This window comes from Erwinia sp. MYb416, assembly GCF_037479575.1.
In the GTDB taxonomy this organism is placed as follows: domain Bacteria; phylum Pseudomonadota; class Gammaproteobacteria; order Enterobacterales; family Enterobacteriaceae; genus Erwinia; species Erwinia rhapontici.
Genome location: NZ_JBBGYT010000349.1, coordinates 56,176 through 113,846, shown reverse-complemented (window position 1 = coordinate 113,846; position 57,671 = coordinate 56,176). Strand labels below are relative to the sequence as shown.

Annotated in this window: 51 protein-coding genes and 2 pseudogenes (1 of these 53 running past the window's edge); 29 read left to right on the top strand and 24 right to left on the bottom strand. The window is 53.3% G+C overall.

Translation table 11 applies throughout. The features are described 5' to 3' along the window. The 5 genes from WH277_RS04650 to WH277_RS04630 form a co-directional block, all read left to right on the top strand. Positions 1 to 714 carry the 3' portion of an MFS transporter gene (locus WH277_RS04650; protein WP_339504625.1) on the top strand. It extends 495 nt beyond the left edge of the window, so only the last 714 of its 1,209 coding nucleotides appear in the window; its start codon lies beyond the left edge, outside the window; its stop codon occupies positions 712 to 714. 167 nt (positions 715 to 881) lie between these two features. Continuing rightward, entirely contained in the window at positions 882 to 1,370 is a 489-nt protein-coding gene (locus WH277_RS04645) for an isochorismatase family protein (protein ID WP_339504624.1), read from the top strand. Between the two features lie 156 nt (positions 1,371 to 1,526). Then, the gene (locus WH277_RS04640) at positions 1,527 to 2,459 is read left to right on the top strand and encodes a lysine exporter LysO family protein (protein ID WP_339504622.1); all 933 of its coding nucleotides are present in this window, start codon (positions 1,527 to 1,529) and stop codon (positions 2,457 to 2,459) included. 201 nt (positions 2,460 to 2,660) lie between these two features. Then, positions 2,661 to 3,440, top strand: coding sequence for an MBL fold metallo-hydrolase (locus tag WH277_RS04635; protein ID WP_339504621.1), 780 nt, complete (start codon positions 2,661 to 2,663; stop codon positions 3,438 to 3,440). Positions 3,441 to 3,568: 128 nt separating this feature from the next. Next, on the top strand, positions 3,569 to 4,543 hold the full coding sequence (locus WH277_RS04630) for a GlxA family transcriptional regulator (protein WP_339504620.1): 975 nt from the start codon (positions 3,569 to 3,571) through the stop codon (positions 4,541 to 4,543). 104 nt (positions 4,544 to 4,647) lie between these two features. Here WH277_RS04630 and WH277_RS04625 read toward each other — a convergent pair whose 3' ends face one another. Beyond that, positions 4,648 to 5,208, bottom strand: coding sequence for a recombinase family protein (locus tag WH277_RS04625; protein ID WP_119675322.1), 561 nt, complete (start codon positions 5,206 to 5,208; stop codon positions 4,648 to 4,650). Positions 5,209 to 5,367: 159 nt separating this feature from the next. Here WH277_RS04625 and WH277_RS04620 point away from each other — a divergent pair, with 159 nt between their 5' ends. The 5 genes from WH277_RS04620 to WH277_RS04600 all read left to right on the top strand — a co-directional run bounded on the left by WH277_RS04620 (position 5,368) and on the right by WH277_RS04600 (position 10,542). Further along, complete coding sequence (locus WH277_RS04620) at positions 5,368 to 8,376, top strand: Tn3 family transposase (RefSeq protein ID WP_339504617.1); 3,009 nt, start codon at positions 5,368 to 5,370, stop codon at positions 8,374 to 8,376. Positions 8,377 to 8,587: 211 nt separating this feature from the next. Continuing rightward, positions 8,588 to 9,070 carry an Hcp family type VI secretion system effector gene (locus tag WH277_RS04615; protein ID WP_171149749.1) on the top strand — a complete coding sequence of 161 codons (483 nt, stop codon included), beginning with the start codon at positions 8,588 to 8,590 and terminating at the stop codon, positions 9,068 to 9,070. Between the two features lie 27 nt (positions 9,071 to 9,097). After that, entirely contained in the window at positions 9,098 to 9,697 is a 600-nt protein-coding gene (locus WH277_RS04610) for a peptidoglycan recognition protein family protein (RefSeq protein ID WP_167863518.1), read from the top strand. Further along, positions 9,691 to 10,107, top strand: coding sequence for a hypothetical protein (locus tag WH277_RS04605; protein WP_133846775.1), 417 nt, complete (start codon positions 9,691 to 9,693; stop codon positions 10,105 to 10,107). The genes WH277_RS04610 and WH277_RS04605 overlap by 7 nt, the downstream gene beginning before the upstream one ends. A gap of 3 nt (positions 10,108 to 10,110) precedes the next feature. Next, positions 10,111 to 10,542, top strand: a complete 432-nt coding sequence (locus WH277_RS04600) for a hypothetical protein (RefSeq protein ID WP_339504615.1) — start codon at positions 10,111 to 10,113, stop codon at positions 10,540 to 10,542. Positions 10,543 to 10,617: 75 nt separating this feature from the next. On the opposite strand, the gene WH277_RS04595 is transcribed toward WH277_RS04600, so the two are convergent. Next, complete coding sequence (locus tag WH277_RS04595; RefSeq protein WP_339504613.1) at positions 10,618 to 11,619, bottom strand: LysR substrate-binding domain-containing protein; 1,002 nt, start codon at positions 11,617 to 11,619, stop codon at positions 10,618 to 10,620. Between the two features lie 81 nt (positions 11,620 to 11,700). Here WH277_RS04595 and WH277_RS04590 point away from each other — a divergent pair, with 81 nt between their 5' ends. The 7 genes from WH277_RS04590 to WH277_RS04560 all read left to right on the top strand — a co-directional run bounded on the left by WH277_RS04590 (position 11,701) and on the right by WH277_RS04560 (position 19,839). Continuing rightward, positions 11,701 to 12,654: an MBL fold metallo-hydrolase gene (locus tag WH277_RS04590; RefSeq protein WP_339504612.1), complete on the top strand. Its 954-nt coding sequence runs from the start codon at positions 11,701 to 11,703 to the stop codon at positions 12,652 to 12,654. Positions 12,655 to 12,829: 175 nt separating this feature from the next. Beyond that, the gene (locus WH277_RS04585; protein ID WP_133846779.1) at positions 12,830 to 13,390 is read left to right on the top strand and encodes a GNAT family N-acetyltransferase; all 561 of its coding nucleotides are present in this window, start codon (positions 12,830 to 12,832) and stop codon (positions 13,388 to 13,390) included. A 28-nt stretch (positions 13,391 to 13,418) separates the two neighbouring features. Continuing rightward, entirely contained in the window at positions 13,419 to 15,038 is a 1,620-nt protein-coding gene (locus WH277_RS04580; RefSeq protein ID WP_159338400.1) for an ABC transporter substrate-binding protein, read from the top strand. Positions 15,039 to 15,049: 11 nt separating this feature from the next. After that, positions 15,050 to 16,042 carry an ABC transporter permease gene (locus WH277_RS04575; protein ID WP_339504610.1) on the top strand — a complete coding sequence of 331 codons (993 nt, stop codon included), beginning with the start codon at positions 15,050 to 15,052 and terminating at the stop codon, positions 16,040 to 16,042. A gap of 3 nt (positions 16,043 to 16,045) precedes the next feature. After that, entirely contained in the window at positions 16,046 to 16,882 is an 837-nt protein-coding gene (locus WH277_RS04570) for an ABC transporter permease (protein WP_339504608.1), read from the top strand. Continuing rightward, the gene (locus WH277_RS04565) at positions 16,879 to 18,474 is read left to right on the top strand and encodes an ABC transporter ATP-binding protein (RefSeq protein ID WP_339504606.1); all 1,596 of its coding nucleotides are present in this window, start codon (positions 16,879 to 16,881) and stop codon (positions 18,472 to 18,474) included. The genes WH277_RS04570 and WH277_RS04565 overlap by 4 nt, the downstream gene beginning before the upstream one ends. Before the next feature lie 24 nt (positions 18,475 to 18,498). Next, a complete protein-coding gene (locus tag WH277_RS04560; RefSeq protein ID WP_339504604.1) occupies positions 18,499 to 19,839 on the top strand; it encodes an LLM class flavin-dependent oxidoreductase in 1,341 nt (446 codons plus the stop codon). 89 nt (positions 19,840 to 19,928) lie between these two features. Here WH277_RS04560 and WH277_RS04555 read toward each other — a convergent pair whose 3' ends face one another. From WH277_RS04555 to WH277_RS04540, 4 genes are all read right to left on the bottom strand, one after another. Beyond that, positions 19,929 to 20,750: a Cof-type HAD-IIB family hydrolase gene (locus WH277_RS04555; protein WP_339504602.1), complete on the bottom strand. Its 822-nt coding sequence runs from the start codon at positions 20,748 to 20,750 to the stop codon at positions 19,929 to 19,931. A gap of 17 nt (positions 20,751 to 20,767) precedes the next feature. Continuing rightward, entirely contained in the window at positions 20,768 to 21,928 is a 1,161-nt protein-coding gene (locus tag WH277_RS04550; RefSeq protein WP_339504600.1) for an MFS transporter, read from the bottom strand. A 132-nt stretch (positions 21,929 to 22,060) separates the two neighbouring features. Next, complete coding sequence (locus WH277_RS04545) at positions 22,061 to 23,056, bottom strand: ROK family transcriptional regulator (RefSeq protein ID WP_339504599.1); 996 nt, start codon at positions 23,054 to 23,056, stop codon at positions 22,061 to 22,063. 76 nt (positions 23,057 to 23,132) lie between these two features. Then, positions 23,133 to 24,011, bottom strand: a complete 879-nt coding sequence (locus tag WH277_RS04540) for a LysR family transcriptional regulator (protein ID WP_339504800.1) — start codon at positions 24,009 to 24,011, stop codon at positions 23,133 to 23,135. Between the two features lie 231 nt (positions 24,012 to 24,242). Between WH277_RS04540 and WH277_RS04535 the strand changes: the two genes are divergently transcribed. Continuing rightward, a complete protein-coding gene (locus WH277_RS04535; RefSeq protein ID WP_339504598.1) occupies positions 24,243 to 25,409 on the top strand; it encodes an MFS transporter in 1,167 nt (388 codons plus the stop codon). Here WH277_RS04535 and WH277_RS04530 read toward each other — a convergent pair. Both WH277_RS04530 and WH277_RS04525 read right to left on the bottom strand, forming a co-directional pair. Continuing rightward, positions 25,406 to 26,056 (bottom strand): Qnr family pentapeptide repeat protein, encoded by a 651-nt coding sequence (locus WH277_RS04530; RefSeq protein ID WP_133846788.1) that lies wholly within the window; start codon positions 26,054 to 26,056, stop codon positions 25,406 to 25,408. The two genes, WH277_RS04535 and WH277_RS04530, sit on opposite strands and share 4 nt — an antisense overlap. A 1-nt stretch (position 26,057) precedes the next feature. Further along, positions 26,058 to 27,164, bottom strand: coding sequence for a tyrosine-type recombinase/integrase (locus WH277_RS04525; protein ID WP_339504595.1), 1,107 nt, complete (start codon positions 27,162 to 27,164; stop codon positions 26,058 to 26,060). A gap of 1,309 nt (positions 27,165 to 28,473) precedes the next feature. On the opposite strand from WH277_RS04525, the gene WH277_RS04520 reads away from it, so the two are divergent. Then, positions 28,474 to 28,878: an H-NS family histone-like protein gene (locus tag WH277_RS04520; RefSeq protein WP_159338394.1), complete on the top strand. Its 405-nt coding sequence runs from the start codon at positions 28,474 to 28,476 to the stop codon at positions 28,876 to 28,878. 38 nt (positions 28,879 to 28,916) lie between these two features. On the opposite strand, the gene WH277_RS04515 is transcribed toward WH277_RS04520, so the two are convergent. Both WH277_RS04515 and WH277_RS04510 read right to left on the bottom strand, forming a co-directional pair. Continuing rightward, complete coding sequence (locus tag WH277_RS04515; RefSeq protein WP_339504592.1) at positions 28,917 to 30,275, bottom strand: pyridoxal phosphate-dependent decarboxylase family protein; 1,359 nt, start codon at positions 30,273 to 30,275, stop codon at positions 28,917 to 28,919. Further along, positions 30,272 to 31,474 carry an MFS transporter gene (locus WH277_RS04510; RefSeq protein ID WP_339504590.1) on the bottom strand — a complete coding sequence of 401 codons (1,203 nt, stop codon included), beginning with the start codon at positions 31,472 to 31,474 and terminating at the stop codon, positions 30,272 to 30,274. Before WH277_RS04510 ends, WH277_RS04515 begins: the two co-directional genes overlap by 4 nt. Before the next feature lie 87 nt (positions 31,475 to 31,561). Between WH277_RS04510 and WH277_RS04505 the strand changes: the two genes are divergently transcribed. The 7 genes from WH277_RS04505 to WH277_RS04475 all read left to right on the top strand — a co-directional run bounded on the left by WH277_RS04505 (position 31,562) and on the right by WH277_RS04475 (position 39,302). Further along, positions 31,562 to 32,008, top strand: coding sequence for a winged helix-turn-helix transcriptional regulator (locus tag WH277_RS04505; RefSeq protein WP_133846793.1), 447 nt, complete (start codon positions 31,562 to 31,564; stop codon positions 32,006 to 32,008). Positions 32,009 to 32,121: 113 nt separating this feature from the next. Continuing rightward, positions 32,122 to 33,750 (top strand): TIGR04028 family ABC transporter substrate-binding protein, encoded by a 1,629-nt coding sequence (locus WH277_RS04500; protein WP_133846794.1) that lies wholly within the window; start codon positions 32,122 to 32,124, stop codon positions 33,748 to 33,750. Positions 33,751 to 33,756: 6 nt separating this feature from the next. Beyond that, on the top strand, positions 33,757 to 34,701 hold the full coding sequence (locus tag WH277_RS04495) for an ABC transporter permease (protein ID WP_167863530.1): 945 nt from the start codon (positions 33,757 to 33,759) through the stop codon (positions 34,699 to 34,701). After that, entirely contained in the window at positions 34,698 to 35,558 is an 861-nt protein-coding gene (locus WH277_RS04490; RefSeq protein ID WP_133846796.1) for an ABC transporter permease, read from the top strand. Before WH277_RS04495 ends, WH277_RS04490 begins: the two co-directional genes overlap by 4 nt. Then, positions 35,555 to 37,174, top strand: coding sequence for a dipeptide ABC transporter ATP-binding protein (locus WH277_RS04485; RefSeq protein WP_242462109.1), 1,620 nt, complete (start codon positions 35,555 to 35,557; stop codon positions 37,172 to 37,174). The genes WH277_RS04490 and WH277_RS04485 overlap by 4 nt, the downstream gene beginning before the upstream one ends. Then, on the top strand, positions 37,171 to 38,202 hold the full coding sequence (locus WH277_RS04480) for a putative FMN-dependent luciferase-like monooxygenase (protein ID WP_339504587.1): 1,032 nt from the start codon (positions 37,171 to 37,173) through the stop codon (positions 38,200 to 38,202). The genes WH277_RS04485 and WH277_RS04480 overlap by 4 nt, the downstream gene beginning before the upstream one ends. Continuing rightward, positions 38,199 to 39,302, top strand: coding sequence for an alkylhydroperoxidase domain protein (locus tag WH277_RS04475; protein WP_339504586.1), 1,104 nt, complete (start codon positions 38,199 to 38,201; stop codon positions 39,300 to 39,302). Before WH277_RS04480 ends, WH277_RS04475 begins: the two co-directional genes overlap by 4 nt. Before the next feature lie 416 nt (positions 39,303 to 39,718). Here WH277_RS04475 and WH277_RS04470 read toward each other — a convergent pair. The 6 genes and pseudogenes from WH277_RS04470 to WH277_RS04445 form a co-directional block, all read right to left on the bottom strand. After that, positions 39,719 to 40,027: pseudogene (locus WH277_RS04470) on the bottom strand (M24 family metallopeptidase); the annotation flags it as partial. Between the two features lie 16 nt (positions 40,028 to 40,043). Beyond that, the gene (locus tag WH277_RS04465; protein WP_339504584.1) at positions 40,044 to 40,742 is read right to left on the bottom strand and encodes a hypothetical protein; all 699 of its coding nucleotides are present in this window, start codon (positions 40,740 to 40,742) and stop codon (positions 40,044 to 40,046) included. Positions 40,743 to 41,300: 558 nt separating this feature from the next. Then, entirely contained in the window at positions 41,301 to 42,080 is a 780-nt protein-coding gene (gene map, locus WH277_RS04460; protein ID WP_339504582.1) for a type I methionyl aminopeptidase, read from the bottom strand. 5 nt (positions 42,081 to 42,085) lie between these two features. Next, positions 42,086 to 42,325, bottom strand: a complete 240-nt coding sequence (locus WH277_RS04455) for a ParD-like family protein (protein ID WP_159338387.1) — start codon at positions 42,323 to 42,325, stop codon at positions 42,086 to 42,088. A gap of 150 nt (positions 42,326 to 42,475) precedes the next feature. Next, positions 42,476 to 42,943: pseudogene (locus WH277_RS04450) on the bottom strand (integrase core domain-containing protein); the annotation flags it as partial. 38 nt (positions 42,944 to 42,981) lie between these two features. Then, a complete protein-coding gene (locus WH277_RS04445; RefSeq protein ID WP_339504580.1) occupies positions 42,982 to 43,752 on the bottom strand; it encodes an AraC family transcriptional regulator in 771 nt (256 codons plus the stop codon). A gap of 115 nt (positions 43,753 to 43,867) precedes the next feature. On the opposite strand from WH277_RS04445, the gene WH277_RS04440 reads away from it, so the two are divergent. Beyond that, positions 43,868 to 44,776, top strand: a complete 909-nt coding sequence (locus WH277_RS04440; protein ID WP_339504578.1) for an EamA family transporter — start codon at positions 43,868 to 43,870, stop codon at positions 44,774 to 44,776. Between the two features lie 205 nt (positions 44,777 to 44,981). After that, on the top strand, positions 44,982 to 46,292 hold the full coding sequence (locus tag WH277_RS04435; RefSeq protein WP_133846719.1) for a methyl-accepting chemotaxis protein: 1,311 nt from the start codon (positions 44,982 to 44,984) through the stop codon (positions 46,290 to 46,292). Between the two features lie 31 nt (positions 46,293 to 46,323). Here the strand turns inward: WH277_RS04435 and WH277_RS04430 are convergent, their stop codons facing one another. The 3 genes from WH277_RS04430 to WH277_RS04420 all read right to left on the bottom strand — a co-directional run bounded on the left by WH277_RS04430 (position 46,324) and on the right by WH277_RS04420 (position 49,983). Beyond that, positions 46,324 to 47,517 carry a CobW family GTP-binding protein gene (locus WH277_RS04430; RefSeq protein ID WP_339504575.1) on the bottom strand — a complete coding sequence of 398 codons (1,194 nt, stop codon included), beginning with the start codon at positions 47,515 to 47,517 and terminating at the stop codon, positions 46,324 to 46,326. A gap of 146 nt (positions 47,518 to 47,663) precedes the next feature. Beyond that, a complete protein-coding gene (locus WH277_RS04425; protein WP_339504573.1) occupies positions 47,664 to 48,869 on the bottom strand; it encodes an LVIVD repeat-containing protein in 1,206 nt (401 codons plus the stop codon). Positions 48,870 to 48,918: 49 nt separating this feature from the next. Further along, positions 48,919 to 49,983, bottom strand: a complete 1,065-nt coding sequence (locus WH277_RS04420) for a sugar ABC transporter substrate-binding protein (RefSeq protein ID WP_339504571.1) — start codon at positions 49,981 to 49,983, stop codon at positions 48,919 to 48,921. A gap of 194 nt (positions 49,984 to 50,177) precedes the next feature. On the opposite strand from WH277_RS04420, the gene WH277_RS04415 reads away from it, so the two are divergent. Next, positions 50,178 to 51,266: an oxidoreductase gene (locus tag WH277_RS04415; protein ID WP_171149770.1), complete on the top strand. Its 1,089-nt coding sequence runs from the start codon at positions 50,178 to 50,180 to the stop codon at positions 51,264 to 51,266. A 498-nt stretch (positions 51,267 to 51,764) separates the two neighbouring features. Here WH277_RS04415 and WH277_RS04410 read toward each other — a convergent pair whose 3' ends face one another. The 5 genes from WH277_RS04410 to WH277_RS04390 form a co-directional block, all read right to left on the bottom strand. Then, positions 51,765 to 52,748 carry a replication initiation protein gene (locus WH277_RS04410; protein ID WP_133846724.1) on the bottom strand — a complete coding sequence of 328 codons (984 nt, stop codon included), beginning with the start codon at positions 52,746 to 52,748 and terminating at the stop codon, positions 51,765 to 51,767. A 1,218-nt stretch (positions 52,749 to 53,966) separates the two neighbouring features. Beyond that, entirely contained in the window at positions 53,967 to 54,179 is a 213-nt protein-coding gene (locus WH277_RS04405; protein WP_133846725.1) for a plasmid partition protein ParG, read from the bottom strand. Continuing rightward, positions 54,176 to 54,802: a ParA family partition ATPase gene (parA, locus tag WH277_RS04400; protein WP_339504564.1), complete on the bottom strand. Its 627-nt coding sequence runs from the start codon at positions 54,800 to 54,802 to the stop codon at positions 54,176 to 54,178. The genes WH277_RS04405 and parA overlap by 4 nt, the downstream gene beginning before the upstream one ends. Positions 54,803 to 55,881: 1,079 nt before the next feature. Further along, complete coding sequence (locus WH277_RS04395) at positions 55,882 to 56,595, bottom strand: SDR family oxidoreductase (protein WP_244290510.1); 714 nt, start codon at positions 56,593 to 56,595, stop codon at positions 55,882 to 55,884. Positions 56,596 to 56,704: 109 nt separating this feature from the next. Continuing rightward, on the bottom strand, positions 56,705 to 57,604 hold the full coding sequence (locus WH277_RS04390; RefSeq protein ID WP_339504559.1) for a LysR family transcriptional regulator: 900 nt from the start codon (positions 57,602 to 57,604) through the stop codon (positions 56,705 to 56,707). Positions 57,605 to 57,671: the final 67 nt, after the last annotated feature.

The following is a 57,671-nucleotide window of genomic DNA, read 5'->3' as shown; positions in this document are numbered from 1 at the left end:
TCATTCCTCTTTATGGGCATACTGGCCTCGCTGGGCCTGTTGTTATTGTCACGTTTGCAGATACCGGTCCAGCCTGGTGAACCTTCCGGGCAAGTGCCGGCAAGGCCGTGGAAAAAAGTAGTTTCTCAGCCTGCGTATCTTGTCGCCCTTTTTTCCGGCGCATCCGGATTTGGAATAATGGTTCTGGGCCTGACGGCAACGCCCATTGCAATGAAGCATTACGGTTTTGACTTGTCACAAATCGCCGTCGTGATCCAACTCCACATACTGGGCCGTTTCGTACCGTCGTTTTTCACGGGAAAACTGATCGACCGGTTCGGTGTCATTAACATTAAGCTGACGGGCGTTCTTCTCATGCTTGCCTACATTGCTCTGGCTGTTTCGGGCGTTACGTGGGGGATATTTGCCATTGCATTAGTCCTGATGGGGATAGGGTGGAATTTTCTCTACATCGGCGGAACCAGCCTGCTGGCAACAACTTACACCACGGGAGAAAGGGGGATTGCACAGGCGGCAAATGACATGAGCGTCTTTATCTTCAGCCTTCTTTGTTCTCTGGGAGCTGGCCCGCTGCTCAATGCTTATGGTTGGAAAACCATGCACCTTCTTTTAGTGCCCTGGGTGCTTGGCCTTGCGATACCGCTGCTTTGGCTGGCTTTGTGTAAAAAACGTCACGCTATAACAGAGGATGAGGTCACTTTGCCGTTGCCATAAGGCGGGATACCTGATCTTATGAAGAAATACACAGGAAAAAAATAATTTTTTATTGGCCCGATCCCATCGAAATTTGACTTTATGCCCCCTCACGGGATTGAGTGTTTAGCTGCTAGTTTTTAGGTCACTCTGTGACCCTTTCGACAAATAAATCCCAAGGACTGAACATGAAAAATGCACTGATCGTTATCGATATCCAGAATGATTATTTCCCAGGTGGTTCCTTTCCACTTGAGGCGCCTGAAACAGCCTGTAAAGGTGCAGTTAACGCGATTGAAAAGGCGCGTGAGGAAGGCTGGTTGATCGTCGGTATTCAGCATATCGCAACAGCCGATGCACCATTCTTCAGGCCTGACAGTGAGGGTGCGAAAATTCATCCGGATGTTGTCGCTGCACTGGGAGATGCGCCGGTTCTCATTAAGAAAGAGGCAGACAGCTTCTTCGAAACCGGTCTTGAGCAGCTGCTGCGTGACAACGGCATTACTGATATTTATCTTACCGGCATGATGACGCAACACTGTGTCACGCATACGGCGCTTTCCCCGCAGGGACTGGGGATGAATATGCACATTATTGCTGAAGGGTGCGCTGCGCCAACCAAAGCACTGAGCGACCTTGCCCTGTTCGGACTGAGTGCGCGCTGCAGCGTAAAATAACCCTCTGGTTTGTAAAAATCGCAGGTCTATATATGGGTTGTGTTGTTACCCGATAACACAGCCCTCTCTTTGATAACCCTCCTGGCTTCATCGTGGCTATTTATGGTGTACGACCGCTTATTCATATAAACATCTGCTTAATTCTTTAAGGAAAAAATGCTCATCGCCTTATACAGCCTGCTGCCTATTTTCCTGGCCTTTGCGGGCGGACTTAACCTGAAAAAAGTCGTTAAAAATAGTCACCCTTCCTTCTTTGATAAAATCTCAATGCTGTCTCTGTATTTGCTTCTGTTGTTTATAGGGGCCACGGTTGGCGAGATCCCTGATATTAAGGGGCAACTCTCCGTCGCGGGCTTTAATGCTCTGATCATTGCGATAGGTACATCGGTGATAACCTTTATTACCCTAGTCGCTGTGGGCAAGCTGAGTGGAGAAAAACGGCTTCCCCGTAATGCTTCACACCTGCAGAACAGTCATTCAGATCTGCTGTCAATTTTTCTTCCCACGCTTACTCAGATAATCACGGCGGCGGCCGGCTTTATACTGGGGTTCAGAGGGTTAATGCCCGACCTGGACGCAGACCGCATTATCTCTTTGCTTCTGTATCTGTTGATATTTTCCGTCGCGGTAAAATTATCGTATTCGAATATTAGTATAAAACGCGTGCTGTTAAACAAAGCCAACCTGTGGCTGACGTTGGTCACGATATTGTCATCATTTATGGGGGCCGCGCTGGCATCATTGTTTATCAACGTGCCGCTCCATGAAGTTCTGGCGATCGGATCCGGTTTTGGATGGTATACCCTTTCTGGAACGCTGTTCACAAAAATGGGCAATCCTCTGTTAGGAACCGTGGCTTTCTTAAGCGATCTGTTTCGCGGGATATCTGCGCTGATGCTTATTCCGCTGATTTCGCGGTTCGGTTACAGCAACGCTGCCATCGCTATATCCGGTTCAACGGCTCTTGATGTGACGCTGCCGGTTATTGAAAAGTATTGCGGCGCGACTTATATCCCTTTTGCTCTTCTGATGGGAGGGGTAACAACGCTGGTCGTTCCCTTTGCTATCCCTTTCTTCTATTACCTTTAAACAGACCTTTTGGCAGAGGGAAAAGGACAGTAGAAAAACTTAACCACTGCGATTGACCTGATTTCATCGACTAATGACCTGTGAGCACGTCACGGCCTATCCCTTCCTCCCCTTATAGTAAAGCCACTCGCAGCCACCCAGCCTGATTATGCCAAACGCAGTGGCTGAGCCTCAAAATCTAATGAATCACTGGAGCAACTAATGAAATTAACGCAAATCCGCAATGCCACTCTCATGCTGCAATATGCTGGCAAAAAATTCCTTATCGACCCAATGCTGGCAGAAAAGGAAGCCTGGGATGGTTTTGCCGGAAATGCACGCCCGCACCTGCGTAATCCCATGGTTGCCTTGCCTGTGCCTGTAGAAGATTTACTGGCTGTTGATGCCGTTATCCTGACCCACACTCATACCGATCACTGGGACGAAGCAGCGCAGCAGGCTGTTCCTAAAGACATGCTTATTTATACGCAGGATGAAAAAGATGCGGCGCTGATCCGTTCTCAGGGCTTTCTTAACATCCGGGTACTGAAAGATGAAAATCATTTTGTTGACGGACTGACGATTTATAAAACTGACGGCCAGCACGGCAGTAACGAACTGTACGCCGATGCCCAATGGGGTGATTTACTGGGTGACGCATGCGGTCTGGTCTTCACGCATCATGATGAAAAAACGCTTTATATCGCCGGTGACACCGTCTGGGTTAAGCCTTATGTAAAAAGCCTTCAGCGCTTCAAGCCGGAGATTGTGGTACTCAATACCGGCTATGCGGTCAACGACCTGTACGGTCCGATCATCATGGGCAAAGAAGATACCTTACGCACACTTAAGATGTTGCCGACTGCGACCATCGTGGCGTCTCACATGGAATCAATCAATCATTGCCTCCTTACCCGCGCAGAATTACGCGAGTTCTCACTTGAACACGGCATTGAAGATAAGATTCTTATTCCTGCAGACGGTGAAACAATGGCTTTCTGATAAACCAATAAGATTGATTCAGGCGAAGAATGTATTCCGGCAGGTCACCTGTTATCCTCTGGTCAATCTGAATCAGCAATACTGCCGCCGGTGATCCGGTGGCTCTCCTTTACGGTAAGGTTAACGTTATGTCTGCATTGACGGTCGCCGTGATTGCCACGGCCGGATTCAGCCCGTTTCACTTTTCAGTCCCCTGTATTATTTTCGGACAGTCTATGCCACAGCCGGATTTATTCCGCGTGGAAATTTGTGCTGAAAAACCGGGCGTCGTCCTGTCAGATATTGGCCTGTCAATCAATGTGGAACATGGCCTTGAGCTACTTGACGTCGCAGACATTATTATCGTGCCTTACTGGAACCATCCGGAAGAGCGACCTTCTCAGGCGTTACTTGATAAGCTGATAAGCGCATGGCAGCGCGGCGCAGAAGTGGTGGGGCTTTGCCTGGGAGCTTACGTGCTCGCGTATTCCGGCTTGCTGGATAATCACCGGGCTGCAACACACTGGGAGTTCGAGCAGGACTTCGTTGAACGATTTCCTGCCGTTCGTCTGGACAGCAACTCGTTGTATACAAGCGATGAACGTCTTATTACCTCTGCCGGCACCGCCGCCGGTATTGACTGCTGCCTGAATATTATCCGGGATCATTACGGTTCAGCGGTTGCAAACCGGGTAGCAAGAAGAATGGTGGTTCCTCCTTACCGGGAAGGCGGTCAGGCACAGTTTATTGAACGCCCGGTCCCTGTATCTACGCGGGACGGAAAAATGAACGAGCTGATGGACTACCTGCGTCGCAATCTGGACAAGCCGCACGACCTCGACTCGCTGGCGGGGTTTGCCAGCATGAGCAGGCGGACACTTACCCGTCATTTTTTTAAGGCAACCGGGACAACGCTGGGTGACTGGCTAAACGCTGAGCGTCTTCAGAGAAGCCAGGAGCTGCTGGAAACTACGGACAGCAGTATTGAAAGCGTGTCTGACATGGCCGGGTTTCAGTCGCCAATCTCATTCCGCCAGAGTTTTAAGGCGAAATTCAGCGTCAGTCCAAGCGAATGGCGCCGGGCATTTCGCGGTCCTGTACCTGTTGATCACGAAAAGGCCTGAGTGGAAGCTAAGAAATCAGAATAGTTTTAAAAAACTGGCAACCTGATACCGGAATGAAAATTTGTTCCTGAAATGAGTGAACTGGCTCATTCTTTAGCGTCGATTTAAAAAGGATTTAGTGCTACTTTTTTCAAACGATAATAGGTTGCCCGCGAAATCCCCGTTTTGTTCATCACGGCTTCAGCCGTCATTTTTTGATGTATAAATTGCAGGGCAATCACAGATTTGCTATGGGGTTTTCGCCCGAATTTAACACCAGCAGCCATAGCTATCACCCGGCCATCATTGGTACGCTCAAGAATGCGTTCCCGTTCTGCCTCAGCCACGGCGGCCAGAATCTGTATCACCATTTTTCCCATAGTTCCTTCGGTACTGAGGCCGTTTTCCAGAAAACGTATGGCGATCCCCTTTTTATAGCAGGCATCCACAATGTGGATCATATCAGCGGTATTACGGCCCATACGATCCATTTTGGTACACAGGATGACGTCATCCTTTTCTGCCCGTGCCAGCAGCCGCTGCAACCCTTCCCGTGCGTCTGTGGCTCCCGACATCATGTCAGTAAAAATGCGATCGTCCCTGACCCCGGCGGATTTCAGCTCAGAAATTTGCATCGTCAGTTTCTGATGGCTGGTTGATACTCTCGCATATCCCAGTAATGCCATATTGGTCTCACAAATCGATATTGATACTGCGTAGTATCATAAAGCATAAAATACGATTTTTGATACTCATGTTTATACCCATTTAGATAGGTCTCAAAACTTATAATATCTGAGACTGTCAAAAATAGAGCAGATCGCCAGTTTACGAAAGGATGCGCAATGAGTGACGATTTTCTGACCAGAGAACAGACAGAAAACTACGGTCGCTATGTGGCAGAGCCAAATGAGGTTCAACTGGCCCGATATTTTCATCTGGATGAGCGTGACCTTGCTTTTATTAATCAGCGACGGGGAAAACATAACCGTCTGGGGATTGCACTTCAACTGACTACGGCGCGCTTCCTGGGAACGTTTCTTCCTGATCCCCTTCAAATTCCCTCATTCATCCGTTTTTACATTGCGGCACAGTTGAACATCAGCCGACCAGAGATCCTTTCCCGATATGCTGAAAGAGAAAATACCCGCTGGGAGCATCAGGGGCTTATCAAGCTCTATTATGATTATCATGATTTTGGTGATTTCCCCTGGACATTCAGACTGAAGCGTTTGCTCTATACTCGCGCCTGGCTCAGCAATGAGCGCCCAGGTCTACTGTTTGATTTTGCTACCGCATGGTTGCTGCAAAATAAGATCCTGTTACCCGCAGCCTCGACTCTGACAAGGTTGATTGGCGAAGTACGTGAACGGGCAAGTCGACGATTGTGGCGAAGGCTGGCTTTGTTGCCTGACAGCTGGCAGAAAGCGCAACTGGACGGCTTACTTGAAATACCTGAAGGGCAGCGTATATCGGTGCTGGAGGAGATACGAAAAGGTCCTGTCACTATCAGTGGACCGTCATTTACTGACGCCCTGGAGCGATATACCCGACTGCGTAGCATGGAGTTTTCCCGGCTGAATTTTTCCGGTCTGCCTGCCATCCAGCTGCGGAATTTGGCCCGTTATGCCGGAATGGCTTCGGTGAAATATATTTCAAGAATGCCTGAGGAACGGCGACTGGCCGTGCTTACTGCGTTTGTGAAAGCGCAGGAAATTTCGGCGCTTGACGAGGCCGTGGATGTGCTGGATATGCTTATTCTGGATATCACTCGTTCTGCGAAAAATATTGGACAGAAAAAGCGGCTCAGGACCCTGAAAGATCTTGATCGTGCCGCGCTATTGCTGGCACGGGCATGCTCGTTATTACTTGATGAGAACACCGATGAAGCAGCTCTGCGGCAGGCTATTTTTCGCCGCATACCAAAGGACAAACTAGCTGAATCCGTCGGTAAGGTAAATGAGCTGGCGCGCCCGCAGGATACTCACTTTCAGGATGAAATGGTGGAACAATATGGACGGGTGAAGCGCTTTCTGTCCGCGATGTTGCGTGACTTACACTTTCAGGCTGCCCCGGCCGGGGAGCACACGTTGTCAGCAATCCATTATCTGGCCGAACTGAGTGGCTCAAAAAAGCGAATTCTCGACGATGCACCAGAGCACATCATTTCCGGTCCCTGGAAACGTCTGGTCTACGACAGAGATGGCAGGATTCTACGCGCTGGTTACTCGTTGTGCCTTCTCGAGCGTCTTCAGGACTCTTTGCGCCGTCGTGATCTCTGGCTGGAGAACAGTGACCGATGGGGTGACCCGCGTCAAAAATTGCTTCAGGGAGCTGAATGGCACGCACAACGGATCCCGGTATGTCGGGCGCTGGGTCATCCATCAGACGGAACTAAAGCAGCAGAGCAACTGGCTACGCGGCTTGATGACACTTGGAAATCAGTGGCTTCACGTTTTGCCTGCAACGCGGCAGTCAGCATAAGCAATGAAGGTAAGCATCCCTCACTGACGATCAGTAGTCTGGATAAGCTGGATGAGCCACCGGCACTGATACAATTGAATCGTCGGATAAGAGAACTGATCCCACCCGTTGATCTGACTGAGCTGTTACTTGAAATAGATGCCCGAACCGGTTTTACCCGCGAATTCAGGCACGCTAGTGAATCAGGTGCACGGGCGCAGGATCTCCAGGTCAGTCTGTGCGCAACACTGCTGGCGGAAGCCTGCAATATAGGGCATGAACCTCTGATAAAGCATAATATTCCCGCGCTTACTCGCCATCGTCTGAGCTGGGTTAAACAAAATTATCTCAGGGCAGAAACGCTGGTTAGCGCTAATGCACGGCTGGTTGATTTTCAGTCCACGCTGCCGCTCGCGGGGTTCTGGGGAGGTGGGGAGGTTGCCTCCGCAGATGGTATGCGTTTTGTCACACCGGTTAAAACGGTTAATTCCGGACCAAATCGTAAATACTTTGGTTCAGGACGCGGTATCACCTGGTACAACTTCGTCTCAGATCAGTACTCCGGTTTCCATGGCATTGTCGTTCCCGGTACGCTTCGTGATTCCATCTTTGTACTGGAAGGGCTTCTGGAGCAGCAGACTGGGCTCAATCCGTTAGAAATTATGACGGACACGGCAGGTTCCAGCGATATCATTTTTGGCCTGTTCTGGTTACTGGGCTACCAGTTTTCCCCTCGTCTGGCCGATGCAGGTGGGGCGATATTCTGGCGGGCAGATAAAATGGCCCATTATGGTGCCCTGAATGAGCTGGCCCGAGGATGTGTTGAACTTTCAAAAATAGAATCCCAATGGGATGAAATGATGCGAATGGCGGGTTCACTGAAGCTTGGGACCATCCATGCATCAGAGCTTATTCGTTCACTGTTGAGAAGTAGCCGACCATCTGGTCTGGCTCAGGCGATTATGGAAGTGGGCCGGGTGAACAAGACTTTGTATCTTCTCAACTATATCGATGATGAGGATTACCGGCGTCGGATACTCACTCAGCTCAACCGGGGAGAAGGACGCCATGCAGTGGCTCGAGCTATTTGCTACGGACAACGTGGTGAGATTAGAAAACGCTACCGTGAAGGTCAGGAAGATCAACTGGGTGCTCTGGGCCTGGTGACCAATGCGGTTGTGCTGTGGAATACACTTTACATGCAGGAGGCGTTGTCACATCTTCGCAAATCGGGGGAAACTCCTGAGGAGGAGCACCTGGTAAGATTATCGCCGCTGATACATGGCCATATAAATATGCTGGGGCATTATACGTTTTCGTTACCAGAAGATATTTTGAAGGGCGAGTTAAGGCCGTTAAATTTCAATACAAACAATGAATTAACCTGTTAGCGTGGTTTTTTACATCATTGGACCTCGAACCCCTCTTAAGGTGAAGTAGATCAGGTCATTTTTTGTCCATTATGAGGATAGTGTGATCTGACAGGCACAAACAGATCGTTATTTTATTTAGGCTGCCCGTCATGCGGTACGGGTTATGCATGGATTTCAACCCGTTACCTGAGGTGTAGATTTTTTACTGGTATTCAACAGGGATGAAATTATGGCGCAGGACGTTTTTATAAAGATCGAGGGTATTACAGGGGAATCTCTGGACGCTACGCACAAAGGAGATATTGAGGTTCTTAGCTGGGACTGGTCTGTGGGCCAAACAGCGAATATGCACTCTGGCAGTGGTGGCGGTGCGGGGAAATGCATTGTCGGGGATCTTCGTTTTGAACATTATTTCGATAAAGCCAGCCCAAACCTTCTGCAGTATTGCCTGACCGGAAAACATATCCCGGAGGCGGTACTGATCATGCGCAAAGCAGGCGGTTCTCCACTGGAATATCTGCGTATCACGCTTCAGGAAATTATTATTACCGGGGTTGAGTCTGTCGGTTATAACACCATGCCTGCCGCCAGAGAGGAGGTCGCACTCTCTTTCTCACGCGTAAAGGTTGATTATGTTCTACAGAATGCGGAAGGGACATCTGCGGGTACGATTTCTACAGGGTTCGACATTAAAGCGAATGCCATCATTTAAGTAAGCTGAACACAAGGAAGGGTAAATATGTTATTTGTGGATAAAAATGGTTTAGTAGATGCAACACGTATTAGTGTAAAACGATTCCGTACGATAGAACGTGGGGATATGGATCAAGTGAATGGGATTGTGGTGCATCAGACCGGTGGTTCAACTGCTGAGAGTGCTTTCAATAGCTACCAAAGTGCAGGTGCAAACGGCGCTCATTTCTTGATAGATAAAGAAGGTAAGATCTATCAAACCGCGTCATTGTTTAAAGTGACAAATCATGTTGGAAATATAAGATCCAGGTGTTACATGGAGAAAAAATGCACTCCATCTGAGATTTCCACAATAAGACCATTTTTAAATAAATATAAAAAACTTTCTCATTTAGAACAGAAGAAATCATATCCTGAAAGGTATCCAGCGAATTTCGACTCATTAGGCATTGAAGTTGTGGGTAAACCTGTTTCCGGTGAGGGAGAAAATGCCATTTATGAAACAGTCAATGATGCACAAAACAGTGCATTAAAATGGCTTGTTTATGAATTGTCGGATACGTTGAAAATATCAATGTCTGAGGTGTTTAGACATCCGGAAGTGTCATACAAAGTTAAGACTGAGGCAGGCACTGCAAAATGGTAAGGTACGGCTATTTTATATTATTATTGGTATTCGCCATCCCTGTAGCTTTTGCAACACATGTACCGTCCAGGAAAATTGTTGAGATAAAAATCAATGAAGTGGGTAAAAGCGAAGATGCATCGGAAAATGTTAAAAGTGGCTGTCGGACATTCGTCATTACAGAGGTGGATGTAAGATCCTTTTTTTCAAAATCTTATCCAGTTCCATTAAAATTCAATGTTCACGATCGCTATTCTCCCTGCTTTTCCAGAGGTGAAGTTAAGTTTAGCGATAACACACGAGGCGAGTGGAAAATATCCTCCAGTGGCGGGGGAACCTTGCTCTGGGATACTGGAGATGTGGCAACATTATTTTATGATGACTATCAATGGACAGATCCGTTTGAAGACACGTACAGCAGCGAGAACTGAAAAATGGTCAATATAAAGTTAATGGCATTTTTTATCATTTATTTATTTTCAGGTTTTTCATATTCAAAGGAGGTCAAAAATATTGAGAACCTCAAATATGACATCGTCGATGAAGGGCGCAGTAAGGTTGAGCAGGAAGGGTGTGCATTGTTCAGTCCAACTAAAGAACAACTTATTGACTACTTTAATAAGGCTACCAGAATGGACGAGGGTGGTTCAATAGGGCATCAGTATTATTCACCGTGCATAACAGTAGGAAAAGTTACCTTCGAAGACGGAAATTCAGTGAGCTTTACACTACAGTCAAGTGGATTCACTTCGGGTAACTTCGGGAACAAAGAGGCCATCTATTTTTTTCACAAAGACAACAAATGGTATGACCCTTTCGAGTGTACTTATGCCATGGGCGATGAATCCGAACCGGGATGCGATTAAACAGCCTGATAAAACGGATAAAGCCTTACCGCCTGGAGTACGTCTTCACTGGCGTACTCCGTTTCTGCCTTCACATTAAAAATCCTCTCGTTCCTGGCATGTCGGTTGGTCTCGCTCAGACATCCAATCCGCGCTGGCTGTCGTTTCATCCTCACCCGTTTTACCCATCTCCCCCCGCGGTTTTTTCAGTAGCCACAGCAATGCCGGGTCGTGACTGCGGCGGGTGTTCCACATCAGGGAGAGCGTAAAGTCCGGGGCGCTGACCGGAACGGCGCTACGGCATAAACCATAATGGTCAACCCAGCCGCTGGCCAGCCCGGTGGGAACGGTGGTCAGCGCGGGGATCTGCTTCAGCATTAACGGCAGTGACGAGAAATGCGGCGTCACATAGCGTACCCGGCGAGTGAGATTCTGGCGGCCCAGCTGTTCGTCTATCTGGCTGTGGCTGGCTCCCCGATAAGAAACCAGAAGGTGATCGTGAGAGAGATATTCTTCAATGGTTAGCGGCGAAGTAAGTGCTAACTGGTGGGGGTGCCAGAGCGTACAAAACCCCATGCGAACGACAGGCTCACGGATGACATCCGCAGGCGCCCCCTGCCCGACAGAGATCGCCATATCAACCTTATCGCGCTGCACCAGCTCTTCGTCGAGAAACGGATCGCTGGCCGTCGTCTGCAGTTGGATCCCGGGTGCCTCGCAGGCGAGTGTCGCCAGCAGCCCCCGCATCAGCCAGCGATCCACCCAGTCACTCATCCCCAGGCGGAAAGTGTGCTCGTCCGTTGTCGGGTTAAATGTGGGCGGCTGAAACAGCACCTGCTGCATCCGTTCCATCATCGGCAGCAGTGATACGACCAGCGCCTCCGCACGCGGCGTCGGCGCCATGCCTTTTGCCGTGCGCACAAACAGCGGATCGTTAAACATGGTGCGCAGCCGCGCCAGCGCGCCGCTGACGGCAGGTTGCCCCAGATGCAGCCGCTCAGCCGTACGGGATACGCTCCCCTCCCGGTGCAGCACCAGCAGCACCGTCAACAGATTCAGGTCAATGCGACTAAAATCATTTTCTCTGATGTTGCTCATTACTTTAATCGATTTGAATGATGATGAGGCGGTCAGGATACTGTCATTCACGCCAAAACAACACGACTAAGTGAGACTATCATGACGCTTCTGAAAATGCTGATCGCCAGCCTGGCCCTTTCCGGCACTGCCCTGGCGGCGACAGCGCCAGCTCCGCTGGAAACTCAGGCTCCGGGCTATTACCGTATGACGCTGGGCAAGCTGCGCATCACCGCCGTGTCTGACGGCACGGTCACGATTACGCTGGACAAATTACTGACTCATATCTCCCCGCAGCAGTTGCGTGAACGGTTGGCCGCCGATGCCATGACTCCGCAGGTGGAGACCTCGATCAATGCCTTTGTGATTGATAATGGCCAGCAGCGGGTACTGGTGGATGCGGGAGCCGGGGATCTGTTCGGCCACAACGGCGGGCATTTACTGGAAAATCTGGCGGCAGCAGGCTATCCGGCAGAGACCATCAATGCGGTGCTGTTAACGCATATCCATGCCGATCACTCTGGGGGTGTTTCACGCAGCGGCAGGCCGGCGTTCCCCAATGCGCAGGTGTATGTGGAAAAGAAAGATGCGGATTTCTGGCTCAATCCTGCTAACACCAGCAAGGTGGAAACCAGCCAGGCGCATACCTTTGCCGAGTCTGAACGTACGCTGCGCCCGGTAATTGATGCCGGTCGCCTGACGACCTTCTCTGCGCCGGCTACGGTATTCGCTGGCATCCGGGCGGTTCCGGCAGCAGGACACACACCGGGCAGTGTGCTCTATCGCGTGGAAAGTGAAGGGCAGACGCTGGTACTGTGGGGCGATATCATTCATGCGAAAACGGTGCAGATGCCGGATCCGCATGTGGCGATTCACTTTGATGTGGATCAGCAGCAGGCCGTACGGACGCGTGAAGCGGTACTGGCGCAGATGGCGCAGGAAGGTGACTGGGTAGCGGCCGCACATATTGCTTTCCCGGGATTCGGTCGTGTCAAACGTGACGGCAGCGGTTACCGTTGGGTGGCGGCAAATTATACCACTCAGTTAAGCCATTAATTATTCCGGGGCACGTCAGTGCCCCGAACCCGGTTTTATCCCATCAGCACGTATTTTCTTTCCTGCCTGAGAGTAAGCTTTTAACTACGCATCGTTATCATATATTTATCTTTCACAGTTATTCATCATGCTGTTAATAATTGTCTCACCTTAACGCCACAAAGGTGGAGCGATCATGACTGAACGTATTCGTTTAGCTAAACCGGAAGACGCTGAATTACTGCATGATCTGTTACAACGTGCCTATGCACCGTTATTAACGCAGGGTATTCATTTCACCATTACCCAGGCCTCGGTGGGGGATGTTGCCGCCGTCATTGCCAGTGAATCCACCTTCGTCCTGGAACAGAACGGACAACCGGTGGCCACGCTGACGGCACGCTTCCCGTGGACTGAGACCAGGCGGCAACTGGCGCCGTGGCCGTTCCTGCACTGGTTTGCCGTTGATCCTGCGCACAAAGGCCAGGGGCAAGGCAGCCGGATTATCCGCTATGTCGAAGAAAGTTTTCTGCGCGACACCTTAAAATCGCCTGCCGTTTATTTAGCCACCGCCATTAAACATCCCTGGCTGACCGATCTCTATTTACGCCGCGGCTATCAACCTTTTCACCGGGCAATTAATCCACTGGGCGTGGAACTGGTGTATTTAACCAAGGTGCTCGATCAGCAGCGATATCAAAACGCCAAAATAAAAGAATACGTGCACGACTTTATTGAAACCTCACTCACCGCCTGAGCGCGTTGATGACTTATCTGGGAAAACTATGCGCTTAAATAATAAAGTGGCCATGATGGCCACGTTGTCATTGCTGTCGATCTCTATTGCCTCTTCTTTTGCTGCTGATAAACCGCGTTCCGGAGGCACTTTAACCTGGGGTGTGGAAACCGAGCCTAATACGCTCAACCCTCAGCTCAATGGCCAGTCAAAGGCCGAACTGATCCTGCGCGTGGCCTATGAATCCCTGCTGGCACGTAAGGCCGATGGCAGCTTTGTTCCGTGGCTGGCCGAGCGCTACCGCGTTGAAGACGGCGGGAAACGCCTGCACTTCACCCTGCGTAAGGATGTGCACTTTTCCGATGGTGAGAAGTTCAACGCCCATGCGGTGGCGGAAAACTTCCGCCATATTCAGGATCCGGCCTACTGCGCAGGCTCAAGCCTGTGTGCACTGGGCGGCCATATCGCCACGGTGGAAACCCCGGATGACAGTACGCTGGTGATTACACTGAAAGACGCGTATTCGCCCTTCCTCTCCTTTGCTGCCGGGCTGAAGTTGATTTCGCCAAAATCCTGGCAGTCGCCGCAGTTGAAATCAGGCGGAACCGATCTCGCCGGAACGGGGCCGTTTATTCTCCAGCGCTACGAAAAAGGCCAGCAGATTGTCTATGTGAAAAACAAAGATTATCGCTGGGCATCGGCCAACGCGGCGCATCAGGGGCCGGCCTGGCTTGATGGTGTGACCTACCGTTTCCTGCCTGAATCTTCAGTGCGTACCGGGGCGTTGTTATCAGGTCAGGTGGATCTGATTGAAGGGGTTTCCGGGAACGATGCGGCTGAATTTAAAGATAACCCTGACTTCAGCTATCAGCATGCGCTGAATGCCGGCACGCCTTACTCGCTCTTCCTGAATGTGGAATATGGCCCGACCCGTGAGCAGAAAGTGCGTCAGGCGCTGCTACAGGGCCTGGATATTGATCCGATCCTGAAGTCGATCTATCGCGGCGAACGCACCCGCGTCTGGGGCATCACCTCACCGGTTGATCCGCTGTATGACGCAGGTCTGGAAGGCAAATACGGCAATAACCCGACGCTGGGTAACCAGTTGCTGGACGAAGCGGGCTGGACATCGCGGGATGCGGAAGGGTTCCGTACGAAGAACGGTCAGCGACTGAGCATTGAAATTATTCAGGCGCAGGCCACGGTGCGCGATCAGCGTGACGTGCTGTTGCAGGCCATTCAGGCCCAGGCGCGCCAGCGACTGGGCGTTGAGCTGAAGCTGCGTTATGTCGACTCCGGCACCTACAGCGAGCTGCGTAACAGCGGGCAGTTTGGGTCGATTGCCAACTCCAATACCGAAACCGACGGGATCGATATTGAAAACCACTACCTGCCGGTGAAGGCGGGAGGGGCAATTAACTACAGCCGCACATCGGCACCTGAACTGCTGCCGTGGCTGAAAGCCGCCTCCTCCACGCTCGATACCTCTGCGCGTCGCGGCTTCTATGGCCAGCTGCAACAGTTTGCGATTGTGCAGCAGGCGGTGGCCATCCCGTTATACGAGCCGGAAGATCAGATTGCCGCCGCCAGCTACGTGCAGGGTGCCGGCTTCCGTCCCTTCAAACAGATGCCGGAAAATGCGTACGACATCTGGTTAAGCGATCACTAAAGGCAAACATCATGAGCAGCGAAACCACGCCCCTCCTTAAACATGTCGTGCGGTCACGTCCGGCCCCGGCTACCACGTTGTGGTGGCGTATTAGCGGCCGCATTGGCGGTGGTGTTCTGGTGCTGTGGGCGGCGGTCAGTCTGTCGTTTATTGGCGTCTGGCTGGCACCGGGTGACATTGTCAGCCTGCTGGTGGGTGAGCAGGTAAGTACACCGGCCATCGAAGCGGCTATCCGCGCCGAGTGGGGGCTGGATCAACCGCTGTGGCAGCAGTATCTGAGCTATCTGTGGCGAATTGCTCATGGTGATTTTGGTCGTTCCTATCTGCTGAACGTCGATGTGGGACCGCTGGTGGGATCACAGTTATTGCCCACGCTGAAACTGACCGGTGCAGCGCTGGTGGTCAGCGTGATCTTTGCACTGGTCGTCGCCGTGACCACGGCGCATAGTCGCTGGGGACGCCGGCTGGCGAGCGGGCTGGAGCTGGTACTGGCTTCCACCCCGTCGTTCTGGCTGGGCATTGTTCTGCTGTTTGTTTTCAGCTTTACGTTGCGCTGGTTTCCGGTGGCCGGGGATCGCAATTTCTCTGCGCTGGTTTTGCCGGCGCTGTCGCTCGGGCTGGCCCAGGGGGCCGTCGTGTCTCAGGTGTTGCGTCGCGGTCTGGAAGATGCGCTCGATCAGCCGTTTTCGCTGACGCTGCGTGCCTGGGGCATCGGTAATCTGCAGATACGTCTGCGCCATGCCCTGCGTCATGCTGCCCTGCCTGCGGTCACCCTCACAGGCTGGCTGGTTGGCGGTCTGCTCAGTGGCGCGGTGATCACCGAACAGGTGTTCAGCCGTCCCGGTCTGGGCAAAGTGACGGTGGACGCGGTACTGGGGAAAGACCTGCCGGTAGTGCTGGCCGTGGCGATCCTGTCCGCATTGATTTATGTGGTGATGAGCACGCTGGTGGACATTCTCTATCTGTTACTGGATCCCCGCTTACGCCATCAGGCACAGGAGTAAAAAATGTCGGATATCGCCAGTTTACGCGTACCGCTGCGCCTGCCCGTTGGGCTGCTGCTGTCACTGCTGTTTCTTACCGTTCTGACGCTGGCAGCCTGCTTCCCCGGCTGGCTGGCACCGGACGACCCGCTGCTGGCTGACCCGGTTAACGCCATGCAGGCCCCCTCCTGGCAGCACTGGTTAGGGACCGATCAACTGGGGCGCGATCTACTAAGCCGTGTGATTTACGGCAGTCGTTATTCACTGCTGATTTCCGTTGCCGCGATGATGCTGGCGGTACTGGGTGGCTGTCTGCTGGGATTGCTGGCGGGGCTGGCGCGGGGTGTTCTCGATGAAGCCATTGGCCGCACGCTGGATGTGATTTCAGCCTTCCCGGATCTGCTGCTGGCGCTGATGCTGATTGCCTTTACCGGACCCGGGACAACCAACCTGATCATTGCGCTGGGCGTGGCATCGGTGCCGCGCTTTGCGCGCGTGGTCAGGGCGCAGACGTTCATGGTGGCGCGTTCGGGCTACGTGGAACAGGCCCGTACCTTTGGCCTGCCCTGGCGGGTGCTGGTATGGCGCCATGTGCTGCCCCATGCGATAGCCCAGGTGCCTGCGCTGGCAACGCTGGGGCTGGGAACGGCCATTATCGGTACAGCCGGGTTGAGCTTCCTCGGCATGGGGCCACAGCCGCCGACAGCGGAGTGGGGGTTGATGCTGGCGGAAGGGCGTAACTATCTGCGCAACGCCTGGTGGACCGGCGTCTGGCCGGGTGTCGCCATCACGCTGACCGTGGTGGCGGTCAATACTCTCGGCCGCCACTGGCAGGCGCATTTTGAAGGGAGACGACTGTGACGGCACTGATTGATATTCACAACCTTAATATCCATTTTGGCCACCATCACGCGGTGCGCGATTTCAGCCTGACCCTGCAACCCGGTGAGTCGGTTGCGCTGGTGGGGGAGTCCGGTTCGGGTAAAACGGTGACGGCGCGGGCGCTGCTGGGGTTACAGGCCGCGGAGGCCAGGCTCAGCGCTGAGACGTTTACCCTTATGGGACAGCCCGCTCTGGACTATTCTGAGCGTCAGTGGCGCAGGGTGCGCGGGCGACAAATCGGCTATGTGCTACAGGATGCGCTGGTGTCACTCGATCCCCTGCGTACCGTCGGGCAACAGCTTGCCGATGCATTATGGGCTGCCCGGCAAACCCCGCCTGAAGCGATTAAGGCGCGCAGCCTGCAACTGCTACACGAAGCAGGTATGGCTGATGCGCAACAGCGGCTGTCGGTTTATCCGCATCAGCTTTCCGGTGGCCTGCGTCAGCGGGTGCTGATTGCCTGTGCGCTGGCCGGGCAACCGGCCCTGCTGGTGGCGGACGAACCGACCACAGCGCTGGACATGACGGTGCAACAGCAGATCCTCACCTTACTGCGCAAACGGCGTGAACAGGGTCAGGCACTGTTGCTTATCAGTCACGATCTGGCGGTGGTGGCCGAGCTCGCTGATCGTGTGCTGGTGATGCGTGAAGGTGAAGTGGTGGAGAGTGGTCCGACCCACGCGCTGTTGACGGAGCCACAGCATCCCTGGACCCGCCGTTTGTTGCAGGCTATCCCACGACCACAGAACCGTGGCCTGCGGCTGGCCTCGCCCGAACCACAGCGATTACCGGAGAAAGCGCCTCCCGGTGACGTCCTGATTAACGTCAATGGCGTGCACAAATACTATGGCGACCGGCATGTGGTGAACAATGTGTCGTTTGAACTGCGCGCCGGGGAAACCCTGGGTGTGGTGGGTGAGTCGGGTTCCGGCAAAAGCTCTCTGGCCCGGCTGGTGCTGGGGCTGACGGAGCCGCAGCGCGGTGAGATCACCCTTGGCGGGCAGCGCTGGAGTCACCAGCCGGAAACACTGCGCCGTGCACGCCGTCAGCAGTTGCAGTTGATTGCGCAAGATCCGCTCAGCTCGTTTGACCCGCGCTACAACGTGGAACGGCTGATCGGTGAGAGCCTGGATGCCGCAGGAGTGTATGGCGAAGCCCGCCGGCAGCGGGTGATACAGCTGCTGGATGAAGTCAGTCTGAGCCGGAGCCTTTTGACGCGCTACCCGCGAGAGCTTTCCGGCGGTCAGCGTCAGCGCGTGGCCATCGCCCGTGCCTTTGCGCCTAATCCGGCGCTGCTGGTGGCCGACGAGCCCGTCAGCGCACTCGATGTCTCTGTGCAGGCGCAGATCCTTGATCTTCTGGCCGATATGCAGGCCGAACACCGGACGGCCCTGCTGTTTATTTCACATGACCTGGGCGTGATCCACCACCTTGCCGATCGGGTACTGGTTATGAAAGAAGGCCGTGTGGTGGAAAGTGGTGAGGTCGGACAGGTGTTTAACCGCCCTGTTCATCCCTGGACCCGACAATTACTGGAAGCGCTACCGGCACTGCCCGGCCGCGCTGCCTGAGCTATCCCTGAAAGGAGTTCTATCATGAGTCAGACTCAAACCCGCATCCGGCTGGGCGCGATTATCCAGGGCCCGTCCGGCAATATGTCGGCCTGGCGTCATCCTGATGCGATCAGCGATGCCAGCATCAACGTTGCATATGTCACCGCGCTGGCGCAGCAGGCAGAACGGGCAAAATTTGATTTCCTGTTCGTGGCGGATGGACTGTACATCAATGCTAAATCGATCCCACACTTCCTCAACCGTTTTGAACCTGTCACGCTGTTGTCAGCGCTGGCGCTGGTCACGCAGAAAATTGGCCTGGTGGCGACGCTGTCCACTTCTTACAGCGAGCCGTTTACCGTCGCCCGCCAGTTTGCCAGCCTTGACCAGCTGAGTGGCGGACGTGCCGGATGGAATGTGGTGACTTCGCCACTGGAAGGGTCGGCGAAGAACTTTTCCCGTGACCAGCATCCCGAGCACAGCGAACGCTATCGTATCGCCAGCGAATATTTACAGGTCACCAAAGGGCTGTGGGATTCATGGGAGGAAGATGCCTTTGTGCGTAATAAGCACAGCGGCGAATTCTTCGCGCCAGAGAAGCTGCATACACTGAATCATAAAGGCCACTACTTCTCCGTGCAGGGGCCGCTGAACGTTGGCCGTTCGCCGCAGGGGCGTCCGGTGATCTTCCAGGCGGGGGCATCTGAGGCCGGTAAAGCGTTTGCCGCCGAAACCGCCGATGCCATTTATACCCGCCAGGAAACCCCGGAGCTTGCCCGGGCATTTCGTGAAGATGTGCGCCGCCAGCTGGTGGCGCGCGGGCGCAATGCCGATGACATTCGCGTTTTCCAGGGCATCAGTGTCATTATCGGTGACGACAGTGCCGATGCCGAGCGTCGTTATCAGCAAACGGCACAGCTGGTCACGCCGGAAAAAGCGCTGGAGTACCTTGGCCGTTACTTCGAGCATTACGATTTCAGCCAGCATGAGCTGGATGCACCGTTCCCGGATATTGGTAATCTGGGGCAGAACAGCTTCCGCAGTACCACCGATACCATCAAGAAAGAGGCGCTCGACCGTGGTTTAACCCTGCGTCAGGCTGCGCTGGAAGCGGCCACTCCGCGCCCGACTTTTTCCGGCACGGCAGCACAGATCGCGGATGGTCTGGAACAGTGGTTTACCCGTGGCGCGGCCGATGGGTTTATCGTACGCGGCGGAACGCCAACGGCGTTTGATGATTTTGTCGATCAGGTGATCCCGATCCTGCAACAGCGCGGCCTGTACCGTCACGACTATGAAGGCAATACTCTGCGTGAACATCTGGGGTTGAGTGAGCCTGAGAACCAGTTTGCGATAAAGACGGAAGAGAGGCGGGTTGGTTGAGCAAGTAACGCATTATAGTTACAACATACATATCACTGAGTCAGTTATCGATACATTAAGCATCGGTAACCGATTCAGCAACATTCACTTTATACGTTCGTCGTAAAAAGACCTTCTCCAGACAAGCAGCGCTCAATAACCTGAAGCACCCCCTCTTCATCATTCGACGGTGCCAGATAGCCAGCGGCCGCTTTTTCTGCTTCTGATCCGTTACTAATGGCAAAACCAAAGCCCGCATGGCGCAGCATTTCCAGGTCGTTTCCACCGTCACCAAATGCCAGTACCTCATTATCTTCGATACCGTAACGCTGCTGGATGCGTTTCACCCCATTGGCTTTATGATTTCCGGGGATAATCAAATCGACAGAGCCATGACCACTGGAAACGGGTACAACAATATCGCCCAGTTCTCGCTCAATATTCACCATCAGCTCACTGACATCGGGCTGATGAAAACCCAGGGCAAACTTAAAAACGGTATCGTCAATCTCTGCATAATCATCAACCCTGTCGAGGTGATGATAAAAAACACGCATATCGGCAAAGAAATCTTCACCCGCGCTGGACAGCATATACGCGCCCTTTTTACCGCAGACCAGAAAACGGACGCCGGTCATCGCCCCGATCGTCGCGATCACTCTGTTGACGTCATCGGGTGCCAGCCGGCCACAATAGACCTCCTGCTGTCTGTCAACAATGTAACCCCCATTCTCCGCCACATAGGCAATGTCAGCATCAATCTCTGGGAAGAAGCTTTTCAGCTGGTAATACTGGTTACCGCTGGCGACCACAAATTTAATCCCCTGTTGCTTCATCTGCTGGTACTGGTCAGCAAAACGGGCGCGTGCATAGTCACCCTGGCTATTCAGAAACGTGCCATCCATATCTACCGCAATCAGTTTGATGCTCATTACCACTCCTCGTTAATTTAGGCGTATTTCAGCTTAGAGGCACCGAGAACGATCACCACAAATGCCATCGCGACCAGAGAGAAGGCCACATAGAGATTGGCCAGATGGGCAATCCAGCCAATCACGGCCGGGCCGCCCAGCACCCCGAAATAGCCCAGCGTAGCGACCATCGCCACGGATCGATGCACCGGCATCGCTTTCTCATGCCCTGCCAGGGTGATCAGGACAGGGACAATGTTGGCAGCACCGATACCGACCAGGGCAAAGCCGAACAGGGAAGATCCCCATCCCGGTAGCAGCACAACAATCAGGTAACCCGCAATACCCAGTATTCCACCCGACATCAGCACGCGCTTACGCCCCAGTACCTTCACCACGCGGTCACCAATAAAACGCATCAGCGACATCGCAATCGCAAAGGTGGCAAACCCCCATCCGGCATGTTCAACCGCCATCTGGCGATCCTGCGTGATGAAAATACCGCTCCAGTCGAGAATCGCGCCTTCGGCCATAAAACAGATCATCGCCATAATCGCCATCAACACCAGACGGAAATTGGGGCGGCTGGCGTTCCCCTTCTCCTGTTGCGAGGTTTCGCCACTGGCAGCAAGTAAGGCAGGAAAAGAGCAGGCGGTCACCAGCACAACCAGCGCAATCGCCCAGAATGACGTGGCCTGCGGCGTCAGACCGGCACTCAGCAGCATGGCTCCACCACCGGCTCCGGCAATCCCTCCCACGCTCCACAGACAGTGAAACCCGGACATCAGGGGTTTATCGGCGGCCTGCTCGACCAGGGTCCCCTGCACATTCATCGCCACATCTGCCAGCCCGATGCCCATGCCAAAAACAAACAGACTGATGGCCAGTAAACGGATATCGCTGAGCGTGGCCAGCAGCGGCAGCATCAGGCAATACACTATCACCGCCGCAATAATCACCCGGCGGCACCCTGCCAGGCCAATAATGCGTCCGGATCCCAGCATCGCTATCAGCGATCCACCGCCCAGGCACAGTAACAACAGTCCCAGCTGACCCGCTTCGGCATGAGTTCGCATCTGAGCATAAGGCACCAGTGCGGCCCATAATCCCATTGCCATACCCGTGACAAAAAAAATGGCCCGGGTTGACATACGGCGGGCCGGGCTTCCTGTCTCTTGCGGGTCGTTTTTAGCTGTCATCAGCAATTTATCCTTTTCTTAAATTACTTATTAAAAGACATTTAATAATCAAAAGTATAAAGCGTGAGCCAAAAGGATGTCAATCGGCGAGGGAGAGGTTTAACACAGAACACGCATGCTGAAGAGCGGGTTCTACCCACTAAACAAGCGATGGAAGTTGTAGTTTTCCAGCGTCAGCTCCGCAATACCTTGCAGATAGTCCTGACGAATCGAGGGACGATAGATCAGCGCAGGAAGATGTTTCTGCGGGATAGATTGCTGGCAGATTTGCATGATGTCGGGCAAATCTGCTTCGCACAGACGAGGCCCTGACAGCGCGACCGTCACAGGATTGATCAGCGCCGCCAGCGAGACAACAATATTAGCCAGTTCCTGCGTCAGCGTTAACGCGGTGGCAGAAAAGGGCAGCCGGGACACTTCCCCCGCAAAATTATTCGCGCCGGCCAGCACCTGCCCGTTGATCACAATCCCACATCCCGTGCAGGGGACTTCCGGTTTGTAGATATAGGCAACCGGTGCGCTGACTCCCGCGCAGCTGCTGCGGTAAAAGCCCCAGGCAGTGAAGTTGATATCGTTGCCGACTTCAGTGATACAACCTGACTTTAAACGGATTTCCTCAACAATATGCCTGTCGGTAAACAGTGAAATATCGCAGGACGTGACCACACCATCGACGATCACCCCGGGCAGACCTAAGCCAATGGTCTGTACGCCAGGGAACTCAGACAGCAGTGTATCGATGAGTTGATAAAACGTCTCTGCGGTTAGCGGCAAAAAGGGACGGTCGCCGCTTGCCAGCAGGCCGCCGGTGGCAGAGGTTAACGACCAGACCAGTTCAGCGTCATCATCACTGCCTGCCGCGTAGAGGCTGAGGACAGAGAAAAAATCAGGATTACAGGCATAACGCTGTGCAGGCCTGCCGCCACGGGAAGCCTCATGTTCCAGCGCCAGCACTTCTCCGCTGAGCGTCAATTCGTTAAGCACGGCTCCGCAGGTGGCCGCACTCAGCCCTGTCTGGGCTGCCACGTCACCTTTGGTCGCCGGGCCCAGTGATTTCAGCGTACGAACGACCCGCGCAACATTATTTTTGCGCATTTCACGGGTGGTGCGGTTTAACGGAGTATTCATTTTCCCTCTTCGGCTCACAAAAAACGGGTTAATTTACCATAAAGCCGGGTACCCGGCGCACTAACCTGCCCCGCTCTCATGACGGAAACACTCTGGCAGCAAGAAAATCAACCAGCGCACGGATTTTCGGTGAAGCATGGCGGCTGGCGGGCCACAGGATATGAAACGTCCCCTGCCATTCGACAAAGTCTCCGAGGATCGGCACCAGACTGCCGTCAGCCACCAGATGACGACAGGCAAAATCCGGCAGACAGGCAATCCCCAGTCCACGCAGTGCAAAGCAGACGCGCGTTTCGATATTATTGCAAACCATTGAGGTGGGGATCGCCAGGTCGGCCGCCCCGCGCAGCGGCCATTTTTCCAGCTTACCGGTATGCGGAAAACGATAATGCAGGCAGTGATGTCGGAGCAGATCGCCAGGAGCCTGAGGCGTTCCCTTCTCTGCCAGATACGCCGGAGAGGCAACCAGCAAAGCGCTGAAGTAGCCCAGATGCCTGGCCGATAAGCGCGAATCAGCCGGTTCACCGGTTCTGATCACGGCATCGAATCCCTCTTCAATGACCTCCACTAACTGGTCGGTAAAATCCAGGTCCAGCGCAATATCCGAATACTGGCGCATAAAATCACCGAGCACCGGCAGCATCAGCGTACTCACCATCGGCAGGCTGATACGCAGGCGACCAGTGGGTTTTCCGCTCGCCTGAGACAGCTCCAGCTGCGCGGCCTCAACCTCCGCCAGAATACGACGGCAGCGCTCCAGAAACAGTGCCCCTTCCGCCGTGAGGGTGATGCTGCGGGTACTGCGGTGGAAGAGACGTACACCGAGTTTTTCTTCCAGCCGCGCCACATTTTTCCCCACCGCTGAAGGCGACAGACCCAGCTGACGACCGGCGCTCACAAAGCTACGGGTATCAGCCACCTGCACAAAGACGCTAAATCCACTGAGACTGTCCATCATTACTCCATTCAAGAATTTTATTCCGTAGTTAACTGAACTATACCCTGGTTTTTCTTTAATGAGGTGTCGATTAAGGTGTGATGACGATCCCCTTACTGATGATGAGACTCTGTTGATGCACACCCTTTTATCTTCACTGGCCCGCCCTGATGACCTCCCGGCGGCCTTCCAAACCGTGGTACAGCAAGCCATCGACGAGCAACGTGATACGGTGTACGGCGTATGAAAATGATGGATGTATCCTCAAAACTGCCTGTCTCCGCCCTGCTCGCGCTGGCCACGGCGGGATTTATTACCATTCTCACCGAAGCCCTTCCGGCGGGTCTGTTATCACAGATCGGTGGCAGCCTGCTGATTACACCAGCGCTGGCCGGGCAACTGGTCACGGTGTACGCCATCGGTTCTCTTCTGGCCGCCATTCCATTAACGCTCGCTACGCAAACGCTGAGACGCCGGCCTCTGCTGTTAAGCGCCATTGCCGGGTTTGCTGTCGCTAATACCCTCACGGCACTTTCCCACCACTATGCACTGACGCTGGTCGCACGCTTCATTGCCGGTGTTTCGGCGGGATTATTGTGGGCACTGATTGCCGGTTATGCCGCCAGAATGGTGCACGAGTCCATCAAAGGACGCGCCATTGCCCTGGCGATGGTCGGCACGCCGCTGGCGTTATCAATAGGCATTCCACTGGGTACCTGGGTGAGTGAGATCATCGGCTGGCGGAGCTGTTTCCTGGCGATCAGCGTGCTGACTCTGGTCCTGGCGGGATGGATAATGATTAGCGTGCCTGATTTCCCCGGTCAGGCAGCGGCAAAACGTCAGCGCTTGCTGAATGTTCTTCGACTTCCGGGGGTGCGCCCCATCCTGCTGGTTACCCTGATATTCGTGCTGGCGCATAACATCCTTTACACCTATATCTCACCGTTTCTCCAGCATGCAGGGATGGGCAACAGCATCAGCCTGATCCTGCTGGTGTTTGGCCTGACGTCACTGTTGGGGATAGGGGTTGTCGGGACGCGAGTGGACGGCGGGCTGAGAGGGCTGTCTTTGCTGGCTACCGCGCTTTTCGCACTGTCAGCACTGGCATTGACGTCGGGAAATCCACTGGTGATTTATCTTGCAACAGGCGTCTGGGGGCTGGCCTTCGGAGGTGCCCCGGCCCTGTTTCAGACCGCGCTGGCAAACAGCGCCGGGGATGCCGCTGACGTTGCGCAGTCGATGCTGGTAACCGCATGGAATATGGCGATTGCCGGCGGTGGGTTGGCGGGTGCCGCGATACTGAACGGCTTTGGTCCCACCCTTTTCTCACCGGTTTTACTGGTGTTACTTATCCTGACGTGGCTGATCATATTGTCGGCGCGACAGCACGGGTTTCCTGCCGCTGACGACGGTTAATCCACGACCATAATCCCAAGCCTTTCAACCAGAATGCTGACCTGAGCGCTGTCCAGCTTTACCCCCTCCAGGTCAGTGCTGCGAAGGTCGAGTTCACTGGTGATGGAACGTGTCAAATCACAGTGGGTGAAGTCAGCGGAACGCCAGTCAAACGTGCTGAATTCACCACCCGAGAGGTCGGAACCGCTGAAGGTCGCCCCCAGCACATGGGTACCCACCCAGCGGTTCTCCCACAGTTCACATTTCTCCAGCACCACTTTGGAAAAGTTGGCATAGCTCAGATTGGTTTTGGTGATAAACGCGCTGCAGAACCAGCTCTTTGTCGTGATCATGTTCATAAAGCTGGCACCGCGGAAGTCAGCCCCTTGCGCTCGGCATTCACTGATCTCAATGCCCAACGCGTTGACAGAACGAAAATTATTCATCGAGATATCACAGTGCTTAAAGCTGGCATCCTTCAATGTTGCCCGGCTGAAGTTACAACCCTGCTCACTTTCCCGATCGTAAAACTGGCAGTGAAGAAAACGCGTGTCGGTCAGGTCGCAGCCCGAGAAATCGCAGTTGATGAACTGCGTGTTTTCTACAATGCTGCCCGTGAAATGGCGTGGGATGAACTTTTCATTACGATAAACCGGTGATGTGGTCATGTTAAGGTTCCATGTATAGCAGTGCGCGTTCGTCGAGCTGAAGTTTTTCCCCGGGATATCGATGTTCCAGCAGGTGGTAAGACTCAGCGGCGATAATATGTTCAATACTGTCAGACAGCGCATTCAGCGCGTGTTGCATCTGCGGCAAATAATTGTGGGTGTCATAAACACGGTCAATCCCTTCCAGCGCATGATTCATGATCTTACGGGCGACATCATTCGGCGTGTTCAATGCGGCCAGCCTTGAACGCGCGCTGCGCCGCAAATCACGGGTGGTAAAGGGAGCAATTCCGAGACCACGGTCAGCACGTATCATACGACGCAGTGCCTGTGTAATGGCACCGCGTGATAAAGGCTGTGACAACGTCACGGGGGACGGCACCAGCCAGGGTGATTCTTCCGGACTGGACTGCATCAGCGCGTGAATACAGACGCGCATCAGAGGAGTCAGCGGAAGAATATGTTCGCGCTGCGATTTGTTACGCGTGCCCTGCCGCCAGATCCCGGAAGTCAGATTGAACTCGTCTTTACGCGCCTGCACCACTTCATCCGGCCTGCGGGCCGTCAGTAAACAGAAGCGAAGTGCCCAGCGGCATTGTTCTGAGAGGTCCCAGGCATCCAGGCCGTGCCAGAAGACCCAGACTTCAGCATCGCTGAGCGTACGGTTACCCGGAGGCGCACTTCTGCCCGCGACATCACGTTTTTTCATCGCACTGAGGGGGGAGTGTTCAAGATAGCCCTGCATTTCGGCCCAGGCAAAGAACTGCTTGCACAACGCAAACACCCGCCGCGCCTCTTCTTTTTTGCCGTCGGCGATCAGAATATTAAACAACCGGTTAAGCTGAAGTCGTGTAATGGATGACAGGGGTCGTTCACCTATTGCCGGTAGCACATGTTTCAGTAAGGATGAGATAGCAATCTCCGGGCGGCGGCGCGTTTGCAGCAGCGACAACCTGACCCAGAGTTTCATCACCTGCGCCACAGACCCTTCATCGCCGCTGGCTTCCAGCTCGGTCAGGGATGACGTACTTACCGCGTTCAGCCACAACACCACATGACGCCCGACATGCGGAGAAGTAAGAATCTCAGGATTCTGGGATTCAGACATCCTGTAATCCTGAGATTTTCTTATCATATGATTTTATCATCTTCACCTTTCGGAGACATTGCCAACGGGCTTTTAACGCTACTGAGAGGTTGATTTTATCGCGTAAAAGCATGTGACTCCAGACTTAATAGGTCTGGAGTCACACAGATTACGCAGCGCATTCACTTCCGTTTCTTGTAAAGAGAGATAAGCCATGAAAAGAAATAAGGCCCGACCACCTTGTTTTCACTCTTCCCAGGAAAGATCGGATACCCCATCTGAGCAGTATTCCGGAGGGAATGGCGCCTCTTTAATTATCCATTGACGGCAATCCATAATAAGACAGAGGAATGGCATGTTGTGTACCCCGGACAGATAACAGGAAATATCCGGCTGCAGGATAACCGGAGCAGGAAATGACCAGCCAAAAGTAGACAACAGAAAGGAAATATCGACATTTACTGGGCTATTTCATTCAGAGTGACCGCACTCTGTTATGTTAATTCAGCCACCACACAGCAGAACGCACGACCAGGATATAGGGGTAAGAGGGGAGATACATTAACCCCTGAAACAAGGTTTCGTCAGGAAACTCACCGTTTTTATCCTGAAAAACCCAGGCGAATATGCTGAAGATAATCGCATGTCAGGTTATATTTCACACTTAGAATGTTGTAACTAAAAAATTATAAGTCACTCCCAATCACGAAAAAAAACACGTCCCCTTTGTCTTTTGCCCCGTCACGATCGCCCTCAAACAACAGTGATAATACCTGACGCAACATTCATGTTCATCCCGAACCAGGGTGAAAATAGGAGCACAGGATAAATTGCCTCATCACACGGATAAAAATCAGTCGAACTGACATCGATTTTTTACTTCCCGAATGAACGCGCTCAATTTCCCAATCTGCAATACACAATGACTTTACGACGGTCTGACGGTACTCAGTCATATTGCGTGATGCCGTAACTAACACGATGTGAAAAAACGCCTCAAAGAAATTATATTGGAAAACATAAAATCCATTTATTACAACACGTTGCAAAGAGCATGACTGTGGAAAATATAGTATGATTTACCAGTGGCGAATAGGGGTAAACTTTCAGAAGTAAACACCTCAATCAAAAGAATTGTTAAGATTTATCCCATAAGTTGTAAATATAAGAACACCCGGACTTACCCAATAGCAGAGTAAAATGGTATCCAGGTAACATTTGAACTAACATTTTTCTAGTTTAGTGTTTTTTCACTCTTCATTTGTCTGTACACTGAGTCTTGTCACAATAGTTACTAATTTAAACCAACTTACAGGTTACGGATTCCGTTATGAGCGAAACGCTGAAAGTATTAAATAATATTCGCACCCTTCGTGCCCAGTCTCGTGAAGTGTCTTTAGTTGAACTGGAAGAGATGCTGGAAAAACTTGAAGCGGTAGTGAACGAAAGACGTGACTCAGAAGCCGCTATTGCTTCTGAGATTAAAGAAAAAGAAGAGAAACTGGCTAAATACCGCCAGATGCTGCTGGAAGACGGTATCGACTTAAGCGAACTGACTGCAGCCGATAATACGACGGGTAAGACTCGCGCTAAACGTGCTCCACGCCCAGCCAAGTATTCATATACTGATGAAAATGGCGAGAAGAAATCATGGACCGGCCAGGGGCGTACCCCGGCTGTGATTAAGCAGGCACTGGATGCCGGCAAAAAACTTGAAGATTTCCTGATCAAGTAAATGCCAACCGGCCGCCTGACAGGCGGCCGGATGCATTTTCAGCTGACAGACTGCGTCTGCTCAAACAACTGCCTCAATAATACCACCAGCTTCTTCGCATGTTCCTCCTGCGTTCGCCATGAACACACACTGATGCGTAATGCCGCTTTTCCCTGCCACAACGTCCCTGAAAACCAGGCGTCTCCGGATCCCTGAAGTGCTTCACGTACGCGCTGAGTATGTTCATCGTCCTGTGCACGAAATAAAACCTGATTGAGTATCACCCGATTCAATATCTCGAACCCGGCGTCCTGCAGACCTGACGCAATCTGACACGCCAGCGCACAATGCTGCTCAACCAGGGTGGCCACGCCCTCACGACCCAGCGTACGCAATGCCGCCCAGACCGGAATACCCCGCGGGCGACGGGAAAACTCCAGCGTCAGATTTTTTTGCGCATCCGGTGCCGCCACTGCATAGGCCGCATCAGCATTCATCGCCGAGGCAAGCGCACCCGGATGACGGCAGATCGCCATGGCGCAATCATAAGGGGTATTCAGCCACTTATGTCCGTCAGTCGTCCAGCTGTCCGCTTTCTCAACACCATCCGTGAGCGTTTTCAGCGCTGAGGCGCGCGCCCAGAGACCAAAGGCACCATCGACGTGTACCCAGGCACCGACAGCATTCGCCGCCGGGATCAGCGCCGAGAAATCATCGAATTCGCCGGTATTTACCTCGCCAGCCTGTAAACAAAGAATCGTGCGGTGATCAAGGGCGGGCAGGCGCGTCAGATCAATCTGTCCCCGACCGTTCACCGGCGCAACGTTCAGGTGACGCAGTCCGAAGCCCAGAACCCGCAGGGCTTTTTTCACCGTGATATGCGTCAGTTCGGACACAACCACCCTGATTTCCGGCGCGCCTGCCAGCCCGTCATGGTCAATATCCCAGCCCTGACGCAGTAACAACTCACGCCGGGCCGTCACCAGGCAACTCAGCGTACAGGCCGTGGCGCTGGTGCCAAACCCTACCGTACTGTCACGTGGCAGGTCGAGGACCTCCAGCAGCCAGCGCCCGGCCAGCCGCTCCAGCGTGGCGGAAACGGGTGAGTTATCCCAGCCAGAAGCACACTGATCCCAGGCAATCATCAGCCGCTCGGCTGCCGCGGCCACGGGCAGTGAGGCACCGATAACAAAACCATAATAGTTCGGGCCGTTGGATGCCGTGGTGGCGGGAGATCCGGCATCATCCAACAACGCCAGCGTCTGCTCTGCGGGTAACCCGTTCACCGGCAGCGCTTCATCAAAACGCGCCAGCCCGGCAAGCGCCGCAGCATCGGGAAACACCCGGCGGGTAGCCAGCGAGGCGCTGTAGCTCAGGGCACGCGCATCGGCGGCAGAGAGTAATTCCCGTTCGTTCATAACTGACCTCGTATTAATCGCATCATCACCCAAAACAGTAACGCCAGCAGACTGACGGCAGCGCCGCACAGGCACACCGCGTCCCACCCTCCCCAGGCAAACGCCTGGGTTGAAATCAGCGCTCCAGCGCCGCTGCCAGCGGAATAAAACAGCATATAACCCGCAATCAACCGCCCTCCGGCTTCCTGCTGACTGGCAAAAATCAGGCTCTGACTGCTGACATGTAATGCCTGCCCGGCTGCATCCAGCAGCAGGATCCCGGCCATCAGCAGTAGCAATGACCCTGCCCCCAGCCACAGTGGCAACCAGCTCATCAGCAGTACCACCAGCGCCAGCGCAGAGGTGCGTTCTGCCAGCCCTTTGTCAGCCCAGCGTCCGGCACGACCCGCGATAAGCGCACTGATCGCGCCCACCAGCCCCAGTGCACCAATCTGTCCATGGGTCAATTGCCAAGGCGGAGCACGCAGCAGTAATACCAGCGCACTCCAGAAAATATTAAAACTGGCAAACATCAGTAACGCCAGCACACCACGCACCTGCAATACCCGATGAGTACGCAGCAAACGCCACAGAGAAAACATTACCTGTGACCAGCGTACAGGCGCAGCCTGAGGTAAATCAGGCAGCCTGCGCCACAGGATCGCCGCCAATAGCAGCATCACCAGCGCAGAACAGACGTAAACGCCACGCCAGCCGGTAATATCTGACACCAGACCCGCGGCCGCACGCGCCAGCAGTAATCCAATCACCACGCCACCGGAAACGGCACCCACCACACGCCCACGCGTTTCCGGGCTGGCCGCCGCGGCCGCATAGGCAATCATGCCCTGCGTCATTGCCGTTCCCAGCAGGCCGATTAGCAACATCGCTGCCAGTAACATCAGCACATGCGTGGCCACAGAGACCAGTAACAGCGCCAGAATTAATCCGGCAAGCTGATAGCGCATCAGTCGACGCCGGTTGAACACATCTCCCAGCGGAACCAGCAACAGCAACGCCAGTGCACACCCCACCTGAGTGGCAAAAATCACTCCACCAACGGCCGCAGAGGTGATGGAAAAAGAGTGCGCCAGCGCATCCAGCAGCGGCTGTGCATAATAGACGTTCGCCACGCTCAGGCCGCTACTGCAGGCAAACAGACTCACCTGCAATGACGATAAACCTGTACTGTCCGCGCTCTTCGCTACCCATGTATTCATGCCACCCCCAATTGGTTTCAAATTAAAACCATTTGCAGCCTGCCGCAAGTGGTTTTAAAATGCAACTAAATTGACGAGGAAAAAATCATGACTGACCGTTTACCTCTCAGCCAGTCGTCCTGCCCGGTCGCACGCAGTGTTGATCTGATTGGCGATCGCTGGCTGCTGATGATCCTGCGCGATGCGTTTGACGGCGTGCGCCGCTACAGCGAGTTTCAGCGTAACCTGGGGGTGGCACGCAATATTCTCGCCGATCGGCTGAAAAAGCTGGTCGAAGCCGGACTGCTGCGGGTGCAACCGGCCTCTGATGGCTCGGCCTGGCAGGAGTATGTGCTGACCGACCGCGCCGGGGACCTGTTTCCGTTGATTGTTTCTTTGCAACAGTTTGGGGAACAGCATCTGTTTGCTGCCGGTGAAACCCATTCCGATTTACTGGAAACCACCAGCGGTAAACCGCTGGCACCGCTGCGGGTGTGCAACCAGCAGGGAGATGCGATCACCCCTGAAATGACCTGTGTGCAAAAATACGCCTGATCGTTATGCAAAAAACGCAAATAGCCAGATGAATTTCTTGGTTCTCCTGACCCCTTGTCAGGCCTGATATTTATTGTCAGCCACTTAGCACACTGACAATAAAGGAATTCACCATGCGCGTTGCTCTTCGCCTGACGGCACTTGCCGGGGCCATTGCCTTACTGAACGCCACCGCCGCATCGGCCGCAGACAAACCTGTACAGGGCGGTACCCTGGTGTACCTGGAGCAGCAGGCTCACACCAATCTTTATCCTCCGGCCGGGGGCTTCTATCCGAACGGCGGGATTCTGAACCAGATCACCGATAAGCTGACCTGGCAGAACCCGGAAACCCTGCAGGTGGAGCCGTGGATAGCAGAGAGCTGGACGCACAACGCTGATAATACCGAGTACACCTTCAAAATCCGCCCGGGCGTCACCTTCTCCGATGGCACACCGCTGGACGCCGCAGCAGTAGCGAAAAACTTTGATACTTACGGCCTGGGGAATAAAGCCCAGCGTCTGCCCGTTTCAGAGGTGATCAATAACTACGATCACAGCGAAGTGGTTGACCCGCTGACGGTCAAATTCTTCTTTAAAAAGCCGTCTCCTGGCTTCCTGCAGGGTACCGCCACCATCGGTTCCGGTCTGGTATCACTCAGCACGCTGGCACGTAACTTTGACGCCCTGGGCGATGCCCGCCACATCATCGGTTCCGGGCCGTTTGTTGTCAGTGGCGAGAAGCTGGGGCGTGAAGTCGATCTGGCGGTGCGCAAAGACTATCAGTGGGGGCCAAAAAACCTCGCGCAGCAGGGGCGGGCGAACCTCGATGGCATCAAAATTATCGTGACGCCGGAAGACAGTGTGCGCATCGGCGCGCTGCTGGCAGGCCAGGCGGATGCCATCCGCCAGGTGCAGGCTTATGATGAGAAACAGGCACAGCAGCAGAACTTCCCGATTTATGCGGCTCCGACACGCGGTGTTAATGACAGCCTGAGCTTCCGCCCGGATAACCCGCTGGTCGCCGATGTGAAGGTGCGTAAAGCGCTGTTACATGCCACCAACAGCAAACAGATCGTTGATACGCTGTTCTCTCCAAATTACCCACAGGCGAAGTCGGTACTGGCCACTTCAGCCGCAGGCTTCGTCGACCTCAGCGATCGACTGACGTTTGATCCGGTACTGGCGAAAAAACTGCTGGATGAAGCAGGATGGAAACCCGGTAGCGACGGCATCCGTGAGAAAGACGGTAAAAAGCTGGCACTGGCGGTGTATGAGTCCCTGCCACAACCGCAGAATAAAGAAGTGTTACAACTGGTAGCTCAGCAGTGGAAGCAGGTGGGAGTCACCCTGACTGTGCGTGCGGGCGATGCGGGCAGCAAAACCGTCGACAGCCTTGATCCGCTGAAAACCCCGCTCAATGTGACCGAAGTGGGCCGCGCCGACCCGGATGTGGTGAAAAGCTCGTTCTATCCGACCGTGCGTGATGCGCTGCTTCAGAAAGGCGGCTCCAGCAGCCTGGTGAAAAACTTCCGCGACGACAAACTGAACGCCATTCTGGACGGCATCGCCAGCGAAACCGATGCGAAAAAACGTCTGGAACTCACGGGCGACGCTCAGCGCTATCTGATCGATAACGCCTATAACATTCCTATCTTCGAAGAACCGCAGGTGTTTGCGGGCGCGCCGTGGCTGAAAGGTCTGACGTTTGAAGCCGTCGGCCGACCAAGCTTCTATGCTGTCTGGCTGGAAAAACGGGGGTAAGCCACCATGACCGGTTATCTTACCCGGCGGCTGGGGCAGGCACTGCTGGTACTGTGGGCGGCGTTTACCGTCTCTTTTATTCTGCTCCAGGTACTGCCCGGCGATGCGATCCTGATTAAGTTTCAGAATCCTGACCTTGGCCTCAGCCCGGCACAGATCGAAGAGATGCGTCAGGCCTACGGTGCCAGTACGCCACTTTGGCAGCAGTATCTGCATACCCTCGCAAGCATGCTGCACGGTGACTTTGGTTTCTCCGTGCAGGCCGGGGTGCCGGTCAGTGAGCTTCTGGCGGAGAATTTCCCCGCCACCCTGCGCCTGGCCGTGCCGGGGTTTCTGCTGGCTACCCTGCTGGCGGTGCTGATTGCCTTCTCATCCAGCCTGGTGGGCCTGCGCTGGCTGCGTAATGCCCTGCAGGCGCTACCGTCGCTGTTTATCTCACTGCCGACCTTCTGGCTGGGGATTGCCCTGATCCAGGTATTTTCCTTCCAGCTACGTTGGATCCCGATTATTAACCCCGGCGAATGGGTCGGACTGATCCTGCCGGTCATCACGCTGGCGGTACCGATTTCCGCCCCGCTGGCGCAGATCCTGATCCGCAGTATTGACCAGGTCCAGACCCAGCCGTTCGTGGCGGTCGCGCGTGCCAAAGGTGCCAGCCAGCGGCGCGTACTCTGGCATCACGTGGCGCGCAACGCCCTGCTACCGGTACTGACCATCGCCGGGCTGCTGCTGGGTGAACTGATTGCCGGCGCACTGATCACCGAAACGGTCTTTGGTCTCAGCGGCCTCGGCCAGCTGACTCAGCAGGCGGTCAACAATCAGGATGTGGCGGTATTGCAGGCGGTAGTGATGATTTCAGCGACCGGGTTTGTGCTGATTAATCTGCTGGTCGATCTGTTCTCACCGCTGCTCGATCCGCGACTGAAACATTTTACGAGGGCGACATCATGAGCCTGGTGGATTTGAACAGCATCACAGGAACCCGCCATCGCCGTGCAGGCAGCGGGTGGTATCAGCGCCTGAACCCGGGCCTGACGCTGGCATGGGCAGTGATGATTCTGGTGATCCTCTGGGCACTGGTGCCCGGCTGGTTCACCGACTGGAGCAGCACGGAAGGCGTTGCCGGCGCGCAGCGTCTGGCACCGCAGGCCGGTCACTGGCTGGGTACGGACCAGCTGGGCCGCGATGTGTATGCCCGCATCGTATGGGGCGCCTCCCATTCACTGAGCGGGGCACTGGTGGCCGTGGCCCTGGGCCTGACGGTCGGCACCTTACTGGGCGTAACCGCCGGATCGCTGGGCGGCCGTAGCGAGGGCGTGATTATGCGCCTGGTCGACGTTCTGCTGGCGATCCCCGGCCTGCTGCTGTCATTAAGTATTATTATTTTGCTCGGCTTTGGCACGGTCAACGCCGCCATTGCCGTGGGTATCACCTCAGTGGCGAATTTCGCACGTCTGGCCCGTTCGGAAGTGGTGCGCGTACGTCACTCAGAATACGTTGAAGCTGCCCGCGGCAGCGGGGGCACTTTTATCGCCGTGCTGTGGCGTCATATCCTGCCGAACTCACTGACTCCGGTGCTGGCGTTCTCTGCGCTGCAGTTCGGCAGCGCGATTCTGGCAATTTCAACGCTGAGCTTCCTTGGCTACGGTACACCACCGCCGACCCCGGAATGGGGCCTGCTGATTGCCGAAGGCCGTAATTACATCTCCACCGCCTGGTGGCTGACCACCTTCCCCGGCGTGATCGTCGTGGCAGTGGTACTGGCCGCTAACCGTATCAGCCATCACTATTCAGGAGGCCGCCGGTGAGCGAATCCATCACTCCGGTACTGAAAATCGAGAACCTCAACATCGCCTACCGCAGTGGCCAGCAGCATAAACGCGTGGTTCACAATGTTTCCTTCCAGGTGAACCGTGGAGAAGTGGTGGCGCTGGTGGGGGAATCCGGCTCCGGTAAAACCACCACCGCGCAGGCGATTATCGGCCTGCTGACGCAAAACGGTGAACGCGAGAGCGGGAAAATCTGGCTCAACGGTACCGAGATCACCCACTGGTCGCAAAAACGTCTGGATGCCCTGCGCGGTGCCAGCATCAGCCTGATCCCACAGGACCCTGGCAGTTCACTGAACCCGGTGAAAACCATTGGCGACCAGGTGGGTGAGATCCTGCTGCTGCATGAACGACTGTCACGCCGGGAACGCGAAGCACGGGTGATCGCCCTGCTCGCCCGCGTCGGCCTGTCACACCCTGAACAGCGCACACGGCAATATCCGCACCAGCTTTCCGGCGGGATGAAACAGCGGGTACTGATTGCCATCGCCATTGCGCTGAAACCGGCCCTGATCATTGCTGACGAACCGACCAGTGCGCTGGACGTTACGGTACAAAAACGCATTCTTGATCTGATTGACGAGCTACGGCGCGAGTCCGGCACGGCGGTGCTGTTTGTTACCCATGACCTGGCGGTGGCGGCGGCACGAGCCGACCGCATTCTGGTGTTTCGCCAGGGGGAGATTCAGGAGCAGGGCAGCACCGATGCGATTATCCACCGCCCGCAGCATGCGTATACCCGCCAGCTGTTTGCCGATGCACCTGCGCTTTCCGGTACGCTCGCCACGCCGCCTGAAGCCAGTTTTTCCCAGCCCGCCATTGAGATCAGCGGCCTGAACAAATACTTTTCCCTGGGCAAAGAGGAAGGTTTTCAGGCGCTGAACAACGTGTCCTTCAGCGTGGCACGTGGCACCACTCATGCGCTGGTAGGCGAGTCCGGCTCGGGTAAAACCACTCTTGCCCGCATTCTGCTGGGCTTCCAGCAGGCTGACAGCGGGCGCATCGTGCTGGACGGCATTGATATCAGCGGACTGCACGGTGAAGCCCTGCGCCAGCTGCGGCAGAAGATCCAGCTGGTGTACCAGAACCCGTTTGCCTCACTCGATCCCTCCCAGACGCTGTTTCGGGTGATTGAAGAGCCGCTGCTGAACTTTGCTCCGGTCAGCCGGGAAGAACGCCGCCAGCGAGTGGAAGAGGTGGCCAGCCGCGTGGCGCTGCCTCTCGCCCTGCTGGATCGTAAGCCTCATGAACTGTCCGGCGGCCAGCGCCAGCGCGTGGCCATTGCCCGGGCGCTGGTGCTGCGGCCGCAGATCCTGGTGCTGGATGAAGCCACCTCAGCGCTGGATGTCACCATTCAGGCGCAGATCCTCACGTTGCTGCAACAGTTGCAGCAGGAGCTGGGGCTGACCTATCTGTTTATTTCTCACGATCTCGCCACGGTTCGCCAGCTGGCGCACAGCGTTTCGGTACTGCGTGCCGGGCAACAGGTTGACTGCGGCAATACTGCCGACATTTTCTCGCTTCCGGCCAGCGATTATACCCGTGAACTGATCGCCGCCATCCCTGCGCTGACCCGCGCTAAGGACACCGCATGACCACCAAACGCCTTGGTTTTTTCACCCGCCTGCTGGATAAAACCAGTGCCGGAGAACGCTATCGTCTCGCCACCCTGCAGATCCAGCACGCGGAGCACTGGGGCTATGATACCGCCTGGATCGCCCAGCACCACTTTCATGAGAACGAAGGCGGCCTGCCCTCTCCGCTGCTGTTTCTTGCCAGTGTGGCGGCGCAGACCTCGCGTATCCGCCTAGGCACGGCCATTATCACTCTGCCGATGGAAAATGCCCTGCGCGTGGCAGAAGACGCCGCCGTGCTCGACCTGCTGAGCCAGCAGCGTCTGGAGCTGGGGCTGGGTTCCGGCGGAACGCACACGTCATTTCTGCCGTTCGGGCTGACCTTTGATGAGCGCGCCGCCGCCTTTAATACCGGGCTGAACACCCTGCTACAGGCCTGGGGCGGTGATACCCTGGGCCATGACGACAACCGCCTCTACCCGGCCGCACCACAGCTGGCAGAACGCATCTGGCAGGCGACCTTCTCCGTGGCGGGGGCCACCCGCGCCGGCGCAGCCGGGCATGGCCTGATGCTGTCGCGCACGCAGCCGCGGCCCGTCGGAAACCCTCTTCTGCCGCTGGATGAGATACAGAACCCGATGATCGATGCCTATCTCGCGGCGCTCCCCGCAGGGACGATTCCCCGCATTCTTGCCTCGCGTACGGCTTTCGTCAGTCGCGACGGGGCAGAAGCACGCCGCCTGGCACTGCCAGGCCTGACGGCACAGGCTGCGCAACATCGTGCAGCAGGCCATGTGGTGCCGGGGAATACGCTGGACGATTATATTGCCGCCTTCGATGTACATCTCGGCACGCCGCAACAGGTGGTCACATCCCTGCAGCGCGACACCGCCCTGGCCCGTGTCACTGACGTGTCGTTCCAGGTGCATTCGATCGATCCACCGCACGAGCAGATCCTGGCCTCCATTGAGCTGCTGGCCACTGACGTCGCCCCGGAGCTTGGCTGGCGCGCCCCTGTTAACGCCTTCTCCCACAAGGAAACCGTATGACACAGTCCATTGATTTACTGCAACAGCTGGCCGGGATCGCCCCGGAGAGTGCACTGGCCGCCGCACGCCAGACGCGTGATGCCGCCACTGAACATACTCAGGGCAGCTACGAGGTGTTGTTCTCTGCACACAACGGCGATGACTTCCCCCTGATCGCACGGCTGGCGATTGCCCAGCAGGTGGCCCACTGGCACGGCGAATCGCGCCTGGCAGAGCATTACGCCGCACGCCAGGCCGGGGCGCAGCCGGAAACAAAGTGGCAAAGCGCACTGGCTCACGCGGAGCGGCTGACGTTTAAACCCGCAGCCGCTGAGCCTGAGCATCTACGCGAGCTGGAGCAGGCAGGATGGTCAGCCGCCGCTATCGTGACGCTGTCACAGCTGGTGGCGTTTGTGAGCTTCCAGAGCCGTCTGTTACGCGGCCTGCGCCAGCTGGGTGGCGAAGATGTGGCCGCAGGCACTGTCGAGCGGACTCCGGCCGCCGTCTGGCGCACCGAACCGCACACGCTGAGTGGCCAGCAGGCGCCCGTGCGCTTTACCCGTGATGAGCTGGGCTGGGAACCGTGGCTGGCCGCCAAACCTCTGGCGGAATTTAATGCGGTCGAGCAGGCCACGCTGGCAAAATTCGGTCACTCAGAGTCTGATTACTTCCGCCTGCTGGCACGCAACCTGCCGCTGCTGGAACAGCGCACGCTGACGGATAAAGGGATTTTTTATACGGCAGGCGGACTGCCGCGTAAAGAGCGTGAGCTGGCTGCAACGGTGGCCAGTAAAGTCAACGGCTGCATCTTCTGCGCCTCTTTTCATGCGCGTAAGGCGGGACAGCTCTCGAAGCAGCCGGAAGACGTGCAGCGTTTTATTGATATCGCGCCTGGCCAGCCGCTGGCGGCCGATCAGGATGACCGCTGGCTGGCGATCATTGACCTTGCCGCTTCCCTCTCAGCCACGCCGCCGACACCCCGTCTGGCACAGCTGGAGACCTTGCGCGCCCAGGGGCTGAGCGAACTGGAGTTACTCGATCTGGTGCAGTCCACCGCGTTCTTCGCCTGGGCCAACCGCCTGATGCTGACGCTGGGCGAACCTTTCGTGCCCGCCGCGTAAGCTGCGTATAGCAAAACAGGGTGAATAAACTTCACCCTTATATCACTTATTGTTTTTTTCGAAATATTATCGAATTTAGAAATATTGTTGCAACTAAAGATATCAATATAAGCGCGACGACAATAGCACTAAGATTACTAAAGATGTAAAAAGGATTTAAATAAGATGCATACTTATCAGCGATATCTATTGGAATAAATATAAAAAATAGCTCAAAAAAAGCAACAGTAAATAACACGAAAATAAAGACAAAAATCAGCTTCTTTGATATCCATTTAGACAAAATAAATCCTCCATAATTTTTACGCGTAGTAAATGATTTTATTTTTCACGAAAAAAGACATGATGAAATTAAAGGCATACTTATAAACTATCCACCGAAGTTGTTGCAAGTACTATATCTACAATGGTTATCAGCCATCTTTGATTACCGCGACATCAATATTCACGATGCCCCCGTCCTGTAACGCCTTATAATCCGGGATGCCGTGGCACACCACGTGATTAACGGAGGCGCACAGGGTGCGAGTGTACCCGTGACAGCCAATGTTCGCCGGGATAATACCCAGTTCATTGGCAAAATAGTCATGGCAGCGCCGATCCAGTTCATCGGTTTTCACCTCGGCCTGCACAAAGGGAACGATCATTGCCAGAACCTGTGCGGCAGCATGGCTATGTGAAAATCGAAAAAAACCACACCGGGAAGCATGAGCTTCATCATTCAGAGATGGAAGACAGATGTTACTGTGTTAATGTTTTGACTATTGTCAGGAACCTATCCTCACCCATTTTAGTGCCCGACGATTTCATACTCTCATCGATGCGGTCTTCGATTAAAAAATAGAGCATTTCAATTCCAGCCTTATAGAAATGATGATAAAGTTCTGGATGTGATGATTTTAATTTCCTTGCACTCAAAGCAGACGCTTGTATTTTCCCATAAAGTCTAAAAAAAGTAACAAAAATTAATGTGGCTCTGTTTATATTTTTCAAAACAAAATCATTAAATTTTAATGATCTGCATATCAATACAGCAACTGAGTTGGCGATCGCGGTTTTTGTTACATTCCCAACCTGATAAGATGACAAAACTCCTGCTATTTTTTTATCTAACTCTTGAATGAGATTGTTTTTTCCATCAACCTTGTCCAATTCATAGTTCAAATATATTTTTACCATATCTAATATTACATCATTTCGTTTATAAACTTCAGAAATGGATAAGAAAAACCTTTTATTCTCATTGTTGAGTTCAGAACATACATCATTATATCTGTCAAACAGGCATGAACCGTACCAGGTTGCCCTCTCAAATCCACCTCTAACATCATTAAGAACTTGAGTACTACCCGTTCTGAAAGCTTCTGCAGCCTTATCCAGAGCCAGCGCTGCGCTTCGTTCCGATTCCATTTTAACTTTAAGATGTGATGCTAATGACATAATAGATTTCCTTTTCTATCAGATGTAGTATTATATGCGGAAATTACAATACAGGAGTTTGTACTTTGAAGAAATGGATTTTTTTTACACTAACCTTGCTAATCACATTCATAGTGGTCATCACCACTGCCCTCATTCTTATCTTTAAATTTTTTCCATCTGATATAATTTACCGCATTGCCAAAACAACAAACATTTTTAGCTCTGAAAGCGACTTTGATTCGTTTTTTATTCTACTATTGGTAATATCAAGTGTAATATCATACTTAATTTCGCGCTTTATCTTCCAAAAAGCAGAAAACAAAAATGCTCAAAAATAACTTTTTCATAAAATCACTTATTGATTATTTCTTTATTGAGTTATATGTCATTTTCGTTTGTTTACTTTCATTTATACTTTCCCCCGATAGATGGTTTTTAACAAGCATTTCCATACTACTAATCAGCTGTATTGTAACTTTTTTATGGCCAAGAAAAAAAACCAATAAAAATAGATAGTTTAAAAGGCAGCTATCAGTGCTTGTTGTAAAACAGGGTGAAGAAGCTTCACCCTGTTGTTTACACCGCCGGGTACTGCCCCGTGCCATCCGGCCACGGCGTCAGTAAATCAAACCCCGTTTCCGTCACCGCAATCGTGTGTTCCCACTGTGCCGACAACGAACCATCCAGCGTCACCACCGTCCAGTCATCAGACAGCACATCGGTCTCTTCCTTTCCGGCATTAATCATCGGTTCAATGGTAAAAATCATTCCCGGCTTTAGTCGCATTCCACGCCCTGCCGTGCCGTAGTGCAGCACATCTGGCGTATCATGATAAACCTGACCAATACCGTGCCCGCAGTAGTCCCTCACCACAGAGAAACCGGCTTTTTCCGCCACCTGCTGGATAGCAGCACCGACATCCCCCAGCCGGGCACCCGGACGTACCGCCCGGATCCCCGCCAGCAGTGACTGGTAAGTCACTTCAACCAACAGCCGCGCCTGTTCAGAAGGTTTTCCGACAAACACCATACGGCTGGTATCACCAAACCAGCCATCTTTGATCACCGCGACGTCAATATTCACGATGTCCCCTTCCTGCAACGCGTTGTTATCCGGGATGCCGTGGCACACCACGTGATTCACGGAGGTACACAGGGTGCGGGTGTAGCCGTGATAGCCAATATTCGCCGGGATGATGCCCAGTTCATTGACAATATAGTCATGACAGCGCCGATCCAGTTCATCGGTCGTCACACCGGCCTGCACAAAGGGAACGATCATTGCCAGGACCTGTGCCGCGGCATGGCCCGCTGCGCGTGCACGTTCGATTTCATCAGCAGAGTGGAGAGTTACCATCGTTTTCAGACCGCCTTTTCTGTTTTCACGTCACCATTGAGAATACGGGCCATCTCCATCCCCCCATCCAGCTCTGCCTGCACCAGCGCTCTGGCCAGTTCATGATGCGTGAGCGTGGGATAGAGCTCGGCCAGCATGCCGATTTTTAACCAGTGCTCTGCCTGTGAATTGATCGAACGACTCATCGCCTGGCTGGCAATGCGCAGGTTCTCATGCATCAGGTCGGAAATTTTGACGATTCCCATATGGCACCTATACGAAACATATATGGAATGTATACTGACAGGTTTTTGGGGTGATGGCTATTTGTGTGTGATGAATGATTTTATCAGCGAGATTTATATCGTTTGAACATGGTGAATGATACCCATGCTGCTACTGAAAGTATCACAGCTTTAGTTCCGGGCACTTTTTGAGATTTCCTGTTTCTCAGCCATCAGACGGTATTCTTGCGGTGTCAGCTTATTCAGGGACTCATGAGGTCGCTAACTGTTGTACTCAGTCTGCCAGCGTTCCGTTATTTCCCGTGCTTTATTCAGTGTTCTGAACAGATAAAAATCCAGTATTCCGGTCCGGTACGTTCGAGCAAACCGTTCTATAAACGCGTTCTGTGTTGGCTTACCCGGCTTGATAAATCCCAGCATCACGCCACGCTCTTCAGCCCATTGTGCCAATGATATCAGTTCCGGCCCGTTACCCATCCGCATCTTCAGTGGATATCCACGGTTTGCTACTATTCTGTCCAGCACCCGCACGACCCGCTGCGCCGGGATATTCAGGTCAATGTCGATAGCCAGAGCTTCACGGTTAAAATCATCGACGACGTTGAAAGTCCGAAAACGTCGGCCACACTGCAATAACTCAACGATTTTCATCTACTTCATTCCTTTGTTTTACATGATCATAAAAAGTATCGACTTGGGTTCTCACCCAACACACTTTTGAAGACCGTCGAGAAAGCGCCAGGGCTGCTATATCCAAGCTCCAGGGCAACGCGCGTGATGGACTCCCCGTTCCCTAAACGAACCACAGCAGCCAGAAGACAAGCCTGCTGTCGCCACTCGATGAAACTTATTCCCGTATGCAGGCGGAACTGCCGCGTGAATGTACGCCGACTCATACCAGAGCATTCTGCCATATCGTCAATCCCCATTTCCAAAGAAGGTGCATTCAAAAACACATTGCACGCACGGGCAAGACGCGGTTCATCAGGCATAGGAGCGTTAAGCGATAACGGGGGTAGTCTGGCGATCTCATGGAGCAGCAGCCCCAACAGGTAACCATCACGCCCGCTGGCAGGAAAGAGAGCCGGTACGTCAACAGCGTTTTCAAGAAGTTGCCTGACCAGTGGAGATACACCAAAAACCTGGCAATGAAGGGGAAAGCCCAGGCGTTGCGCAGCGTCCGGACGAATGTAGGTATTCAACATAGTCACAGGCCCGCGCATGTGCATGGCATGGGACATACCCGCAGGCACCCAGATAGCTCTGAGTGGTGGGACGGCCCAGTTACCCCGTTCAGTTTCGACGGTGATGACACCGCAGGCAGCATAAGCGAACTGTCCCCTCAGATGGCTATGCCTGGGGAACAGTTCGCCATCAGCGTAGTCCTTCTTCGTCACCACCAGATCGAGAGGCGTGTCTTCGTTTACATCACAGGGATCGGTTTGCATGGCCCAATTTTAAACATAATTGACCTAAAAAAGAAAGCAGGCCACGCCGGTCGATGGCATCGTTGTCGGATAGTAAAGGAAGTCTTTCATAATTCGAGAATAAGGGTCGCCAGTCATGCACAGAAAACACATTATCCTTGCCATATTGGTCACGGCAATATGGGGGATCAACTTCCCAATAACCAAACTTGGGCTGGCCAGAATTGATCCGTTGCTTTTGACCGCTATACGATTTTCATTTACCGCATTTCCGCTGGTGTTTTTTATTAAACGCCCCCAGGTCGCACTGCGCTGGCTGGTTGCATATGGATTGATCTTCGGCGCAGCCATGTGGGCATTGATCAATCTGGGTATTTCAATGGGGGTGCCGCCCGGTAGTGCAGCTCTGCTAATACAATTTAGCGCGTTTTTTACACTTGGCTGGGGTGTGTTGTTGTTTCGTGAAAGTCTGACATGGCCACAACTGATCGGCCTTTTTTTGGCTGCAATCGGGTTGGTCTGCATACTGATGGAAAGCCCGGGAAAATCCACGACAATCGGTTTTATTCTGGTGATGATCAGTGCGGTAGCCTGGAGTGTTGGCAATATCATCATCAAGCTATCCAAAGTCAAAGAGATATTCGCTTTCGTTGTATGGGCAAGCATTTTTTCCCCCATCCCTCTCCTGGTGATGACATGGTGGTGGCACGGGACCGCCCCGTTCTACGCTCTCTTGCCTGGTATGCGTAGCGTGGAAGTCTTTTCTCTGACATTCCAGGTGTATGCAGCCACCCATTTCTGCTATTGGGGATGGAATCTGCTGCTGCGTGAATATCCGGCATCCCGAGTGGCGCCGTTGTCACTGCTGATCCCTGTATTTGGAACAATTAGCTCTGTTTTCATCATCCATCAAAAACCGGGTGCCTGGGGCTGGGCTTCCATAGCAATAATTTTGCTTGCGCTCATTGTTGGGATGAGGCGAGGCAAAGCAGTGGTTGTCAAAAAAGGCATGGCGCATAGCACAAACAAACACGCCTCCCTTTAAGTTTTAAATTATTAGATCAGATGGCAGTTCACACCCGCTGGTACGGGTAACTCGGCCTCCTGATATGAAGATACACTCACAGTAACTATATTTATAGCGCGCTATATACTTGCGAGCTATATAAATGTAACCTGATTAATTACTCCCTGTGCGCAACTAAACGGTGCGCACATGAGTTGCCACCCTTTGAAGCCGGTACGCTGCTATGAACCTTTTTAAATTCTTTAACAGGCTGTTCTCGCGGCCGTCATGGGAACGAAGCACACTTTCATCGCTTGCCAACGCCATCGCCATGATTGAGTTCACCCCTGAAGGTAAGGTGATAACAGCAAATACCCTGTTTCTCGAAAAGATGGGTTACTCACTGAACGATGTGGCTGGCATGCATCATCGTATTTTTTGTGCCCAATCAACATTGCTTTCTCCTGACTATGACCGGTTCTGGAAACGCCTTGCTGCAGGTGAGAGCTTCAGCGATAAGTTCCTCAGACTGACGAAGAGCGGTCAGCCGGTCTGGCTTGAAGCTCATTATGTTCCTGTCCTCAACGACCGGGGGAAAACGATAAAAATAGTCAAGCTCGCATCTGATATTACCCAACGGATTGCCGATGCCCAGGAGCAACGTGCAATGACAAACGCCATACAACGTTCTATGGCGGTCATTGCTTTTGACCTGGAGGGCAACGTTAAAAGAGTCAACGGCAATTTCCTTAAAACCATGGGCTACAGCGCTGGCGAGGTTATTGGTAAGCATCACAGTATCTTCTGCTTACCAGAGGTTAAGCACAGCCGTGAGTATGAGGCGTTCTGGAAGCAGCTGCGCGCAGGAAATTTTGTTTCAGGACAGTTCCAGCGTACGGACAAGCAAGGACGTAACGTATGGCTGCGGGCGACCTATAATCCAGTATTTGATGAAGAAAAAAATCTGAATGAAATTGTCAAATTTGCGACCGACGTCACCCCTCAGGTCCTTAAACAGCTACAGGAGAGAGAGGCCGCAAATCATGCCTATAACGCCGCACAGGAAAGCAGTAAAAACACACTGGCAGGCGTCGATATTATAGAAAAAACATCGGGCAAGGTGAATATCATAGTGGCAGGACTCAACAGCGTATCTGAGAACATTTCCTGTCTTAATAGCGAATCATCCCGCATCGGGAATTTGATTAAGACGATCAGCCGGATATCTGAACAGACGAATCTTCTGGCACTGAATGCTGCTGTAGAGGCCGCCAGAGCCGGAGAGCATGGGCGCAGTTTTGCTGTGGTGGCGAATGAAGTCCGCTTGCTGGCTGCTAACATTAATAAAGCCAGCCTGGAGATAGCCAGCGTGCTTGAGACAAATCAGGCAATAGCCGTGCAGGCACAGAATAATATTATCAAAAACCTTGTCAGTGCCAACGAGGGACTTTCGCTGGTGCAGGAGGCCGGGGGGATTATCGTTCAGATTCAGGAGAATTCTGCCAGGGTAGTCAGTGCAATTGATGACGTTTCACAGCACCTTTCAGGCAAGTAGGGGCGCTGTGGAATAAATCTAACGCTGATCTTTAGCTCTTCAACCGCCCTACCCGCTGTGGCCAGGGATCGATAAATTCTCCCCCGGACTGCCACCAGTCAATTTCCTCTTCCGTCAGAAAACAACGTCGCAGCGCCTGGCAAAAATCATCCAGCTGATTACGCTCCCCGATCACCGTCAGGCTGCAACGACGGTCGCCAAAACGCCCGGGCATCGCTTCCAGCTGCTGTTGTAAAATATGGCGCTCCTCGTCATTCAAACGATTGTCTTCATGTGCCAGCACGCCGGCTTTCCAGTAGCTGATAAACTCCAGGCTGATACTGCCGGAAGCCTGATTCCACAGCAGCGCGAGATCGTCACGGCCGGGCAGCCAGAAAAAGCCTTTACTACGATGAATGCCCTCACCCAGATGCTGCTGCCAGGTATCCCACAGGCGCTGCGGGTGGAAAGGACGTTCGTCGTGGATCACCCGCGATTCAATATCGTACGGCTGGTGGTCTGCCGGATGCTCAATCGCCACTTCCAGCTCCTCAATCAGTGTGGCGACCCGCTGAAAATCGTAGTCGGGCATCGCCAGCACATCGTCCAGCTCAATGTTGCCCCAGGGAAGGGCCACAATGGCCACACCGGGATTGATTGTATGGAGCGTGCGGGCAATTTTCATCACGCTGTCGGTGGGCAGACGGTCGACTTTGGTCAGCAATAACTGGCTGCAAAACAGCAGCTGTTCGGCCAACAGATCCTCAACCCCCCGCCGCTGCTGACGGACATTCTTCTGCCAGCGGGGAAGCAGCGTACTCCCCCCGGCATAATCATTTTCCAGCATCACGGCATCCATCAGGGAGAGCAGCCCCTGCAACCTGACATGAGGATGGTGGCGCAACAGCTTAATCAGCGGCAGCGGGTGGCTGCTGCCTGAGGTCTCCAGAAAGAGATGGTCCGGCCGGTTCTGTGCAATCAGCTCATCCAGCGCGGTGGCCAGTTTTGCTATGCCGCCGGGGCTGCTGATGCTGTCGGCCGACACGGTGATGAAATTGTGTTTTTCACGTCCGACAATTTCCGTATTGGCAATCAGCACACCGTCGATATCCAGCTCGCTCATATCATTGACGATCACACTGACCGACAGATCCTGCCGGTGTGCCTGCAACAGCAGGCTTTTCAGCAGGGTGGTTTTTCCTGCGCCGAGGAATCCATTGAGGATGGTTAAGGGTATGCGCTGCATCGGCCATGTGATCCTGAATATGACGAGTGAGATGATTTGTATGTTATATCATAACAATTTAAATAGCAGCATCATAAGCAGAGTATCCCGATGGCGTGGCAATAAAAAAGGCGCCGGGATCGGCGCCTTCAGCGAGGGTTCAGTCATTACCCAAGATATTCAATAATCGACAGCCCGCCGTTATAATCGGTACTGTAGATAACCCCCTGAGCATCAACAAAAACGTCGCAGGACTGAATCACCTGCGGACGGCCGGGACGGGTATCCATCATCCGCTCCGGTGCAGCAGGCACCAGCGCACCGGTTTCCACCGGGCGGTAAGGGTTGCTGATATCGAAAGCCCGGACACCAGCATTCTGCCAGGTGGCAAAAATCAGAGTCGAACTGATAAAGCTGCCGGGACGGTTCTCATGCAGATTATGCGGGCCAAAATGCGCCCCTTTTGCCACATAGTCCCGTTCGTCAGGCTGCGGGAAGGTAGAGATGCTGACCGGATTGGCTTTATCGCGAATATCAAACAGCCAGATGTGCTTTTCACCATCCTCCTGATTGTCCAGTACCGCCTCATCCAGCACCACCAGCAGATCCCGGTCCGGCAGCGGCAGCGCGGTATGCGTCCCGCCCCCAAACGGCGGGCTCCAGTTACGGTGACTGATCAGCTTAGGTTCTGACCGGTCACTGATATCCAGCAGCGTCAGCCCGCCGTCACGCCAGCTGCCGTAGGCCACATCCCCGCTGATGATGGCATGGTGCAGGGCGTAGCGCCTGCCCTCTTCCCAGTCCGACGTTTCTCCGGCAGCCGTGTTCATGCCCGGCAACCACCAGCGCCCGGCCACCTCCGGTTTACGCGGATCGGCCAGATCAATAGTCAGGAAAATATAGTCACTGAAGCCGTCAATCAGTGCCGAGACATAGGCCCAGCGGCCACCCACGTACCAGATACGGTGAATACCGATGCCGTTAAGGGAGAGGAAACTGATCTCACGGGGTTTGTCAGGGGTGGAGATATCGAAAATGCGCAGCCCGGCACTCCAGCCTTTGTCCTTCACATCGCTGACCGTTTCACCAACCGAACGGGTGTAGTACACCTTTTCATCGGCAAAACGGACGTCAGCAAACAGATCGCGGGCGTTAATCACCAATAACAGGTCGTCATGAGCCTGAAGATGCACATTCCATGTGCCTGGTGGCGCGGGAATATACGCTACCGTACGGGGATTTTTGGCATCACGGACATCAACCACCGAGAAACCCTGTGACACCATATGGCCGATATAGGCATAGCCACGATGGACCATCAGTTGGACACCATCAGGACGTCCACCCTGATCGCTGTGGCCGATCAGCCGCATATTGCGGCTGTATTACGGCACGGGAAGCGCGTTACTCATCTGCCACTCCTTATTTTTTGTACTTCGCTTCCAGCGTGGCGAACCACGGCGCGATAAAATCTTCCGTCTGGCCCCAGCCCGGGATCACCTTGCTCAGACCCGCCACATTTACCGGACCTGGCTGGCTGACCAGCAGCGCCTGTGGGATCACAGTGGCTTTGAAGTCATAGGTCGCAGGTGTCACTTCACCCGCCAGTTTGAGTGCGATCAGACGCACGTTTGTGGCGCCGATCAACTTGGGATCCACCGCCGCAGTGACTTTCCACGGGCTGCCGGCTTCACGCATCAGTTGCAAATCCTGATTAGAGACATCGATACTGTAAACTTTGATCTCGGTACGTCCGTTCTCTTTTAACGCTTTGACTGCACCCTGTGTGAAAGCATCCCAGGTTCCCCAGATCGCATCCACTTTCCCTTTGGGATATTTGGCCAGTAAGGCGCCCACTTTGTTAGCGGTATCGCCCTGTACATCGGACGAGACGGCACCCACTGACTCGAGCTCATGAATACCCGGGTTCGCCTGCAGCAACGCTTTATAGGCTGCCTGGCGACGTTCCATCGGCGGGAAGCCCGCCACCCACAGCTTGATAATGTTGGCTTTGCCGTTATGGTCCTTGATCAGCTGGCCAAAGGAGAGCGTGGTCAGCGAGGCATCGTCCTGCTGGGTTACGGTGGCACCCGGGATCTCGCCATCAACCGCCGTATCAAATACCGACACGGCAATACCGCTGTCGGCAATGCGTTTAATCAGGGCACTGGAATAAGGTGCGCGCCCCTGAGACAAAATAATACCGTCATATTTTTGGCTGATGGCCTGATTCACGAAGTCCTGAAAACGGGCATCGTCACCGTTACTTAAAAAGGTACTGACTTTAAACCCCAGCGCTTTCGCCTGCTGGGTTGCGCCCTGGACGAACTGAGTCGTGTTTTCGTCCGACCCCAGATTGCGGATCACCGCAATACGTACCGGGCCATTATGGCTGGCAATTTTTTCAGGTACCGGAACCAGCGTGGCGGCGTGAACCGGTAAAACGCTGGCAACCCAGAGTGCCAGTAAAGGAATAAGTGGTTTCATGTAAAAATCCCTGTAGCGGAATAAGAAAAGTGACGTATCGTTTTTAGTGGCCGCAGTCGCTGACGGCCCGGCCTGTCACTTTTTCACAGCAGCCAACCCACTGACAAAGAAGTAAAAAGAATATAAAGCTATAAAAAAAGTATTAGCCTCACACCGGCCACAGCCCCAGGATAGTAAGAAACAAAGGACTTTTTATGAACAATACCGATATTCAGGTCGTGGTCGGCCCGGCCAATTACTATTCTCATCCTGGTGCGCTGCTGCGTCTGGACGATTTTTATCATCAGGAACAGCTTTCCCGCGCCGTCTGGATCTATGGTGAACGTGCCATTGCCGCGACACACCCCTTTTTACCCGAAAGTTTCTCTCTGCCGGGTGCACGTCACCTGCCGTTTGGCGGGCACTGTACCGATCCGGATCTCATCGCGCTGGCACAGGCTGCCGGTGAAGATCGCCAGGTGGTGATCGGTGTCGGTGGAGGTGCCCTGCTGGACACCGCCAAAGCGCTGGCCCGGCGGCTGGATGTGCCCTGTGTGGCCATTCCCACCATTGCCGCGACATGCGCGGCCTGGACGCCACTCTCTGTCTGGTACAACAGCGCCGGTCAGGCATCGCATTATGAAGTGTTCAACGATGCCAACCATCTGGTGCTGGTGGAACCTGAAATAGTGCTACGTGCTCCGGTGGAATATCTGCTGGCGGGGATCGGCGACACACTGGCGAAGTGGTATGAAGCGGTGGTACTGGCCCCGGAACCAGACGTTTTGCCGTTAACGGTGCGACTGGGGATCGATACGGCCGCTACGTTGCGTGATGTCCTGATAAACCAGAGTGCCGCAGCGCTGGAGGATCAGCGCAATGGCGTATTAAGCCAGAATTTTCGTGATGTCATCGATGCCATCATCGCTGGCGGTGGCATGGTCGGTGGACTGGGAGAGCGCTATACGCGCATTGCTGCGGCGCACGCAGTCCACAATGGTCTGACGATCCTGCCTCAGACTGTACGTTATCTGCACGGCACAAAAGTGGCCTACGGCATCCTGGTGCAGTGTGTACTGTTATCGCAGATCGATACCGCCCGACAGCTGATTGCCGCCTACCAGCAGTTTAATCTGCCCACCACACTGGCAGCGCTGGGTGTTGACATCAATAACCACACGGAGATTGACCAGGTGATTGCACACACACTGCGCCCGGCAGAGTCGATTCATGCCCTGCCCGTTCCGGTAACGGCTGAAAGCCTGCGCGCCGCATTTATCACGGTAGAAGCTCTCGGCCAGTAAACAAGTGTGAGTCACACCGCTGAAAAGCCTTATTATTCAATAAGGCTTTTTTCTTTCCACATCAGGAAGGTTCCCGTCAACGGCGAAAATACGCTTAATGTGGAGAAATTTTCTGTCACGTCCGGCAATGATGCCTGCCGTAATAGGGCCGGTTCACCAGATAACTGTTGGAGAGGGCAAATTCAACCCGGTAAAATTCATCCTTAGAATAGGATGAGGCACAACCTATGCATCCCTGAGGATCTTCAATAGCCTCAAAGCGAACAATTTTTTCCTGCGGAATACCGACTCGCTGCAGACCAGAAGAGGAACGTTGAATGGAGTAAATATGAGGCAGTGAGGTTTCTTACGTGAGGAAATGCATCTACCGAATCTGTTTTCAAACGAAGCCCCACCGCTGGCTACGAAATTTTATCCACAGAAACGGGGGATAATACGGTGAGTAACTTCGTTTAACCCCTGCAAAACTTCCATCCTTAAAAAGGAAACAAACTGATTTTACTGAGGTTTTTTGGCACGTTCAGTCACTTCGCTCATCACTCGCTTATGGCTGATTTTATCACCGATAATCTTGTACCACCCCGCCAGTTTCCTGACGTCCGTCAGTGGAACTTTCTCGCTCTGATCGTACGTTGTCAGACGATTGCGGTATTGTTCCATGATAGTGATGCAACGCCGTGCCCAGTCACCTTCAAGCTCCGATCCCACCACTGCACGCGGGCGACGGGGAAATTTCGGCCGCAGCGGCTTACTGGCTTCCGGGGTGGATTCATCCACATAGGAAAATTTAATCGATACGACTGTACGACCTTTTTTGATCGGCTCCCAGATCACGGAAATATCCGTATTGGCATTGATTCGCGCCAGCGTCGGCTCAAGCAATTTCTGGCGGAAGTCGCGATAGTCCTCGTATTTCCCCTGTAATCCGGCCTTTTCCCGCATCCAGTCCAGTGCCAGCGTCACCTCAATCGCCTTACTGCTTTTTCGTCCATAGAGGTTTTTCGCTTTGATCAGCCAGCCGTAAAGCCGCACGGAAAATGACGTGTCGAGCTTGGCAATATTGGCAAAATTCAGCTTGGTAAAGGACTCTTTCAACTCATAGAGATAGGGAGCGACATCCTGCCCAAAGCGGAGAACGACAGCACTCTGCTCATCGCTGCTCACGTATTCAAGACGAGAAAACCACGATAGCTGAACGGTACGCATCTTGCCCGTTTTACGATCGGGCAGGTAGATGGTGACCGGTTTTTTCATCAGGCTCTCGGCCGCTTCCCGCAACTGGCGATGGCTGCTGGTTGGGTTAAGGCCGTAGATACGTTGATAATCATGAGGAAAAAGGCGGTACAGCGCATCGGGCTGGGGCTTCCTGCTGTCGATCTGTGCCAGTGCAAGGTTCAGCAAACGCATTTCATCAAGCGTGACGCTGTAAGCCCCTTCAAGGAGATCATTACCTTGCACAACGGTCAGTTTGTTCAGCTCCATGTAGCAGGATCCCTTTGTGGAATGTTCAGCAAAGTATTCCACACAAAAATTATTGAGGTAAAGTGAAAAATAACAGTTATTACCTATTTTAAATCAGTAAGTTAAACGGCTCACCGTCATATTCAAACATAAAATACTTCCACATATGCACTCGCATGGATCATTTATCCCACCCAAAGGATCGTTCTTCATTCAGTTTCCAACAGAAAAAGACTCCACATTAGCCCCCCAACAGGAACAGAAAATCTTTCCACACAGGTAACTTATCTTGTAGACAGACTCCGGATTCAGACGTTTTTTGCAGCATAGATGTTCCAAAGTATTTTTTATTATTAATTTTCATATGGTTATAGATAAAGCCATCATAAAATCTTTCCACATAAGACATTATCGCCCTTCCCTGCCGTTGATGTTAGTGATCTACTCAGCCGTGTAAACGGCCTTTTGCAGAAAATCACTCCACGTATCACAGGAAATCTTTCCACGTTTCATTCACCGATGTGCCGCTTGCGGCGAGCTGCATAAAATCTTTCCACATATACGAATAAAGTGACATGGTCACCTATCCGCTGAGCAACAGAAAATCATTCCACTTTTAGTTTTCAGAGAGCTGAACACCCGCAAACATAAAATTCTTCCACATAAGGGATGCTCAATCTAATGATCAGAAAATCCTTCCACGTATCCGGTAACGATGACGGTTAACTTATTGGCTGCACTGAATAATTATCTCATGCTGTCGCATTGTTGTCTGGCATCAGCATCTGCGTTAATGTGACACAGTCACTTTTTATGGCACGGGAACAGAAAATTTATCCACATATTAGCGGAAAGAAGGAGGATGAAAGCATGAGAGCCGAGGGATCGTCAGACAGGATCGGGGAAAGAGTTATCAACAGGAAATTTTTCCACATAATAATATTCTGATAAATCAGAAAGTTATCAACAGGAAAAAACTCTACATATAACAGGAAATCACTCCACATAGAGCATAAAATCACTCCACCTGGCGCAGGAAATCACTCCACATATTGCTCTGTAATCTGTTGATTATCAAAATGAAATCGGGCCCTAAAAGAGAAAGATCTAAACTATAAAAAGAAAAACAAACACTATGGGATCTTTTTTTGAAGCAGGATCCTTTCAGGCGATCCGTTTTACTATCGGTAATCGTAGCCAGAAAGGATCGTTTGCATGATCAGGGGATGAGGATGTCTGCTATCTGGCTTCGTTCTCAGGCAGCCAGCCCTCAATAAGCTCAGTCAGGACATCTTTCATTTCACGCCCCTGCAGGAAACAGGCTGTTTTGAAGCGACGGTGCAACTCTTCATCGATGTTCGTCTGCAGTTTTTTCACTGTTCCGCCGACAGGTTTGCTGACAGCATCCAGTGCAGGCGCCAGCTGACGGTGCTGTCCGAGTTTCATTTTCATGCCAGTAACTCCAGGATCTCATTCGTCATCACTTCAATCTCCCCTTTCGCATTGCCGTCGGTGGTATCAAATACGGTCCCGCCATCCAGCATCGTGCGGATATAAACCTGGCGCTGCGTTGTGGCTGTTCTGAGAGCTGGAACCCCCGTATCCTCGATCGACTCTTTCAGCACTTCCAGCATGCGTGTAGAGGCCACTTTTTTGGTGATCAGGAAGCGTGCTATCACCGGTTGCAGATTTTCCCTTGCCTCGACCACGGCCAGGATAGCGCCACAGGCGGCAAAATCGAGGGGGGAAGGTGTTACCGGGATCAGTACCAGGTCACTGACCATAACAGCTGCGGAGGAAATTGCAGTGATGGCGGCTGCACCATCGATAACGACGTAGTCGTAATCCTTCAGCTGCTTACGGACGGTATAGACTTCTTTTTCTGAGGCGGCTTCTGCAAGATCAAATTTGCATTTTGTTTCGTCGTACCAGTTGCTGATGCTGCCCTGAGGATCGGTATCGACCATGACAACACGGTGCCCTTTGCGCGCAAGACACGTGGCAATATTGATGGACGTTGTGGTCTTCCCTACCCCGCCCATCCCGTTCAGGAAAGAGATGATTTTTGTCGCCATGACGCACTCCTGCAGGTTTCAGGCTGGAATCTCAGGATTATGTAATCCCAGGATTCTATGATATTAAAATCTTAGGATTCTGAGATGCCAGAATATCGTAATAACCAGTTGTAAACAATATCCTGACATTCGATAATCATGTAATCATGTAATCATGTAATCATGTAATCATGTAATCATAGGGTTATATGCTGGCATTATCCATCGGGCTTGTAGGCTATGACGTCAGCCTGAACGGCTAATCATCTGTAATGATGACTGCGTGCATCATTATCTCAGCGATAAATTTCTCCCCTGAGTGCTTTTTCTTTATTATCGCTCTTAATGTGAAGCCTTATGGGAATCGCGCTTCTCGGTTTCACCGTGAGGAGTTTGACAGTACTGCGAACGAACCACTTAACGGAATTAAAGGCTGTAACACGCAGTGTGTGAATCATAGGATTTCAGGATTATGGAATCCCAGGATGATGTGATTAGCTCACCTTGAGATGGATAGTTTTATGTTTCCCCTGCCCTGATATCCGTTCAAAATAATCCTGCAATCCTGCAATCCTGCAATCCTGCAATCCTGCAATCCTGCAATCCTGCAATCATTTCGTTGACATCATTACTCTGCCCTGGTTGAGTATGCTGAGATGCTGAGATGCTGAGATGCTGAGATGCTGAGATGCTGAGATGCTGAGATGCTGAGATGCTGAGATGCTGAGATGCTGAGATGCTGAGATGCTGGTAATACCCAGCGTGCCCGGAAAAAATCTGCCTGAATCCCTGAATCCCTGAATCCCTGAATCCCTGAATCCCTGAATCCCTGAATCCCTGAATCCTGTCGTTATCAGACGTCACAATACGTGCATTGCAGGTTATGTTGATTTCAATGATAAAGGGGGAGGCAAAAAAGAGTCAGGGCAGGGGGAGGGGAAGATGAAGAAACCAGCCAGCACTGCTCCCTGTCAGATAACAGGAAGCAATGTCTGGCCGGGTTCAGTCAGCGGATTATTCGCACAGCTCGTTCCAGTAACTGAAGCGGATATGCCGTTTCAGTGTGAAAAAAAAAGCCGGTTGCATACTGTCCTCCTCGGTTAACGGCGGGCACTGTCACGACGTGGACGAACCGCCACATCGGTAATCTGCGTATCCTCAGTAGCATTCACCACCAGTCGCACTGCGGCAGCCACTGATTCTGGCGTGCTGTAGGCGAGTGGGTCGATGGCAGCGAAGTCGCCGGCACGTTCGCGGCTGGTGCGATTCATCGGGGTATCCGTTGGGCCCGGAGAAACCGTTGAGACCCGAACGCCGTATTGACTCTCTTCCGTGCGCAGCGCATGAGCCAGCGCATTGAGAGCAAATTTACTGGCGGAATAGACGGCATGTCCGGCAAGTGCCAGCGTGCCTGAACCGGAATTAATGAAGATAACCTGGCCCTGCTGCTGACGCAGGGCAGGTAATGCCAGGCGTGTCAGCTCGGCTGGCGCAAAAAGGTTGATGGCGAACTGTTTCTGCCACAATGCAGGGGTTGCCTGTTCAACGGTGAGCCGTTCGGAAATCGCGGCTGAGTGTATCAGGACATCCAACGCGGGCAGGCGAGAAACAAATTTTTGGACTGCCTCGTTATCCAGCAAATCCAGACTGACCGCTTCCACGTGTTCATACTGTTCCAGTGCGGCCAGTGCAGAGGCTGAACGGCCAACCGCATACACCAGATGACTCACCGCCAGTTCTCTGACTATCGCCAGCCCTATACCACTGGTGCCGCCAGTCACGACAGCAACAGGACGCTGAAGGGGTTGATTCACAGGTTTCTCCTCTTGATGGAATCCTCCGACGTTACCACCCATGCAAAATACAGACGAACGACATATTCTGCTTAGCATTACCAGCGGGCGGCATTACTCCTGGTAGCCATTAATGAGGAAAGGCGGCCAGCAGGGCATCAATGGCGTAGCGCAGTCGCTGTGGCATCGCCGGCGTTTTCAGCCATACCGCATAGATCGGCAGGCTGCTGCCCCGGCTCTGCGGCAGGATCTCAACCAGCCGCCCGTCGTGTATATCGTCATTCACCAGCCAGTGCGGCAATTGGGCAATACCCTGTCCTGCTTTACAGGCAGCATACACGGCACTCATGGTACTGAGACGCAGCCGTTCAGCGGGCGGCCAGTGCAGTAGTTCATCTTGCTGATTCTTCAGTAACCACGGCTGAGAACGCTCCTGTTCGAGTAGCGTCAGGTGCGGGTAAGCGCTGAGGTCATCCAGATTGTTTATCTGCGGAACCTGACCTACCAGAGCGGGAGAGGCGCACAGTAGCAACGGCTGTGACCCCAGATGACGCGCCGTCAAATCGGCATGCCGGCCCGGATCGCCAATACGGATCGCCAGGTCGACGCCTTCAGCCGCGAGGTCAATACGTTGGGTGGAGAACTGCATATCCAGTGCCAGTGAATTCCAGCGCTGTGTCAGCGGCAACAACACAGGTAGCACCCATTTCTCACCAAACAGGGGAGGGGCACTCACCCGCAACCGCCCGGTCGGTTCACGGGCATGCAGTGCCAGGCGATTCTCTGCCGCATCGAGGCTGGACAAAATCTGCAGACAGTCTTCATAGAAACGCTGACCTTCGCTGGTGAGGGAAAGTGAACGCGTAGTGCGCTGAAACAGTTTGACCTGTAAACGGGATTCCAGCCGGGCGACAGCCTTACCGACGGTAGAACGGGACTGGCCAAGCTGTTCAGCCGCCAGGCTGAAGCCACCCGCCTGGGCGGCCTGAACGAAGGCACGGATACTGTTAAGTCTGTCGCTGTTAATCATACGCACACCTGACTGGCGATATTAATTCGTCAGTATGGCGAAATAATCGCGTAAATGAAGACATTAA

Bases quoted from the DNA above. Each gene is read 5' to 3' on its own strand.
- WH277_RS04480 (WP_339504587.1), top strand. From the start codon at position 37,171: ATGACCACCAAACGCCTTGGTTTTTTCACCCGCCTGCTGGATAAAACC.
- WH277_RS04410 (WP_133846724.1), bottom strand. From the start codon at position 52,748: ATGGAGCTGAACAAACTGACCGTTGTGCAAGGTAATGATCTCCTTGAA.
- WH277_RS04445 (WP_339504580.1), bottom strand. From the start codon at position 43,752: ATGCAAACCGATCCCTGTGATGTAAACGAAGACACGCCTCTCGATCTG.
- WH277_RS04645 (WP_339504624.1), top strand. From the start codon at position 882: ATGAAAAATGCACTGATCGTTATCGATATCCAGAATGATTATTTCCCA.
- WH277_RS04610 (WP_167863518.1), top strand. From the start codon at position 9,098: ATGTTATTTGTGGATAAAAATGGTTTAGTAGATGCAACACGTATTAGT.
- WH277_RS04505 (WP_133846793.1), top strand. From the start codon at position 31,562: ATGACTGACCGTTTACCTCTCAGCCAGTCGTCCTGCCCGGTCGCACGC.
- WH277_RS04465 (WP_339504584.1), bottom strand. From the start codon at position 40,742: ATGTCATTAGCATCACATCTTAAAGTTAAAATGGAATCGGAACGAAGC.
- WH277_RS04560 (WP_339504604.1), top strand. From the start codon at position 18,499: ATGAGTCAGACTCAAACCCGCATCCGGCTGGGCGCGATTATCCAGGGC.
- WH277_RS04625 (WP_119675322.1), bottom strand. From the start codon at position 5,208: ATGGCATTACTGGGATATGCGAGAGTATCAACCAGCCATCAGAAACTG.
- WH277_RS04615 (WP_171149749.1), top strand. From the start codon at position 8,588: ATGGCGCAGGACGTTTTTATAAAGATCGAGGGTATTACAGGGGAATCT.
- WH277_RS04620 (WP_339504617.1), top strand. From the start codon at position 5,368: ATGAGTGACGATTTTCTGACCAGAGAACAGACAGAAAACTACGGTCGC.
- WH277_RS04530 (WP_133846788.1), bottom strand. From the start codon at position 26,056: ATGACCACATCACCGGTTTATCGTAATGAAAAGTTCATCCCACGCCAT.
- WH277_RS04540 (WP_339504800.1), bottom strand. From the start codon at position 24,011: ATGGACAGTCTCAGTGGATTTAGCGTCTTTGTGCAGGTGGCTGATACC.
- WH277_RS04525 (WP_339504595.1), bottom strand. From the start codon at position 27,164: ATGTCTGAATCCCAGAATCCTGAGATTCTTACTTCTCCGCATGTCGGG.
- WH277_RS04575 (WP_339504610.1), top strand. From the start codon at position 15,050: ATGAGCAGCGAAACCACGCCCCTCCTTAAACATGTCGTGCGGTCACGT.
- WH277_RS04420 (WP_339504571.1), bottom strand. From the start codon at position 49,983: ATGAAACCACTTATTCCTTTACTGGCACTCTGGGTTGCCAGCGTTTTA.
- WH277_RS04495 (WP_167863530.1), top strand. From the start codon at position 33,757: ATGACCGGTTATCTTACCCGGCGGCTGGGGCAGGCACTGCTGGTACTG.
- WH277_RS04600 (WP_339504615.1), top strand. From the start codon at position 10,111: ATGGTCAATATAAAGTTAATGGCATTTTTTATCATTTATTTATTTTCA.
- WH277_RS04435 (WP_133846719.1), top strand. From the start codon at position 44,982: ATGAACCTTTTTAAATTCTTTAACAGGCTGTTCTCGCGGCCGTCATGG.
- WH277_RS04440 (WP_339504578.1), top strand. From the start codon at position 43,868: ATGCACAGAAAACACATTATCCTTGCCATATTGGTCACGGCAATATGG.
- WH277_RS04630 (WP_339504620.1), top strand. From the start codon at position 3,569: ATGTCTGCATTGACGGTCGCCGTGATTGCCACGGCCGGATTCAGCCCG.
- WH277_RS04640 (WP_339504622.1), top strand. From the start codon at position 1,527: ATGCTCATCGCCTTATACAGCCTGCTGCCTATTTTCCTGGCCTTTGCG.
- WH277_RS04580 (WP_159338400.1), top strand. From the start codon at position 13,419: ATGCGCTTAAATAATAAAGTGGCCATGATGGCCACGTTGTCATTGCTG.
- WH277_RS04590 (WP_339504612.1), top strand. From the start codon at position 11,701: ATGACGCTTCTGAAAATGCTGATCGCCAGCCTGGCCCTTTCCGGCACT.
- WH277_RS04455 (WP_159338387.1), bottom strand. From the start codon at position 42,325: ATGGGAATCGTCAAAATTTCCGACCTGATGCATGAGAACCTGCGCATT.
- WH277_RS04555 (WP_339504602.1), bottom strand. From the start codon at position 20,750: ATGAGCATCAAACTGATTGCGGTAGATATGGATGGCACGTTTCTGAAT.
- WH277_RS04475 (WP_339504586.1), top strand. From the start codon at position 38,199: ATGACACAGTCCATTGATTTACTGCAACAGCTGGCCGGGATCGCCCCG.
- WH277_RS04535 (WP_339504598.1), top strand. From the start codon at position 24,243: ATGATGGATGTATCCTCAAAACTGCCTGTCTCCGCCCTGCTCGCGCTG.
- WH277_RS04510 (WP_339504590.1), bottom strand. From the start codon at position 31,474: ATGAATACATGGGTAGCGAAGAGCGCGGACAGTACAGGTTTATCGTCA.
- WH277_RS04550 (WP_339504600.1), bottom strand. From the start codon at position 21,928: ATGACAGCTAAAAACGACCCGCAAGAGACAGGAAGCCCGGCCCGCCGT.
- WH277_RS04545 (WP_339504599.1), bottom strand. From the start codon at position 23,056: ATGAATACTCCGTTAAACCGCACCACCCGTGAAATGCGCAAAAATAAT.
- WH277_RS04585 (WP_133846779.1), top strand. From the start codon at position 12,830: ATGACTGAACGTATTCGTTTAGCTAAACCGGAAGACGCTGAATTACTG.
- WH277_RS04635 (WP_339504621.1), top strand. From the start codon at position 2,661: ATGAAATTAACGCAAATCCGCAATGCCACTCTCATGCTGCAATATGCT.
- parA (WP_339504564.1), bottom strand. From the start codon at position 54,802: ATGGCGACAAAAATCATCTCTTTCCTGAACGGGATGGGCGGGGTAGGG.
- WH277_RS04415 (WP_171149770.1), top strand. From the start codon at position 50,178: ATGAACAATACCGATATTCAGGTCGTGGTCGGCCCGGCCAATTACTAT.
- WH277_RS04605 (WP_133846775.1), top strand. From the start codon at position 9,691: ATGGTAAGGTACGGCTATTTTATATTATTATTGGTATTCGCCATCCCT.
- WH277_RS04425 (WP_339504573.1), bottom strand. From the start codon at position 48,869: ATGCGGCTGATCGGCCACAGCGATCAGGGTGGACGTCCTGATGGTGTC.
- WH277_RS04430 (WP_339504575.1), bottom strand. From the start codon at position 47,517: ATGCAGCGCATACCCTTAACCATCCTCAATGGATTCCTCGGCGCAGGA.
- map (WP_339504582.1), bottom strand. From the start codon at position 42,080: ATGGTAACTCTCCACTCTGCTGATGAAATCGAACGTGCACGCGCAGCG.
- WH277_RS04595 (WP_339504613.1), bottom strand. From the start codon at position 11,619: ATGAGCAACATCAGAGAAAATGATTTTAGTCGCATTGACCTGAATCTG.
- WH277_RS04390 (WP_339504559.1), bottom strand. From the start codon at position 57,604: ATGATTAACAGCGACAGACTTAACAGTATCCGTGCCTTCGTTCAGGCC.
- WH277_RS04500 (WP_133846794.1), top strand. From the start codon at position 32,122: ATGCGCGTTGCTCTTCGCCTGACGGCACTTGCCGGGGCCATTGCCTTA.
- WH277_RS04405 (WP_133846725.1), bottom strand. From the start codon at position 54,179: ATGAAAATGAAACTCGGACAGCACCGTCAGCTGGCGCCTGCACTGGAT.
- WH277_RS04520 (WP_159338394.1), top strand. From the start codon at position 28,474: ATGAGCGAAACGCTGAAAGTATTAAATAATATTCGCACCCTTCGTGCC.
- WH277_RS04515 (WP_339504592.1), bottom strand. From the start codon at position 30,275: ATGAACGAACGGGAATTACTCTCTGCCGCCGATGCGCGTGCCCTGAGC.
- WH277_RS04490 (WP_133846796.1), top strand. From the start codon at position 34,698: ATGAGCCTGGTGGATTTGAACAGCATCACAGGAACCCGCCATCGCCGT.
- WH277_RS04570 (WP_339504608.1), top strand. From the start codon at position 16,046: ATGTCGGATATCGCCAGTTTACGCGTACCGCTGCGCCTGCCCGTTGGG.